General features: G+C 74.8%; 50 protein-coding genes and 1 pseudogene (2 of these 51 running past the window's edge). 26 read left to right on the forward strand and 25 right to left on the reverse strand.

The features are described 5' to 3' along the window. The 5 genes from ASG41_RS22425 to ASG41_RS22445 form a co-directional block, all read left to right on the forward strand. On the forward strand, positions 1 to 1000 hold the 3' portion of the coding sequence (locus ASG41_RS22425) for an ATP-dependent DNA ligase (protein ID WP_056301058.1). 86 nt of this gene lie to the left of the window's left edge; the window shows 1000 of its 1086 coding nt (coding positions 87-1086); its start codon lies beyond the left edge, outside the window; the stop codon is at positions 998 to 1000. Positions 1001 to 1065: 65 nt separating this feature from the next. Next, entirely contained in the window at positions 1066 to 2643 is a 1578-nt protein-coding gene (locus tag ASG41_RS22430; RefSeq protein WP_056301061.1) for an alpha/beta hydrolase, read from the forward strand. A gap of 21 nt (positions 2644 to 2664) precedes the next feature. Continuing rightward, positions 2665 to 3720, forward strand: a complete 1056-nt coding sequence (locus tag ASG41_RS22435) for a DNA polymerase domain-containing protein (protein ID WP_056301065.1) — start codon at positions 2665 to 2667, stop codon at positions 3718 to 3720. Next, complete coding sequence (locus ASG41_RS22440; RefSeq protein ID WP_235565015.1) at positions 3717 to 4394, forward strand: CPBP family intramembrane glutamic endopeptidase; 678 nt, start codon at positions 3717 to 3719, stop codon at positions 4392 to 4394. The genes ASG41_RS22435 and ASG41_RS22440 overlap by 4 nt, the downstream gene beginning before the upstream one ends. Before the next feature lie 128 nt (positions 4395 to 4522). Further along, positions 4523 to 4726: a cold-shock protein gene (locus ASG41_RS22445; RefSeq protein ID WP_055766945.1), complete on the forward strand. Its 204-nt coding sequence runs from the start codon at positions 4523 to 4525 to the stop codon at positions 4724 to 4726. A gap of 102 nt (positions 4727 to 4828) precedes the next feature. Here the strand turns inward: ASG41_RS22445 and ASG41_RS22450 are convergent, their stop codons facing one another. Then, the gene (locus ASG41_RS22450) at positions 4829 to 5317 is read right to left on the reverse strand and encodes a hypothetical protein (RefSeq protein WP_235565016.1); all 489 of its coding nucleotides are present in this window, start codon (positions 5315 to 5317) and stop codon (positions 4829 to 4831) included. 232 nt (positions 5318 to 5549) lie between these two features. Between ASG41_RS22450 and ASG41_RS22455 the strand changes: the two genes are divergently transcribed. From ASG41_RS22455 to ASG41_RS22465, 3 genes are all read left to right on the forward strand, one after another. Next, positions 5550 to 8243 (forward strand): ExeM/NucH family extracellular endonuclease, encoded by a 2694-nt coding sequence (locus ASG41_RS22455; RefSeq protein WP_056301068.1) that lies wholly within the window; start codon positions 5550 to 5552, stop codon positions 8241 to 8243. An 80-nt stretch (positions 8244 to 8323) separates the two neighbouring features. Further along, the gene (msrB, locus tag ASG41_RS22460; RefSeq protein WP_056301070.1) at positions 8324 to 8746 is read left to right on the forward strand and encodes a peptide-methionine (R)-S-oxide reductase MsrB; all 423 of its coding nucleotides are present in this window, start codon (positions 8324 to 8326) and stop codon (positions 8744 to 8746) included. Between the two features lie 46 nt (positions 8747 to 8792). Further along, positions 8793 to 9773, forward strand: coding sequence for a hypothetical protein (locus ASG41_RS22465; protein ID WP_056301073.1), 981 nt, complete (start codon positions 8793 to 8795; stop codon positions 9771 to 9773). A gap of 18 nt (positions 9774 to 9791) precedes the next feature. Here the strand turns inward: ASG41_RS22465 and hemQ are convergent, their stop codons facing one another. From hemQ to hemE, 3 genes are read right to left on the reverse strand one after another with little or no spacing between them, the layout of a single operon-like run. Then, entirely contained in the window at positions 9792 to 10544 is a 753-nt protein-coding gene (hemQ, locus tag ASG41_RS22470) for a hydrogen peroxide-dependent heme synthase (protein ID WP_056301076.1), read from the reverse strand. Positions 10545 to 10576: 32 nt separating this feature from the next. Beyond that, positions 10577 to 11944 (reverse strand): protoporphyrinogen oxidase, encoded by a 1368-nt coding sequence (gene hemG, locus ASG41_RS22475; RefSeq protein WP_056301078.1) that lies wholly within the window; start codon positions 11942 to 11944, stop codon positions 10577 to 10579. Then, positions 11941 to 13038: a uroporphyrinogen decarboxylase gene (gene hemE / locus ASG41_RS22480; RefSeq protein ID WP_056301081.1), complete on the reverse strand. Its 1098-nt coding sequence runs from the start codon at positions 13036 to 13038 to the stop codon at positions 11941 to 11943. Before hemE ends, hemG begins: the two co-directional genes overlap by 4 nt. Positions 13039 to 13164: 126 nt before the next feature. Here hemE and ASG41_RS22485 point away from each other — a divergent pair, with 126 nt between their 5' ends. The 5 genes from ASG41_RS22485 (at position 13165) to ASG41_RS22505 (ending at position 16599) form a co-directional block, all read left to right on the forward strand. Then, complete coding sequence (locus tag ASG41_RS22485) at positions 13165 to 13791, forward strand: DUF3000 domain-containing protein (protein WP_056301259.1); 627 nt, start codon at positions 13165 to 13167, stop codon at positions 13789 to 13791. A gap of 117 nt (positions 13792 to 13908) precedes the next feature. Continuing rightward, positions 13909 to 14637, forward strand: a complete 729-nt coding sequence (locus ASG41_RS22490; RefSeq protein WP_082557250.1) for a LuxR C-terminal-related transcriptional regulator — start codon at positions 13909 to 13911, stop codon at positions 14635 to 14637. Next, complete coding sequence (locus ASG41_RS22495) at positions 14634 to 15878, forward strand: ribonuclease D (RefSeq protein ID WP_056301084.1); 1245 nt, start codon at positions 14634 to 14636, stop codon at positions 15876 to 15878. The genes ASG41_RS22490 and ASG41_RS22495 overlap by 4 nt, the downstream gene beginning before the upstream one ends. 140 nt (positions 15879 to 16018) lie before the next feature. Further along, complete coding sequence (locus ASG41_RS22500; RefSeq protein ID WP_056301089.1) at positions 16019 to 16315, forward strand: YciI family protein; 297 nt, start codon at positions 16019 to 16021, stop codon at positions 16313 to 16315. Beyond that, positions 16312 to 16599, forward strand: a complete 288-nt coding sequence (locus tag ASG41_RS22505; RefSeq protein WP_056301093.1) for a hypothetical protein — start codon at positions 16312 to 16314, stop codon at positions 16597 to 16599. The genes ASG41_RS22500 and ASG41_RS22505 overlap by 4 nt, the downstream gene beginning before the upstream one ends. Here the strand turns inward: ASG41_RS22505 and ASG41_RS22510 are convergent. The 5 genes from ASG41_RS22510 to ASG41_RS22530 form a co-directional block, all read right to left on the reverse strand. Further along, on the reverse strand, positions 16596 to 16886 hold the full coding sequence (locus ASG41_RS22510) for a thiamine-binding protein (protein WP_235565017.1): 291 nt from the start codon (positions 16884 to 16886) through the stop codon (positions 16596 to 16598). The genes ASG41_RS22505 and ASG41_RS22510 overlap by 4 nt on opposite strands. Next, positions 16883 to 18793 carry a 1-deoxy-D-xylulose-5-phosphate synthase gene (dxs, locus tag ASG41_RS22515; RefSeq protein ID WP_056301096.1) on the reverse strand — a complete coding sequence of 637 codons (1911 nt, stop codon included), beginning with the start codon at positions 18791 to 18793 and terminating at the stop codon, positions 16883 to 16885. Before dxs ends, ASG41_RS22510 begins: the two co-directional genes overlap by 4 nt. A 69-nt stretch (positions 18794 to 18862) precedes the next feature. Then, on the reverse strand, positions 18863 to 19261 hold the full coding sequence (locus tag ASG41_RS22520; RefSeq protein ID WP_235565018.1) for a hypothetical protein: 399 nt from the start codon (positions 19259 to 19261) through the stop codon (positions 18863 to 18865). Between the two features lie 32 nt (positions 19262 to 19293). Further along, positions 19294 to 20535: a class I SAM-dependent RNA methyltransferase gene (locus tag ASG41_RS22525; RefSeq protein ID WP_056301100.1), complete on the reverse strand. Its 1242-nt coding sequence runs from the start codon at positions 20533 to 20535 to the stop codon at positions 19294 to 19296. Next, entirely contained in the window at positions 20528 to 22561 is a 2034-nt protein-coding gene (locus tag ASG41_RS22530) for an APC family permease (RefSeq protein ID WP_056301103.1), read from the reverse strand. Before ASG41_RS22530 ends, ASG41_RS22525 begins: the two co-directional genes overlap by 8 nt. A gap of 146 nt (positions 22562 to 22707) precedes the next feature. Between ASG41_RS22530 and ASG41_RS22535 the strand changes: the two genes are divergently transcribed. Together ASG41_RS22535 and ASG41_RS22540 are read left to right on the forward strand one after the other, a co-directional pair. After that, on the forward strand, positions 22708 to 23376 hold the full coding sequence (locus tag ASG41_RS22535) for a TrkA family potassium uptake protein (RefSeq protein ID WP_056301107.1): 669 nt from the start codon (positions 22708 to 22710) through the stop codon (positions 23374 to 23376). After that, positions 23376 to 24035: a TrkA family potassium uptake protein gene (locus ASG41_RS22540; protein WP_056301110.1), complete on the forward strand. Its 660-nt coding sequence runs from the start codon at positions 23376 to 23378 to the stop codon at positions 24033 to 24035. The genes ASG41_RS22535 and ASG41_RS22540 overlap by 1 nt, the downstream gene beginning before the upstream one ends. Before the next feature lie 24 nt (positions 24036 to 24059). Here the strand turns inward: ASG41_RS22540 and ASG41_RS22545 are convergent, their stop codons facing one another. The 7 genes from ASG41_RS22545 to ASG41_RS22575 all read right to left on the reverse strand — a co-directional run bounded on the left by ASG41_RS22545 (position 24060) and on the right by ASG41_RS22575 (position 28611). Beyond that, positions 24060 to 24869, reverse strand: a complete 810-nt coding sequence (locus tag ASG41_RS22545; protein ID WP_235565019.1) for a DUF3159 domain-containing protein — start codon at positions 24867 to 24869, stop codon at positions 24060 to 24062. Beyond that, positions 24866 to 25243 (reverse strand): OB-fold nucleic acid binding domain-containing protein, encoded by a 378-nt coding sequence (locus ASG41_RS22550; RefSeq protein WP_056301112.1) that lies wholly within the window; start codon positions 25241 to 25243, stop codon positions 24866 to 24868. The genes ASG41_RS22545 and ASG41_RS22550 overlap by 4 nt, the downstream gene beginning before the upstream one ends. Then, positions 25240 to 26025, reverse strand: a complete 786-nt coding sequence (locus ASG41_RS22555; RefSeq protein ID WP_056301115.1) for a S9 family peptidase — start codon at positions 26023 to 26025, stop codon at positions 25240 to 25242. Before ASG41_RS22555 ends, ASG41_RS22550 begins: the two co-directional genes overlap by 4 nt. Continuing rightward, positions 26022 to 26771, reverse strand: coding sequence for a DUF3710 domain-containing protein (locus ASG41_RS22560; RefSeq protein WP_056301118.1), 750 nt, complete (start codon positions 26769 to 26771; stop codon positions 26022 to 26024). The genes ASG41_RS22555 and ASG41_RS22560 overlap by 4 nt, the downstream gene beginning before the upstream one ends. A gap of 1 nt (position 26772) precedes the next feature. Next, complete coding sequence (gene dut, locus ASG41_RS22565) at positions 26773 to 27282, reverse strand: dUTP diphosphatase (RefSeq protein WP_056301121.1); 510 nt, start codon at positions 27280 to 27282, stop codon at positions 26773 to 26775. Between the two features lie 41 nt (positions 27283 to 27323). Then, positions 27324 to 28241: a hypothetical protein gene (locus ASG41_RS22570; RefSeq protein WP_056301124.1), complete on the reverse strand. Its 918-nt coding sequence runs from the start codon at positions 28239 to 28241 to the stop codon at positions 27324 to 27326. Positions 28242 to 28311: 70 nt separating this feature from the next. Next, positions 28312 to 28611, reverse strand: coding sequence for a DUF4193 domain-containing protein (locus ASG41_RS22575; protein WP_056301126.1), 300 nt, complete (start codon positions 28609 to 28611; stop codon positions 28312 to 28314). Positions 28612 to 28926: 315 nt separating this feature from the next. Here ASG41_RS22575 and ASG41_RS22580 point away from each other — a divergent pair, with 315 nt between their 5' ends. Together ASG41_RS22580 and ASG41_RS22585 are read left to right on the forward strand one after the other, a co-directional pair. Continuing rightward, positions 28927 to 29985 carry a phosphotransferase family protein gene (locus tag ASG41_RS22580; RefSeq protein WP_056301129.1) on the forward strand — a complete coding sequence of 353 codons (1059 nt, stop codon included), beginning with the start codon at positions 28927 to 28929 and terminating at the stop codon, positions 29983 to 29985. Positions 29986 to 30064: 79 nt separating this feature from the next. Beyond that, the gene (locus ASG41_RS22585) at positions 30065 to 30598 is read left to right on the forward strand and encodes a LytR C-terminal domain-containing protein (protein WP_056301132.1); all 534 of its coding nucleotides are present in this window, start codon (positions 30065 to 30067) and stop codon (positions 30596 to 30598) included. 20 nt (positions 30599 to 30618) lie between these two features. On the opposite strand, the gene ASG41_RS22590 is transcribed toward ASG41_RS22585, so the two are convergent. Then, positions 30619 to 31479: an inositol monophosphatase family protein gene (locus tag ASG41_RS22590; protein WP_056301135.1), complete on the reverse strand. Its 861-nt coding sequence runs from the start codon at positions 31477 to 31479 to the stop codon at positions 30619 to 30621. A gap of 62 nt (positions 31480 to 31541) precedes the next feature. Here ASG41_RS22590 and ppgK point away from each other — a divergent pair, with 62 nt between their 5' ends. From ppgK to ASG41_RS22625, 6 genes and pseudogenes are all read left to right on the forward strand, one after another. After that, positions 31542 to 32285, forward strand: a complete 744-nt coding sequence (gene ppgK / locus ASG41_RS22595) for a polyphosphate--glucose phosphotransferase (protein WP_056301139.1) — start codon at positions 31542 to 31544, stop codon at positions 32283 to 32285. Between the two features lie 247 nt (positions 32286 to 32532). Next, the coding region (locus ASG41_RS25010; RefSeq protein ID WP_369800072.1) for a sigma-70 family RNA polymerase sigma factor at positions 32533 to 33508 on the forward strand (976 nt) is incomplete at its 3' end. 1 nt (position 33509) lies between these two features. Beyond that, positions 33510 to 34060: pseudogene (locus ASG41_RS22610) on the forward strand (RNA polymerase sigma factor); the annotation flags it as partial. A gap of 418 nt (positions 34061 to 34478) precedes the next feature. Continuing rightward, on the forward strand, positions 34479 to 34694 hold the full coding sequence (locus ASG41_RS22615; protein ID WP_056301144.1) for a hypothetical protein: 216 nt from the start codon (positions 34479 to 34481) through the stop codon (positions 34692 to 34694). A 142-nt stretch (positions 34695 to 34836) separates the two neighbouring features. After that, the gene (locus ASG41_RS22620; protein WP_157519671.1) at positions 34837 to 37392 is read left to right on the forward strand and encodes a VanW family protein; all 2556 of its coding nucleotides are present in this window, start codon (positions 34837 to 34839) and stop codon (positions 37390 to 37392) included. A 56-nt stretch (positions 37393 to 37448) separates the two neighbouring features. Next, positions 37449 to 38546 (forward strand): YihY/virulence factor BrkB family protein, encoded by a 1098-nt coding sequence (locus ASG41_RS22625; RefSeq protein WP_056301146.1) that lies wholly within the window; start codon positions 37449 to 37451, stop codon positions 38544 to 38546. Between the two features lie 78 nt (positions 38547 to 38624). Here ASG41_RS22625 and ASG41_RS22630 read toward each other — a convergent pair whose 3' ends face one another. Then, positions 38625 to 38849, reverse strand: a complete 225-nt coding sequence (locus tag ASG41_RS22630; protein ID WP_056301150.1) for a DUF3039 domain-containing protein — start codon at positions 38847 to 38849, stop codon at positions 38625 to 38627. Positions 38850 to 38940: 91 nt separating this feature from the next. Here ASG41_RS22630 and ASG41_RS22635 point away from each other — a divergent pair, with 91 nt between their 5' ends. Then, on the forward strand, positions 38941 to 39876 hold the full coding sequence (locus ASG41_RS22635) for a pseudouridine-5'-phosphate glycosidase (RefSeq protein WP_056301154.1): 936 nt from the start codon (positions 38941 to 38943) through the stop codon (positions 39874 to 39876). Position 39877: 1 nt separating this feature from the next. Then, positions 39878 to 40762 (forward strand): carbohydrate kinase family protein, encoded by an 885-nt coding sequence (locus tag ASG41_RS22640; protein WP_056301157.1) that lies wholly within the window; start codon positions 39878 to 39880, stop codon positions 40760 to 40762. A 59-nt stretch (positions 40763 to 40821) separates the two neighbouring features. On the opposite strand, the gene ASG41_RS22645 is transcribed toward ASG41_RS22640, so the two are convergent. Both ASG41_RS22645 and ASG41_RS22650 read right to left on the reverse strand, forming a co-directional pair. After that, entirely contained in the window at positions 40822 to 41157 is a 336-nt protein-coding gene (locus ASG41_RS22645) for a DUF3099 domain-containing protein (RefSeq protein WP_056301273.1), read from the reverse strand. A 159-nt stretch (positions 41158 to 41316) separates the two neighbouring features. Continuing rightward, entirely contained in the window at positions 41317 to 41904 is a 588-nt protein-coding gene (locus tag ASG41_RS22650; protein WP_056301276.1) for an HhH-GPD-type base excision DNA repair protein, read from the reverse strand. 898 nt (positions 41905 to 42802) lie between these two features. Here ASG41_RS22650 and ASG41_RS24045 point away from each other — a divergent pair. Beyond that, on the forward strand, positions 42803 to 43261 hold the full coding sequence (locus tag ASG41_RS24045) for a DUF1707 domain-containing protein (protein ID WP_056301160.1): 459 nt from the start codon (positions 42803 to 42805) through the stop codon (positions 43259 to 43261). A 15-nt stretch (positions 43262 to 43276) separates the two neighbouring features. Here ASG41_RS24045 and ASG41_RS22660 read toward each other — a convergent pair whose 3' ends face one another. The 5 genes in view from ASG41_RS22660 to ASG41_RS22680 are tightly spaced (each overlapping or abutting the next) and all read right to left on the reverse strand, a layout consistent with a single transcriptional unit that may run on beyond the window. Continuing rightward, positions 43277 to 43939, reverse strand: coding sequence for a 4'-phosphopantetheinyl transferase (locus tag ASG41_RS22660; RefSeq protein WP_056301278.1), 663 nt, complete (start codon positions 43937 to 43939; stop codon positions 43277 to 43279). After that, positions 43932 to 51596 (reverse strand): non-ribosomal peptide synthetase, encoded by a 7665-nt coding sequence (locus ASG41_RS22665; protein WP_056301163.1) that lies wholly within the window; start codon positions 51594 to 51596, stop codon positions 43932 to 43934. The genes ASG41_RS22660 and ASG41_RS22665 overlap by 8 nt, the downstream gene beginning before the upstream one ends. Next, a complete protein-coding gene (locus ASG41_RS22670; protein WP_157519674.1) occupies positions 51593 to 52549 on the reverse strand; it encodes a hypothetical protein in 957 nt (318 codons plus the stop codon). Before ASG41_RS22670 ends, ASG41_RS22665 begins: the two co-directional genes overlap by 4 nt. Beyond that, complete coding sequence (locus ASG41_RS22675; protein WP_056301169.1) at positions 52546 to 54129, reverse strand: MBL fold metallo-hydrolase; 1584 nt, start codon at positions 54127 to 54129, stop codon at positions 52546 to 52548. Before ASG41_RS22675 ends, ASG41_RS22670 begins: the two co-directional genes overlap by 4 nt. Beyond that, a protein-coding gene (locus ASG41_RS22680) for a non-ribosomal peptide synthetase (RefSeq protein WP_056301172.1) crosses the window boundary here: on the reverse strand, positions 54126 to 57671 show its 3' portion. 2910 nt of this gene lie beyond the right edge of the window; the window shows 3546 of its 6456 coding nt (coding positions 2911-6456); its start codon lies off the right edge, out of view; it ends in the stop codon at positions 54126 to 54128. Before ASG41_RS22680 ends, ASG41_RS22675 begins: the two co-directional genes overlap by 4 nt.

Raw genomic sequence — 57671 nt, forward strand, 5'->3', positions numbered from 1 at the left:
GCCCAAGTGGGACGGCTTCCGCTGCATCGTCTTCAAGGACGGCGACGAGGTGGAGCTGGGCAGCCGCAACGAGCGGCCACTGACCCGCTACTTCCCCGACGTCGTCGAGGCCGCCCGCGCCCAGCTGCCCGAGCGTTGCGTGGTCGACGGCGAGATCGTCGTGCCGCGCGGGGACCGGCTGCACTTCGAGTCCCTGCTGCAGCGCATCCACCCCGCGGCGTCCCGGGTGACGAAGCTGGCCGCGGAGACCCCGGCGTCCTTCGTGGCCTTCGACCTGCTGGCCCTGGGCGACGAGTCGCTGCTGGGCACCCCGTTCGCGCAGCGTCAGGCCCGGCTGCGGGAGGCGATGGCGACGGCCCAGGCACCGGTGTACGTCTCCACGATCACCCAGGACGCTGCGGTGGCCCAGCGCTGGTTCGAGGAGTTCGAGGGTGCGGGCCTGGACGGCGTCGTCGCCAAGCGGGGCGACCAGGGCTACGAGCCCGACCAGCGGCTGATGGCCAAGGTCAAGCACGTCCGGACGGCGGACTGCGTGGTGGCCGGCTTCCGCTGGCACAAGACGACGACCCCGGAGAAGCCCCTGGTCGGGTCCTTGTTGCTGGGGCTGTACTCGGCGGACGGCACGCTGCAGCACATCGGCGTCGCTGCCTCCTTCACCACCAAGCGGCGCGGCGAGCTGGTCGGTGAACTGGCGCCCTTCCGGGCCGATGCTGTCTCCGGGCACCCCTGGCAGGACTGGGCCAACGCTCAGGTCGAGGGTGAGGGTGAGCACCGGATGCCGGGGGCGACGAGCCGCTGGAACGCGGGCAAGGACCTGTCCTGGGTGCCGCTGCGACCCGAGCTGGTCGTCGAGATCCGCTACGACCAGCTGGAGGGCAGCCGGCTGCGGCACACCGGCCAGTTCCAGCGCTGGCGCCCGGACAAGGACGCCGCCCAGTGCACCTACGACCAGCTCGACGTGCCGGTGCGGTACGACCTCGCCGAGGTGCTGGGAGGTTGAGAGTCTGACCACCCGGGGCCGCTGGGACGGGCGTGACGCGTGAGGTCCTCCTAGGGTGGACGACCGTGACCGCTCGCTCCCGGCCCCGCGCCGGCTCCCGCACCCGGGCCGCCGCCCTCCTCGCCGTCGGGCTGGTGGCCCTGACCGCCTGCACGTCCGGGGACGACACGGCACCCGCGGCCGGCTCGACGACCGCGTCGCCGACGCCCACCGAGGCCCCGGTCGAGCCGGTCGCCTGGGACGACTGCACCGCCCAGATCGCCCCGATCATCGCCGGGCGGCCCGGCGCCGACCGGCCGCTGACCTTCTCCTGCGGCACCATCGACGTGCCCCTGAGCCACGAGGACCCGACCGGCCCGACCCTGTCGCTGTTCGCCGTCCGCGCGGTCTCGGGCACCCAGGCCGACCGGATCGGCTCGCTGGTCGTGAACCCCGGCGGCCCCGGCCTCTCGGCCACCGACGCCGCCGTGCAGTCCGCGCTCACGCTGCCCGACGCCGTGCTGGGCCGCTTCGACGTCGTCGGCGTCGACCCGCGCGGGGTCGGGCTCTCGCAGCCGGTGGAGTGCGTCTCCGACGCCCAGAAGGACGAGTTGTCGGCCGCCGAGCCGCGCCCGACGTCGGCCGCGCAGCTGGACGACGCCTTCGGCCTGGTCGACGAGGTCGCCGCCGGTTGCGCCGAGGAGTACGGCGCCGGGCTGGGTGCCTTCTCCACCGTCGACTCCGCCCGTGACCTCGACATCGTCCGCGAGGCGCTGGGTGACGAGCAGCTGAGCTACCTGGGCTACAGCTACGGCACCACCCTGGGCTCGACGTACGCCGAGCTGTTCCCGGAGAACGTGCGGGCGCTGGTCCTCGACGGCGCCGTCGACCCCGACGCCGACCGCGAGGAGGCCGCGGAGGCGCAGGCCGCCGGCTTCGAGGCCGCCTTCGACGCCTTCGCCGCCAACTGCGTGGCCCTGGTCGGCGGGTGCCCGGTCGGCGCCGACCCGCGCACCTTCGTCAACGACCTGCTCACCCAGACCGCCACGACCCCGATCGCCAGCTCCCGCGAGGGCGAGACCCGCGCGGCGACGCCGGGTCTGGTGCTCGCCGCCGTCCGGTCCGCGCTCTACACCCCGGCCGCCTGGCCGCAGCTGGCCCAGTCGCTGGCCACCGCCCAGCAGGGCGACGCCGCCGGGGTGCTGACCCTGGCCGACACGTTCACCGGGCGCGGCGAGGACGGCACGTACACCAACACGATCGACGCCAACCTGACGGTGAGCTGCTCGGACACCGAGGAGACGCACGACCAGGACGAGGTCCGCGCGCTGGTGGCCGAGTGGAACACCACCTACCCGCTGTTCGGCGCGGACGCCGCGCTGGGCCTGTACACCTGCACGCCGTGGGAGGCCCCGCGCACCCCGCTGCCCGACCGGGACGCCGAGGGCGCCGCACCGATCCTGGTCATCGGCACCCAGGGGGACCCGGTGACCCCGCTGCCCGGCGCGGTGGACATGGCCGAGGACCTGACCTCGGGCGTGCTGCTGACCTGGCAGGGCTCGGGCCACACCGCCTACCCGCAGACCGAGTGCGTGACCGCGGCGGTGGACAGCTACCTCGTGGACCTGGTCGCGCCGCTGGACGGGCTCACCTGCCCCGCCTGAGCACCACCTAGGGTCCCCGGCATGGCCAGCAGCAAGGACGCCGTGGTGCTCGACGTCGACGGGCGGGAGGTCCGGGTGTCCAGCCCGGGCCGGGTCGTCTACGACGCCACCGACCGCACGCCGGCGATCACCAAGCTGCAGGTCTGCCAGTACGTGGCGGCCCTGTCCGGGCCGATGCTGCGGGCCCTGGGCGACCGGCCCACGGCGATGGAGCGCTGGCCGGACGGCTGGCACGAGGGCATGCGGCTGGCCACCGGGCCGCGCGACCCCGATGCCGACGGCTTCTACCAGAAGCGGCTGCCCAAGGGCGCGCCCGAGTGGATCCAGACGGCCCGGATCACCTTCCCCAGCGGGCGGACGGCCGACGAGCTGTGCCCCACCGAGGCCGGGCACCTGGTGTGGGCCGCCCAGATGGGCACGCTGACCTTCCACCCGTGGCCCGTGCGCCGTCCCGACGTCGACCACCCCGACGAGCTGCGCATCGACCTGGACCCCCAGCCGGGGACCACGTTCGCCGACGTCCGCCGGGTCGCCGAGACCACCCGGGAGCTGCTCGCCGAGCTCGGGATCCGCGGCTACGCCAAGACCAGCGGCAACCGCGGCGTGCACGTCTACGTGCGGATCCGCCCGGAGCACTCCTTCGAGGACGTCCGGCACGCCGCCATCGGGCTGGGCCGCGAGCTCGAGCGCCGGGACGACGGCGTCACCACGGCCTGGTGGAAGGAGGAACGCGGCGAGCGGGTCTTCGTGGACTTCAACCAGAACAACCGGGACCGCACCATCGCCGGCGCGTGGAGCCTGCGGGCCCGCCCCGGCGCCCCGGTGAGCACCCCGGTCACCTGGGCACAGCTGGCCGAGGTCGAGGACCCGGCGGAGCTCAACCTGGTGACCGTCCCCGACCGGCTGGCCGACGGCGACCCCTGGGCCGAGGTGGACGACGTCGCCCACGACCTGGCGCCGCTGCTCGAGCTGTGGGAGACCCTGCCCGGCGGGGAGCTGCCCTTCCCGCCGGACTACCCGAAGATGCCCGGTGAGCCGATGCGCGTGCAGCCCTCCCGGGCGCGCACCCAGGAGTGACCCGGCGGGGCCTGCCGCTGCTGTCCACCGCGCTGGCGCTGCTCGTCTGGGGGGTGCTCGTGGTGCCCCTGCTGCCCCCGGCCCCCGGGGTCCGGACGGTGGCGAACCTGCTGGCCGTGGCCGTCCTGGTCGCGGCGACCCGGCTGTCCCGCGCCGAGCTGGGACTGACCCGGGACCGTGCCGGAGCAGGCCTGCGCTGGGGCGGTGTGGTGCTGGGTGCCGTCGGGGCGGGGTACCTGGTGGCTCTCCTGGTGCCGTCGCTGCACGAGCTCCTGGACGACGCCGCCGGCACCGACACCACCGCCGAGCTGCTGCTGCGGGTGCTGGTGTTCATCCCGCTGGGCACCGTGCTGGCCGAGGAGCTGGCCTTCCGCGGGGTGCTGCTGGGGCTGGCCCGGCGGGTGCTGCCGACCCCGTGGGCCGTGGTGGCCACCTCAGTGGTGTTCGGGCTGTGGCACCTGGCGACCGCCCGGACGCCCGACGCCGCCGTCAGCGACCCGCTGCCGGCCGCCCTGGCCGTGCTGGGCGTGGTGGTGGCCACGACCGCTGCCGGGGTCCTCTTCGCCCTCCTGCGGGTGCGCAGCGGCAGCCTGCTGGCGCCCGTGGCGGCCCACCTGGCGACGAACGTGCTGGGTCTGGTGGCCGTCGCGGTCGCCGTCCGAACCGGTTCCTGAACCACTCCAGGACACCCCCGGGAGGGTGCGGTGCTGCGGGGACTGGACAGGTGTGGTTAGGGTTCAGGTGTCGGGAAGGCTCTGTAAGTGGCAGGACCCCGACGTACGACCTCAGCTAGGAGCGAGCAATGCCCGAAGGAACAGTGAAGTGGTTCAACGCCGAGAAGGGGTTCGGCTTTGCCACCCCCGATGGCGGCGGCCCGGACGTCTTCGTCCACTACTCGGCGATTCAGACCAGCGGGTACCGCTCGCTCGATGAGGGCCAGCGCATCTCGTTCGACGTCGAGCAGGGCCAGAAGGGCCCGCAGGCTGCGAACGTCAACCCGGTCTGATCTCCTGACCGGCGGCTGACCTCAGCCACCTGATCCACCGACAGCGCCCCTCGACCTCCGGGTCGGGGGGCGCTGCCGCGTTCCGCGGGCCGACGGGGCCGCTCAGTGGGCGCGCGGCACGTACCCGCCGATGAGCGCGGACATCAGCAGCGCGCCGGCGTCGTCGCCGACCGCGGTCGCGGCCTCGGCCATCGCCCGCCAGCGGTCCCGCTCCACCTCGGTGGCCGCGTTCGCGACGCGTGCGGTGAGCTGCTCGGTCAGCCGGGCCCACTCCGACTGCGGGGTCGGCCACAGCCCGGTGAGCCGACGGGTCTCCCCCGACACCCCGGTGATCCGCACGACGTCCCCGGCGACGTTGGTCAGCGCCGCCACGTACCCGGTGTCCACCAACCCGCGGACGGCGGCCACCACGTCCTTGCGGGGCAGTCCGCTGGCCGGCACGACCTGGCCCAGGTAGGGCGCTCCCCCGTGCTCCGGGCTGTCCACCAGCCGGGCGATCGCGCGCAGCACCGGCAGGTCGCGGCTGAACCAGACGTCGGGCAGCGGTGCGGCGGCGGGCGGGGTGGGGTTCGAGGACGGGGGCGTCGTCACGGGGGTCCTCTCGTACCGGGGTGCCCGGCCGGGTGCGGCCGAGCCGCTCCACGGTACGCAGTCGCCGTCGCCACACCGTCCGGTCACCCGCACCGCCACCCGGAAGATGACCCCGGGTCATTACCCGAGCTGAATTGGTAACCCGTTGTTCATCGACGTGGACACAGCGCGCTGCCAGGATCGACACATCCCCCGTCCCGGAACGGCCGCCCCGGTGGCCGTGAGGAGAACCGTGTCCCCGAGCAGAACAGCACGACCCGCCGTCCTCGGCCTGGCCGTCGGCGCCCTGGTCGCCGGCGGTCTGGTGACCACGGCCGCCCCGGCCGCCGCGGTGTCCCCCGACGTCGTGGTCAACGAGGTGTACGGCGGTGGCGGCAACTCCGGCGCCACCCTGCGCAACGACTTCATCGAACTGCGCAACGACGGCAGCACCGCCGTGGACCTGACCGGCTGGAGCGTGCAGTACGCCTCGGCGACCGGCACCAGCTGGGCGGCCACCCCGCTCACCGGCTCGATCGCGCCGGGCGCGACGTACCTGGTGGCGCAGGCAGCCGGCACCGGCGGCACCGCGGACCTGCCGACCCCCGACGCGACCGGTCGACTGGCCCTGGGCGGGTCCGCCGGCAAGGTGGCGCTGTCCACCGGCAGCACCCCGCTGGACTGTGCGACCGCCTGCGCCGGCACCGCCTCGGTCCGCGACCTGGTGGCCTGGGGGTCCTCCGCGACCGGCGGCGAGGGCGCCCCGGCCGCCGGCACCACCAACACCACGTCGGTCTCCCGCGTCGCCGGTCCCGACACCGACGTCAACGCCGCGGACTTCACCGTCGGCGCCCCGACGCCCACCCCGTCGGGCAGCACCACCCCCGACCCGGACCCCGAGCCGGACCCCGACCCGGAGCCGGTGCCGACCGCACCCACCTGCGACACCACCCCGGTGTCCATCGGCAGCGTGCAGGGCGACGGCGCCACCAGCCCGGTCACCGGCCGCACCGTCACCGTCGCCGGCACCGTCGTCGGCGACCTGCAGGCCGGCGGCCTGGGCGGCTTCCACGTCCAGGACGCCGGGGACGGCGACCCGGCCACCTCCGACGGCGTCTTCGTCTACGCCCCGGGCGGGACCGACGTCGCCCTCGGCGACCGGGTCGTCGTCACCGGCACGGTCGCGGAGTTCAAGCGCACCGCGGACGCCGCACCCGGCACGGTCACCCAGCTCACCGCCCCGCTGACCACGGTCTGCGGCGCCGGCGAGCTGCCCGCCGCCGCCACCCTGCCGCTGCCCTCGACCACCGAGCAGCGCGAGGCCCTGGAGGGCATGTCCGTCACCCTGCCGGCCGACCTCACGGTCACCGAGGTCTACGGGCTGAACACCTTCGGCGAGGTGCTGCTGTCCTCCGGCGGCCGGCTGCTGGCCCCCACCGAGGCCGCCGAGCCGGGCGCGCCCGCCCAGGCGGTCGCCGCCGACAACGCCCTGCGGTCGATCACGCTGGACGACGCGGTCAGCACCAACCTGTCCACGTCCGACCAGGCGCCGCCGTACCTGACGGCGACCGACCCGGTGCGGGTCGGTGACACCGTCTCCACCCTGCAGCCCTCGGTGCTGGGGTACGGGTTCGACGAGTACCGCCTGCAGCCGGCCGACGGCAGCGCGGCGGGCACCGACTTCGCCCCGACCAACCCGCGCACCGCGGCGCCGGCGCCGGTGGGCGGTGACCTGCGGGTCGCCGACTACAACGTCCTGAACTACTTCGTGACGTTCGGCGGGCAGTCCCGGGGGGCCTCGAACGCCGAGGAGCTGGCCCGCCAGCAGGCCAAGATCGTCGCCGGGATCACCGCGCTGGACGCCGACGTCCTCACCCTGCACGAGATCGAGAACTCCGCCGTCACCACTCCCGGCGACGACTACCGCGCCGTCGAGACGCTCCTCGCCGCCATCGAGACCGCCGACCGCCAGGACTGGGACGTCGTCCGGGCACACGAGGACACCGACGTCATCACCAACGCGATCGTCTACCGCACCGGGGCCGTGACCCCGGCCGGGCCGCCGCAGGTGCCGGCCGACCTGTCCGCGTTCGGCAACGCGCGCAGCCCCATCGCGCAGACCTTCCTGGCCGCTGGAGCCTCCGGTGAGGTGTTCACCGTCGTGGCCAACCACCTGAAGTCCAAGGGCTCGGGCAGCGGCGGGGACAACGCCGACACCGGCGACGGCCAGGGTGCCTCCAACGGCGACCGGGTCCGTCAGGCGCAGGCGCTGGTGGCCTTCGCCGACCAGCTCGTGGCCACCTCCGGCGACCCGGACGTGCTGCTGACCGGGGACTTCAATTCCTACCGGTACGAGGACCCGCTGGACGTCGTCCGGGCGGCCGGGTTCCAGGACATGGGCCCGGTGCTGGCCCGGGACCAGTACAGCTACGTCTTCGACGGCGGGTCCGGCTCGCTGGACCACGTCTTCGCCTCGCCCTCGATGGCGGACAAGCTGTCCGGGCTGACCGTCTGGGAGACCAACGCGGTGGAGTCCTACGCCTACCAGTACGACGGCCACGGCCCGCTGTTCGCCGCCGACCCCTACCGGGCCAGCGACCACAACCCGACGGTGCTGGGCATCGAGCTCACCCCGGCCGACGTCCCGGCGACGGCCACGGTCAGCGAGTCCCGGCCCTTCCGGGGCGACCGGGTCACCGTCACCGGCGCCGGCTTCGCAGCCGGTGAGCAGGTCACGGTCACCATCGGCGGACGCCGGGTCGGCACCGCGACCGCCGACGACGCCGGAACGGTGACGCTGTCGCCGCGGGTGCCGGTGCTGCTGGCCGCCGGGGACCAGGCCGTCGTCCTGACCAGCTCCTCCGGGGAGACCGCCACCTCGACGGTCACCCTGCGGTCGGTGCTCGGGGAGCTGCTGGACCGGCTGCGGCAGCTCTTCGGCCGCTGACCCCAGCACGTCCCACGACCGGGCCGTCACCCCTCCCGCACCACGGGCGGGGGTGGCGGCCCGGTCGTACCGTGGGGTGCATGACCCAGCATGTCGAGCACCAGCCCACGGTCACCAAGAGCGACGAGGAGTGGCGCGCGCAGCTCTCCCCCGAGGAGTACGCCGTGCTGCGCCAGGCCGGCACCGAGCGGCCGTGGGTCGGCGAGTACACCGACACCAAGACCCAGGGCGTCTACTCCTGCCGGGCCTGCGGCGCCGAGCTGTTCACCTCCGAGACCAAGTTCGACTCGCACTGCGGCTGGCCCTCGTTCTACGAGCCGTCGGCCGGTGACAACGTGGTGCTCAAGGAGGACCGCAGCCTGGGCATGCGCCGCGTCGAGGTGCTGTGCGCCAGCTGCCACAGCCACCTGGGCCACGTCTTCGAGGACGCCCCGCAGACGCCCACCGGCGACCGCTACTGCATCAACAGCGTCAGCATCCGGCTCGCCCCCGCCGAGGGCTGAACCGCACCTCCCGCACGAGCAGGGGCACCCCGGGGATGATCCCGCGGTGCCCCTGACCCGTCCCACCCGCTGGACCTGCACCGTCGGCCTGGTCGTCGGCCTCGCCGCCCTCCCCGGGTGCGGCCTCCTCACCCCGCAGGAAGCCGTGGACGCCGCCGAGGCGCAGTGGGAGTCCGTCCCCGCCGCCGCCCGTGACGCGCTGCGCCTGGGTGAGCGGCAGTCGCAGGCCGAGGGGTCGGTCGCCGACCGGTGGGCGATCTGGGCGGACTCCGCGCTCGCCCCCGGCGAGGGGGACGGCGAGGTCCTGGGCAGCGGCGTCGTCGCGGCCTGCACCGCGGTCGCCGACGCCCTGGCCGGCACCGGCGTGCAGGCGTTCGGGGTGCTGCCGCTGACCCCCGGGCTCGTCGCGGCCGACGGCGACACGTGTGCCCGCGGACTGACACTCGGGTCCTGGCGGACCACCAGCCGGGACGAGGACGTCCGTGACGCGCAGGGCCGCCCGCTGGCCACGGGCGAGCTCCAGCTGGGCCGCGCCGGGGACGACGACCGGGTGCAGCTGCTGGGCGTGGCCCTGGACCTCACCAGCGGCCTGCTGGAGACCAGCAGCGACACCCCGCCGTGGACCGCGCCGGTCACCGAGGTGGACGCGGTCGACGTCGACGCCGCCCTCCTCGACGCCGCCCTCGAGCTCCCGTCGGACCTGACCGGCACGGTCGAGGACGTGGTCGTGGTCGTCGTCCCGGCCGGGACGACGCTGCGGGCGACCGTCGGCTGCAGCGCCCCGCTGGGCGGGATCGGCATCGAGTCGCCGTCGACCACCTACGGCCTGACGTCGGCGGTCACCGTCGAGTACGGCTCCCCCGGCGAGGACGCCGGCCAGGTGGCCTGCGACGGCGCCCCGGCCGTGGTCGACCTGGTGCCGACCCTCCGCTGGACGCCGGCGGGCGGGGAGCCCACCGACGTCGTCGTGCTGGAGACCGCCCGCCTGGCCGACGGCCCGACCACCCTCGTCCTCGACGGGGGCTGAGGGACCGGACCGACAGGGTCAGGCCAGGCCCTGCACCAGCTCGGTGACCGACTTGCGGGTGCCGGTGTAGAACGGGATCTCCTCGCGCACGTGCCGGCGGGCGCGGCTGGCCCGCAGGTCGCGCATCAGGTCGACGATCCGGTGCAGCTCGTCGGCCTCGAAGGCCAGCATCCACTCGTAGTCGCCCAACCCGAACGAGGCGACCGTGTTGGCCCGCACGTCGGGGTAGGGCCGGGCCTGCATGCCGTGCTCCTTGAGCATGTCCCGCCGCTCCTCGTCGGGCAGCAGGTACCACTCGTAGGACCGCACGAAGGGGTACACGCAGACGAAGCGGCGGGGCTCCTCGTCGGCCAGGAACGCCGGGATGTGCGACCGGTTGAACTCCGCGGGGCGGTGCAGCGCCATCTGCGACCAGACCGGCTCCAGCCGGCGGCCCACCTGGGTGCGGCGGAAGCGGGTGTAGGCCTCCTGCAGATCCTCGGCGCGCTCGGCGTGCCACCAGACCATCAGGTCGGCGTCGGCGCGCAGCCCGGCGACGTCGTAGACCCCGCGGACGACGACGTCCTCGCCGGCGAGCTCGTCGACCAGGCCCTGCGCCTCCTGGGCGGCGGACTGCCGGTCGGCGTCACCGAAGGGCTGGGCGAGCTTGAAGACCGACCACATCGTGTAGCGGATCTGGGCGTTGAGCTCGTTGGCCCGCTTGCCGATGCTCTTCTGCTCGGGTGCGGTCTCCGTGGGGCCCGTGGTCGCTGCAGGCGTCGCGTCGGTCATGTCCCCATCTTCCTCCCGGCGCGGGACGAAGATCAGGTGAGGCTGGCCACCGCGCGACGGGCGTCCCGGATGCAGGCCGGCACACCGACCCCCCGGTAGGCGGCGCCGGCGACGGCGAGACCGGGCACGGCGGCCACGGCGGCGTCGACCGCCGCGACCCGGTCGGGGTGCCCGACCAGGTACTGCGGGAGGCCCCCGCCCCAGCGGACCAGGTGGGTCTCCACCGGTTCGGGGCGCTCCAGGTCCAGCAGGTCGGCGACGTCGGCGACCACGGCGGCGGTCAGCTCGTCGTCCTCGCGCCGGAGCTGGTCCTCCTCCAGGTGGCGGCCCACTGAGGACCGCACGCGCAGCAGGCCGTCGCCGGACAGGTGCGGCCACTTCTGCGAGGAGACCGTGACGCCCTTGACCAGCCGCCCGGCGACCGGGGGCACCAGCAGGCCCGACCCCGAGGCGAGCTCCTGGCCGGGGAAGGCCATCGCGACCACGGCCATCGAGGCGTACGGGATGCCCTCCAGCGCCTCGACCGCGTCCGGGGCGACGTCGGCCAGCAGCCGGGCGGCCTTGCCCGCGGGCACCGTGACGACGACGTGGTCGGCGCTCAGCACCTCGCGGTCGGCCCCCACGGTGAGCTCGAACCCGCCGGGGACGCGGCGCAGCGCGTGCGCCGGCGTCCGCAGCCGGACGACGGCGCCGGAGGCCTCGACCAGCCGGTCCGGGAGCGACCCGATGCCGTCGGCGACGGTGGCGAAGACCGGGCCGTCGGGGGTCCCGGCGGCGGCCTCCCGGCTGCGCGCCCCGGCGTCCCGGGCTGCCGCGGCGGCGGCCAGCACCGTGTCGTGCCGGGGCAGGTGGGCGGCCAGCGCGGGCATCGTGGCAGCCAGCGACAGCCGGTCGGCCTGACCGGCGTAGACCCCGCCCAGCAGCGGCTCCACCAGCCGGTCGACCACCTCGTCGCCCAGCCGTTCCCGGAGCAGCCCGCCGACCGGGGCGTCCCGGTCGTAGCGCAGCGGGGGCAGCGCGGCCTCGGCGTGCACCCGGGCCACGCCCTCGGCGGACAGCAGCCCCGCCAGCCCGTCGGCCGAGGTGGGGACGCCGAGCAGGGTGCCCGCCGGCAGCGGGTGCCGGCCGTCGGGCAGCACCACGGCCGCCTGCGTGGTCGAGGGCGCGACCGTCTCCAGGCCCAGCTCGTCGATCAGCTGCAGCGCCTCGGGCACCCGGGCCAGCACCGCCTCGGGGCCGGTGTCGTACCAGGCACCGGCCAGCCGGACGCGGCCCAGCTTCCCGCCGACCCGGTCCCCGGCCTCCAGCACGACGACCTCGTCGCCGGGGTGCGCGCGGGACCAGGCGAAGGCCGCGGTGAGGCCGGTGATCCCGGCCCCGACGACGACCAGCCGGCTCATGCGCGCGTGGTGAGCTCGTGCACCAGCTCGACGACGTGGGTGATCGCGCCCGGGTCGGTGTCGGGGAGGACGCCGTGGCCCAGGTTGAACACGTGCCCGCGGGCGGCGCGGCCCTCGGCGACGATCCGGCGGACCTCGGCCTCCAGGGTCGCCCGGTCGGCCAGCAGCACGGCCGGGTCCAGGTTGCCCTGCAGGGAGTAGCCGGGCCCGACGCGGCGCGCGGCCTCGTCCAGCGGGATGCGCCAGTCGACGCCGACGACGTCGGCACCGGCGTCCCCGATCAGCGGCAGCAGCTCGCCGGTGCCCACCCCGAAGTGGATGCGCGGCACGTCCCGGACGCCGGCGGCGCGGTCGCCCAGACCGTCGAAGACGGCCCGGGAGTGCGGCAGCACCCGGGTGGCGTAGTCGCGGGCCGACAGCACGCCGGCCCAGGAGTCGAAGAGCTGGACCGCGGAGGCACCGGCGTCGACCTGGGTGCGCAGGAACACCGACGCCGAGACCGACAGCTTGGCCAGCAGCCGGTCCCACGCCTCGGGCTCGGCGTACATGAAGGCCTTGGTGCGGGCGTGCTCCTTGGAGGGCCCGCCCTCGATCAGGTAGGTCGCCAGGGTGAACGGCGCACCGGCGAAGCCGATGAGCGGTGTCTCCCCCAGCTCGGCGGTCAGCGCACCGACGGCCTGCACCAGGAAGCCCAGCGCCTCGGGCTCGAGGTCGGGCAGCGCGTCGACGTCGGCCACCGAGCGCACCGGGTGGGCGACGACCGGGCCGATGCCGGGCTGGATCTCGATGTCGACACCGGCCACCACCAGCGGCAGCACGATGTCGGAGAAGAGGATGGCCGCGTCGACGCCGTGCCGGCGGACCGGCTGCAGGGTGATCTCGGTGACCAGGTCGGGGTCCTGGCAGGCGGCCAGCATCGCGGTGCCGGCCCGCAGTGCGCGGTACTCCGGCAGCGAGCGGCCGGCCTGGCGCATGAACCAGACGGGGGTGCGCCGGACCTCGCGACCCAGTGCCGCCCGGACCAGGTCGGAGTCGGCGGCGGCCCCGGGCGTGCCGTGCGGTGCCGACAGGGGTGCTGCTCCAGGGGTGCCCACGAGGGTCCATCCTCCCAGAAGGCGCGCCGTGGGGCAGGACACGCCCCGACGGTCCGACGAGGCCCGCTGACCTGCGGCGGCGCGTCGGGAGCGGCGGACACGGGCGTGTCGCCCTACCCTGCGGACGTGGAGCGACAGAGCAGGCCGGAGCGCGGGGCCGAGCCCCCCGCGGACTTCCAGGCGGCGCTGGACTCGCTCGCGACGGTACGGGCCCGGCCCGAGGTCGTGCTCGAGGACATCCCTGCACCGCAACGGCTGGCCCCGTGGTCGCACGCGATCGGCGCCCGCGTGGCCGAGCCCGGCGTGCTGCCGGACGAGGACGAGGTGGAGATCGCCAGCGGGCGGTTCATCGTGCTCTTCGACCCGGCCGGCCACGAGGCCTGGGACGGCACCACCCGCTGCGTGGGCTACGTCTCCGCCGTGACCGACGAGTCCATGGTGGACGACCAGATGTTCTCCGAGGTGGCCTGGAGCTGGCTGACCGAGGCCCTGGTGGACCACGACGCCGGCCACCACGCCGTCGGCGGCACGGTCACCCGCACCGCCTCGACCCGCTTCGGCGACATCGCCGGGCCCGAGCACTCCGTCGACGTGGAGATCCGGGCCTCCTGGACCGCCAGCGACACCGACCTCGACCGGCACCTGCAGGCCTGGCTCGAGGTGCTCGGCAACGCCGCCGGTCTCCCCCCGCCGGGGGTGCACCTGCTGGGCTCGGCAGGCAACGGCCGGGCGTCCGGCGGCGGCGGCTCATAGACTCACCGGGACTGCTCCACCCGGAGCAACCCCGTTGGGCCGGCTGCGGCGACACCCCGTCGACACGCAGCCGCGCCGCACAGCACGTGAGGACGCAGTGACCCAGGGACGGACGGCGTGACCCTCGGAGTCACCCGCGCCGACGGCGCCCTGCTCCCCCCGGACGCCACGGCGCTCGTGGTGGACCCGGCGCCCCTGGTCCGGGAGGCCCTCGGTGCGCGCCTGCGGGCCCTGGGCGCCCGCGACGTCGAGGAGTCGGCGTCGCTGGAGGAGGCCAGGGTCCGGGCGCACGTGTCCGGCCCCCGGGCGCTGTGCGTCATGGACGTCGACCTGCCCGAGGTCGGCCGAGACGGTCCCGAGGCCGCGCGCGCGACCGAGGGCCCCCGGGACACGGGCCGCGGCCTGGAGCTGCTGCCCTCGCTGCAGGCCGACGGCTGGCCGGTCACGGTCGTGCTGACCGCGGTCACCGACCCGGCCGTCGTCCGGGCGGCGTTCCTGGCCGGCGTCCAGGCCTACCTGCTCAAGTCCTCACCGCTGGCCACGCTCACCGAGGGGCTGCGCGCCGCGCTGTCCGGTGAGGTGTACGCCGACCCCGGCATCGCCAGCAGCTTGGCCCTGGGGCTCACCCGGGCCGGCGTCGAGGAGGGGGTCGGCGAGCTGTCGGCCCGCGAACGCGAGATCCTCCGGCTGGTCGCCGAGGGACACACGAACAAGGAGATCGGTGATCTGGTGGACCTGTCCGCACTGACGGTGAAGAGCCACCTGGCCCGCATCGCGCGCAAGCTGGGAACCGGCGACCGGGCGCACATGGTCGCCCTCGGCATCCGCTCCGGGGTGATCGTGTGACCTCCCCCGAGGGTGCACCCGCCGTCGAGGAGACGCCGGAGTCGACCGCCGTCCCGCTGCTGGCGCCCCGTGACGGCCTGCCGCCGGTCATCGAGACCTCGACCGCGCTCGCCGACTACGCCCGGGCCCTGCGCGGGGGCAGCGGCCCGGTCGCCGTCGACGCCGAGCGCGCCTCGGGGTACCGCTACGGCCAGCGGGCCTACCTGGTGCAGCTGCGCCGGGCGGGCTCGGGCACCGGCCTGGTCGACCCGGTGCCGCTGCCCGACCTCACCCTGGTCCAGGACGCCATCGGCGACGCCGAGTGGGTGCTGCACGCGGCCAACCAGGACCTGCCCTGCCTGGCCGAGATCGGCCTGACCCCCACCAGGCTCTTCGACACCGAGCTCGCCGCCCGGCTGGCCGGGCTGCCCCGGGTCGGCCTGGGCGCCGTCGTGGAGTCGCTGCTGGGGTACTCCCTGCAGAAGGGCCACTCGGCCGCCGACTGGTCCACCCGCCCACTGCCGGCCGACTGGCTGGTCTACGCCGCCCTCGACGTCGAGGTGCTGGTCGAGCTGCGGGACGCCCTCGCCGGCATCCTGGAGGAGCAGGGCAAGACCGAGTGGGCGCGGCAGGAGTTCGAGGCGATCCTGGCCGCCGGTCCCCCGGCACCCAAGGTGGACCCCTGGCGGCGCACCTCGGGCATGCACGGGTTGCGCAGCCGCCGTCAGCTCGGGGTGCTGAAGACGCTGTGGGAGGCCCGCGACCTGCTCGCCCGCCGTCGCGACGTCGCCCCCGGGCGGGTGCTGCCGGACTCCGCGATGGTCGCCGCCGTCGCCGCGGACCCCAAGACGGAGACCGAGCTGATCGACCTGCCGGTGTTCCGCGGCCGGGCCAACCGCAAGCTGGCCAGCACCTGGTTCGGCGCCCTCAAGGCAGGCCGCGCGCTGCCCGAGGACCAGCTGCCGCTGCACAGCAAGCCCGGCGACGGCCCGCCCCCGGTGAACCGCTGGGCCGACCGGGACCCGGTCGCCGCCAAGCGGCTGCAGGCCGCCCGCGCCGGTCTCGCCGCGCTGGGCGAGCAGTGGTCGGTGCCGGTGGAGAACCTGCTCTCCCCCGACCTCGTCCGCCGCCTGGTGTGGAGCCCGCCGGCCGACGCCACCCCCGACGTCGTCGCCGGGGTGCTGCGCGAGGGCGGCGCCCGCGAGTGGCAGATCGGCCTGACCCGCGACCTGCTCGCCGACGCCGCCGCGATCACCGCCTGACCCGTCGAGCTGCCACCGCGGCACCACGGCACCGCGGCAAAGGAAGCAATGCCCCTCACCAGGAGCCCATGGAGGGGGGCATTGCTTCCTCAGCCGCTTCGTGGAGGGCCCGCCGCGCGCGGGGCCCCTAGGGTGGCGGCGTGATCTTCGCCGTGACCTACCGCTACACCGACGACACCGAGACCCGGGACGCCGTGCGTGCCGAGCACCGGGACCACCTGCGCGCGCTCGCCGCCGACGGCAAGCTGCTGATCTCCGGGCCGTTCGCCCCCGGGGAGCCGGCCGGTGCGCTGCTGCTCTTCCGCGCCGAGACCCGCGACGAGGTGGCCGGCTGGATCGCCGCCGACCCGTTCAGCGTCCGCGGCGTCGTCGCGGAGTCCACCACCACCGAGTACCTGCCGGTGCTGGGCTCGCTGCTGCCCGCCTTCGAGGGGTGACCGCCGGCGGGGACGTCGAGGTCGGCGCGCTGGCGATCAACGTCGTCGTCCCCCCGGAGCTGCGGTGGACCGACACCCGGGCCGGCGTCGAGTTCGAGCTGACCAGCCTGACGGTCCGGCTGCTGCCCGACGGCACGCGGGCGGTGAGGGCCTACGGCCGCCCGGTCACCGGCGGCCGGGGTGGCTACACGTCCTTCCCGGTGCCCGACCGGCCCGGACTGGCGGCACTGGTCGAGGCCGGTGCCGGACGCGCCGTCGAGCTGTGGGCGGCCAGCCGGGCCTAGCGGAACTTCGAGGTCAGCGAGTCCATCGTCCGCGACACCTGGGCGATCTTCACGTGGCTGATGCCACCGGTGGCCCCGGCGGCCAGCATCGCCTCGTGCGCGGCCCGCAGGGTGGCCCACACCTCGTCGGCCGTGCCCTCCAGCGTCGTCCCGAGGGCACCGACCTCCGAGCGCAGGCCGGACGCCTGGATGACCGCGATGGCCGCCTCGACGTGGGCGTGCGGGTCCTCCGGGGTACCGGGCGGCGAGGGCGCCACCTGGATCTCGGCGATCACCTGGTCGCTCACTGCTGCTCCCCCACCCGGGCGACGACGTCGTCGCGGTCGACGATCTTCGCGGCCCACTCGGCGATCCGCCGGGCCACGTCCTGCTCGGTGAGGCCGTGGTCGGCCAGCACCTGGGCGCGGCTGCCCTGCTCCAGGAACACCTGGGGCAGCCCGATGGTGCGCAGCGGGACGTCGACCTCGGCCTCGCGCAGGGCGCTGGCCAGGGTGTCGCCCACTCCGCCGGACCGGCCGCCGTCCTCGACGGTGACGGCCAGCCGGTGCGCACGGACCAGCTCGACCAGCTCCGGGGATGCCGGCAGCACCCAGCGCGGGTCGACGACGGTGACGGCGATGCCGTGGTCGGCGACCCGCTCGGCGGCGGCCAGGCACAGCGACACCATCGACCCGCAGGCGACCAGCAGCACCTCCTCGCGCTCGCCGCGCCGCAGCACGTCGACCGGTCCGCGGCGCTCGAGCGCCGGGATGTCGGGAGGCACCGACCCCTTGGGGAAGCGGAGCACGGTGGGCCCGTCGGTGACGGCCAGTGCCTCGCGCAGCGCCTCCTTGAGGGTCGCCTCGTCGCGCGGCATGGCCAGCCGCAGACCGGGGACGACGGCGCAGATCGAGGTGTCCCACATGCCGTTGTGCGAGGGGCCGTCGGTGCCGGTCACCCCGGCCCGGTCCAGCACCACGGTCACCGGCTGGCGGTGCAGCGCGACGTCCATCAGCAGCTGGTCGAAGGCCCGGTTGAGGAACGTCGAGTAGACCGCGACCACCGGGTGCAGCCCGGCCATCGCCAGGCCCGCCGCGGAGGTGAGGGCGTGCTGCTCGGCGATGCCGACGTCGAAGGTCCGCTCGGGGAAGCGCTCGGCGAACGGCGCCAGGCCCGTGGGGTGCAGCATCGCGGCGGTGATGGCGACGACGTCGGAGCGCTCCCCGCCGATGTCGACCAGCTCGTCGGAGAACGCCGACGTCCAGTCCCGGCCGGCCGAGGCCGAGCTGACCCCGGAGTCGGGGTCGAAGACGCCGGTGGCGTGCCAGGCGTCGATGAGGTCGCTCTCGGCGGGGGCGTAACCGAAGCCCTTGGTGGTGACCGCGTGCACGATGACCGGGCCGCCGAAGGCCCGGGCGCGGCGCAGCGCGGACTCCATGCCGGCGACGTCGTGGCCGTCGACGGGGCCGACGTACTTCATGCCCAGGTCCTCGAACATGCCCTGCGGGCTCAGGACGTCCTTGAGGCCCTTCTTGATCGCGTGCAGCGCGTCGTAGAGCGTCGTCCCGACGACGGGGGCCCTGTGCAGGGTCTGCCGGACGGCGTCCAGGGCCTGCTCGTAGCCCGGGCGCAGGCGCAGGGTGGCCAGTGCGTCGGCCACCCCGCCGATCGTCGGGGAGTAGGAGCGGCCGTTGTCGTTGACCACGATGACGACGGGCCGGTCCTGGGCGGCGGCGATGTTGTTCAGCGCCTCCCAGGCCATCCCGCCGGTGAGCGCGCCGTCGCCGATGACGGCGACCACGGGCCGCACGTCACCCCGTACGGCGAAGGCCTTGGCCAGCCCGTCGGCGTAGGACAGCGAGGTGGAGGCGTGGCTGTTCTCCACCCAGTCGTGCTCGCTCTCGGCCCGCGCCGGGTAGCCCGACAGGCCCCCGCGCTGGCGGAGCTGCTCGAAGCCGGCGAGCCGGCCGGTGAGGAGCTTGTGCACGTAGGACTGGTGGCCGGTGTCGAAGACCACGGGCTCGCGCGGGGAGTCGAAGACCCGGTGGATCGCGATGGTCAGCTCGACGGTGCCCAGGTTCGGTCCGAGGTGGCCGCCGGTCTTGGCGACGCTGGTGACCAGCGCGTCGCGGATCTCCGCGGCGAGGACCGGGAGCTGGTCGGGCGCCAGCGCCCGCACGTCGGCGGGCCCGGTCAGGGATCGGAGCAACGACACGACGGGGCAGGGTCCTCTCGGGGGGCGGCGGGTGCCCCGATGGTAGTCGCGGGGCCGCAGGGCGCAGGTCTACAGCCGGGGCACCCACCGCTCACCGCGCAGCGCACCGCCGACCAGCTCGACGCCGCGGGCCGCCGACGCCAGCCGGGCGCCCTCCCGCTCGTAGGCGGCCACCGCGGCCTCCATCGCCTCCGGGGGCAGCTGGTCGGCCAGCTCCACCCGGACCGTGCGCCAGCCCGCCCGGGCCGCCTCGAGCCCCGCGGCGACGTGGTCCCCGGCGAACCGGGCCAGCAGCACCGGGTAGCGCCGCAGCACCTCGTGGGAGCGGTACTCCGGGGGCACCAGGTCGTACAGCCAGGCGACCGCGGTCCGCTCCCAGTCCGGGACACCGGGTGGGCGGACCTGCTCGGGCCAGCCGGGCGGCGCGGTGCCGTCCCGGCCGGGGGACGCGCGGTCGATCGGGGGCACGGACCCGAGTGTGCCCCGCCGGTCCGACAGCCTCAGCGGGCCGCCGGCACCAGCAGCGCGACGCATTCCACGTGCGCGGTCATCGGGAAGGCGTCGAAGGCCCGCAGCCCCGCCACCGTCCAACCGGCGTCGGCGAACACCGCGACGTCCCGGGCCAGCGACGCCGGGTCGCACGCCACGTAGACCACGGCCCGGGCGCCGGAGTCGGCCAGCACCGCGCTGACCTCGCGCCCGGCACCGGCCCGGGGCGGGTCCAGCACGACCACGTCGGGGGCACCGGGGAGCTCGGCGAGCAGCTCGCCGAGGCCCTCGGCGTCCACCGCGCCCTGCCAGACCTCGGCCTGCGGCAGGTCGGAGAGGTTGTCGGCAGCCGCGGCGCACGCCCCGGCGTCGTACTCGACGCAGACGACCTGGCCCTCGGGGCCCACCCCGGGCGCCAGTGAGCCCCCGAAGAGCCCGGCGCCGGCGTACAGGTCCAGCACCCGCTCTCCCGCGCTCACCGCGGCGAAGCCGGCCACGGCGCCCACCAGGGCGTCGGCCGCGGCCGGGTGGACCTGCCAGAAGCCGGTGCCCTCGACCTGCCAGTCCCGGTGCCAGGCCCGGCGCTCGGCCCGCTGGTCGTCCCGCCCGGCGCCGGCGTCCGGGCGGACCACCCGGGTGGACTGGGCGTGCCCGCGGCGGTCCAGCCGGGTGGTGGTCACCCCGCCCACCGAGTCCACGGCGACGTCGACGGCGCCGGCGCCGTCCCAGGTGCGGCCCAGCACGGCGTCGACGGCGGGCTGCACGGTGATCGGGCAGTCGTCGAGGACCACGACGTCCCGCGACCGGTGCGGTCGCAACCCGGGCCGGCCCGACCGGTCGACGGCGAAGCGGGCACGGGAGCGCCAGCGCAGCGGCCCACCGGGCAGCTCCTCGACGTCCAGGGAGACGTCCATCCCGGCCAGCCGGGCGAACTGCTCGGTGACGACGTCGCCCTTGAGCCGGCGCTGGGCCTCGGGGGCCACGTGCTGCCAGTCGCAGCCGCCGCACTTCCCGGGCCCGGAGTACGGGCAGGGCCGCTCGACCCGGTCCGGGGAGGGGTCGAGCACCTCGACGGCGTCCGCGCGGCAGTAGCCGGGGTGCCGGTCCTCGGTGACGACGACGACGACCCGCTCACCGGGCAGCGCATGCCGGACGAAGACCACGCGGCCCTCGTGCCGGGCGACGCAGTGCCCGCCGTGCGCGACCGGCCCGACGGTGACCTCGAACCGCTCTCCGACCCAACCGTCAGCCACGGCCGTCCAGGTCGTCGTCGACGATGCCGCGCCGCAGGTCGCCCGGCGCGGGGCCGGCGCTGCGCTGCAGCTCCTCCTCGCGGTCCCGGGAGCCCTCCAGCTGCCAGGGAACGGTGGTGATCATGACGCCGGGCTGGAACTGCAGGCGGGCCCGCAGGCGCAGGGCGCTCTGGTTGTGCAGGACGTTCTCGAACCAGTGCCCGACGACGTACTGCGGGATGAAGACGACGACCAGCTCGCGCGGGCTGTCCCGCCGGATGTCCTTGACGAAGTCCAGCACCGGGCGGGTGATCTCCCGGTACGGGGAGTCCAGGACGGTCAGCGGGATGGGGATGTCGTAGCGCTCCCAGTCGGCCTGCAGGGCCCGGGTGTCGGCCTCGTCGACGTTGACGTTGAGCGCCGTCAGCTGGTCGGGCCGGGTGGCCCGGGCGAAGGCCAGGGCGCGCAGCGTGGGCTTGTGCACCTTGTTGACCAGGACCACCGCATGCACCTTGGAGGGCAGCGTGCGGGAGTCCCCGGAGGGCACGAGCTGGTCGGCGACCTGGGTGTAGTGCCGGTTGATCTGCCGCATGAGCAGGTAGATGAACGGCATCACCAGGATGACCAGCCAGGCGCCGCGGGTGAACTTGGTCAGCACGATGATCACCAGGACGACGGTGGTCAGCGACCCGCCGACGGTGTTGATGACCTGCGAGCGGCGCATCCTGGCGCGCTCGGCGCCCTCGGCGGTCGCCATCTCGCGCTTCCAGTGCCGGACCATGCCCCACTGGCCGATGGTGAAGCTGGTGAAGACGCCGATGATGTAGAGCTGGATCAGCCGGGTCGAGTCGGCCTGGAAGGCCACGATCAGCAGCGCGGCGAACCCGGCCAGCAGCAGGATCCCGTTGCTGTAGACCAGCTTGTCGCCGCGGGTGTGCAGCTGCTTGGGCATGAACCTGTCCTGCGCGAGCACCGAGCCCAGCAGCGGGAAGCCGTTGAACGCGGTGTTCGCGGCCAGGATCAGCACCAGCGCGGTGGCGGCCTGGATGTAGAAGAACCCGAACGAGGTGTCCCCGCCGAAGACCGCCGAGGCGACCTGGGCGATGACGGTCCGCTGCGGCTCGGTCTCGCAGTCGGTGAAGCCCTCGAGGTCGCAGGGGAACTCGGCGTACTTGACCCCGGAGAACAGCGCCAGCGCGGTGACGCCGGCGAACATGGTGGCCGCGATGCCGCCCATCAGCGCCAGCGTGGTCGCCGCGTTCCTGGACTTCGGCGGCTTGAACGCCGGGACGCCGTTGGCGATGGCCTCGACCCCGGTCAGCGCGGTGCAGCCCGAGGCGAAGGCCCGCAGCGCGAAGAACAGCAGCGCGACCCCGGTCAGGTTGTCGAACCCGGGCTCGGGGGTGATCGTGTACGCCGCGCTCTCGGCGACCAGCGAGGCGTCCCGGAAGAAGTACTCGATGAAACCGGTGACGATCATCACCATGATGCCGGCCACGAAGAGGTAGGTCGGGACGGCGAAGCTCTTGCCGGACTCCCGCAGGCCGCGCAGGTTCGCCGCCGCCAGGAAGCCCACCAGGACCACCGCGATCAGCACCCGGTGCTCGGCGAGGCCGGGGAACGCCGAGATGATGTTGTCGGTGCCGGCGCTGACGGACACGGCCACGGTGAGCACGTAGTCGGTGAGCAGCGCGCTGGCCACGACCAGCGAGGCGAACCGGCCGTGGTTCTTGGCCGCGACCTCGTAGTCACCGCCGCCGGAGGGGTAGGCGTGCACCACCTGGCGGTAGGACAGCACCACCACGACCAGCAGCAGGACGACGGCGACGGCCAGCCACGGGGCCAGGAACAGGAACGCCGTCCCGGCCAGGGTCAGCACGATGAGGATCTCCTGGGTGGCGTAGGCCACGGAGGAGAGCGGGTCGCTGGCGAAGATCGGCAGCGCCAGGCGCTTGGGCAGGAGCGACTCCCCGGCCCGGTCGCTGCGGACCGGCCGACCGAGGACGAGGCGTTTGGGGAGTTGTCCGAGGTCGGACAGCGAAGGCACGGCGAGGATGGTACGGCGGGGACGGCGGGCCGACGGCGGCCGTGACGCGCGATGGGCCACACCCCGGTCACCCCGTCGGTGTACGTTCGCGCGCTGTACGCCTCGGCGGTCCGCGCCGGGGCGCGAGAACCCCCGGGAGTCCCCTCGTGCACGTGGTCGTCATGGGCTGCGGCCGGGTCGGTTCGGCCATCGCCCGCCGCCTGGAGGAGATCGGCCACAGCGTGGCCGTGATCGACCAGAACGCCGAGGCCTTCCGCCGTCTGGGCCCGGAGTTCGCCGGCCGCCAGGTCACCGGGCTCGGCTTCGACCGGCAGACCCTGCTGGACGCCGGCATCGACTCGGCCGGGGCGTTCGCCGCGGTCAGCAGCGGCGACAACTCCAACATCATCAGCGCCCGGGTGGCCCGGGAGACGTTCGGCGTCGAGCACGTGGTCGCCCGGATCTACGACTCCAAGCGGGCCGAGGTCTACGAGCGGATGGGCATCCCCAGCGTGGCCACCGTGCCGTGGACGGTGAACCGGCTCATGCGCGAGCTGCTCAGCGTCAAGGTCACCGAGATCTGGCGCGAGCCCACCGGTCAGGTCCTGCTGATGCGGGTCACCGTCACCGACGGCTGGGTCGGCCGGCCGCTGGCCGAGCTCGAGCGGGCCACCGGCGCCCGGGCCGCCTGGGTGGTCCGGTTCGGCGAGGCCCAGCTGCCCAAGCCGGGCACCGTGCTCCAGACCGGCGACCACCTGGTCGTCGCCGCAACCGACGACATCGTCGCCACCGTGCACGACGTCGTGGGGCACGCCCCCGAAGGAGGGAACCACTGATGCGGGTCGCCATCGTGGGGGCCGGCGCCGTCGGCCGCTCCATCGCCGGGGAGCTGCTGGGCAACGGCCACGCCGTCATGCTCATCGAGAAGAACGGCGCCAAGGTCCGGGCCCGAGCGGTCCCCGGCGCCGAGTGGGTCCAGGCCGACGCCTGCGAGGTGACCGCGCTGGAGGAGGCCCACCTGGCCACCTGCGACGTCGTCATCGCCGCCACCGGCGACGACAAGGCCAACCTGGTCGTGTCGCTGCTGGCCAAGACCGAGTTCGCGGTCAACCGCGTCGTGGCCCGGGTCAAGGACCCGCGCAACGAGTGGCTCTACACCGAGGCGTGGGGCGTCGACGTCGCCGTCTCCACCCCGCGGGTGCTCGCGGCCCTGGTGGAGGAGGCGGTGACCGTCGGCGACGTCGTGCGGCTGATGAGCTTCCGCAAGGGCGCCGCGAACCTGACCGAGATCACCCTGGCCGAGGACACCCCGTGGGTGGGCCGGCCGCTGCGCGACGTGCCGCTGCCTCGGGAGACGGTGCTCACCGCGATCCTGCGGGGCGACCGGGTCATCACGCCCTCCCCGGACGAGCCGCTGGAGGCCGGGGACGAGCTGCTCTTCATCATGCACGGGGACGTCGAGGACGAGCTGCAGCAGGTGCTCTGCGCCGGCTGAGCACCGCCCGCGGGCTGACCGGGGTCAGCCCGCGGGACGCTCGTCCGGTGCGTCGGGCCGGTGCTCGGCCGGCGCCGTGGTGTCGGCACCGGCCGGGGCGCGGTGACGGTGCAGCCGGGCCACGGCCCACAGCGTCACCACCAGCGCGAGCCCGGTGACGGGCAGCCCAAGCACCAGCGAGGCGGTGCCGAGCAGCTCCACCTCGTTGCGCAGGTACAGCACGCCCTGGACGGCGAACCGCACCACGAAGGTGGCCGCCCACAGGAGCGTGAGCCAGGTGTAGACCCGCACCACCCGGCGGTCGGTCCGCCAGTGCCGCTCGGCGACGGCGTCGGGCTCGCGTTCCGCGTCGGGGTCCGCACGCTGGGTCAGCTTCCCCCCGGCCCGCCCGCGCAGGCTCCCGCGCACCGTGTGGGTGGCCAGCCCACCCAGGTGGCTGGGGGCCAGGAACTCCGCGGCCACCCCGACCAGCGGCCAGCGGACGACGACGGAGCCCAGCAGCACCAGCCCGATGGCGGCGTTGCGGACCAGGCCCAGGACGAAGAAGTCCCGGGCCTCGCCGGACTGCCGGGCGATGAACACCGCGATCGCGACGCCGATGAGCCCGCTGAACGCCTGCTGGACGCTCTCCCGGCGGACCAGCCGCAGCCCGAACACCAGCACCGCGGCCACCCCGGCCGCCCAGATGCCGGCGGTGAGGCCGCCGAACCCGTTGGCGACCACGAAGGCCACGGTGGGCAGCGAGACGTCGACCATCCCGCGCCAGCCCCCGAGCTGGTCCAGGACGAGGTGCCGGTCGACCGCCAGCGACTTCTTGCCGCTGGGGGCGCTCACCCGATGCCCAGCTCGTACCAGGGGTTGTAGATGACCTTGCGGCCCTCGAAGGAGGCGAACCGCCCGCGGGCGGTGAGCGTGCGGCCGGGCTCGATGCCGGGGATGCGACGGCGACCCAGCCAGACCAGCGTCACCGAGCCCGAGCCGTCGAACAGCTCGGCCTCCAGCGTCGGCACGGTCTCCCGCGGGGTGTAGACGACGGACTTCAGCCGCCCGGTCACCGCGACCACCTTGCCCTTCTGGCAGGTGCTCACCGGCTCGCAGCCGGAGCTGGCCACGCCGGACTGCAGCTGCTGGGCGTCGATGGTCTGGTCGTCCGCGGTCAGCGACTGCAGCTTGCGGGAGAGCCAGCTCTTCGGACGGGTCTCGGTCACGGGACCAGCGTAGACAGCTCCGGGCCCGGCGTGCGGTGTCTGTCCAGCCACGTCCTGGCCAGGTCCCACGCGGCACCGTCGACGTCGATGAGCGGCATGTGGTCCCCGGGCACCGCTGCGACCTCCACGGAGGGGTCCACGGCGGCGTACCGCTCGCTCTGCTCGGGGACGACGGTGGTGTCCTCCACCCCGTGCACGCACAGCACCGCCGCACCGGTGGGGGCCAGCCGGACCGGGCTGGCCGTCGCGTAGCGGCCGGGGTGCTCGGCCGGGGTGCCGCCGAGCAGGTCGGTGACCGCACCGTCGCCCATGCCCTGCTCCGCGGCCCGCTCCAGGTCCAGCACACCGGCCTGCAGGACGGCGGCGGTCACCCGCACCCGGGGGGCGGCCCCCGGGGCGCCGGCGGGCAGCAGGTGCCGGCCGGCGGCCCAGCCGGCCAGGTGGCCGCCCGCGGAGTGCCCGACGACGGCGAGCACCGAGAGGTCCAGCCGGTCGACGTCGGGGAGGCCGGGCAGCGCGTCGAGCGCGGCTGCGACGTCGTCCAGGGTCTGCGGCCAGCCGCCGCCGCTGCCCACCCGGCGGTACTCGACCGACACGGCGGCCCACCCGCGCGCGGCCAGGTCCTCGGCCAGCGGGCGGGCCAGCTCGATGCCGTACGCGGCCCGCCAGAACCCGCCGTGCAGCACCACGGCGACCGGTGCGGGGCCGGACCCGGCCGGCAGTGTCAGCTCGAGGAACTGCTGCGGGTCGGGTCCGTAGCTGCTGCGACGGGGGGCGCTCACGGAGCGGGCGACACCCCGCCGGCGGGCGGGGTCGTGCCGGCGGCCGGCGGGGTCGCCCCGGCGGCCTTGGCGGCGGCCTGCTGGCGGGCGACCTGTTCGGCGGCCTGCGGCGGCAGCGTCATCGGCAGCTGCTCACGCACCGGCATGGGCTCGATCCCCCGCACCACGACGATGCCGCGGAAGGCGTCCTCCAGGGCGGCACCGGCCTCGGGGGTCTCGGCGGCGGCGCCGCTGATCATGCCGCGCAGGAACCAGCGCGGGCCGTCGACGCCGATGAAGCGGGTCGCCCGGCGCACCGGCGGGGAGGGCTGGGTCTGTCCTGGCTGCGGCGGCGGGCTGGCCTGCACGTACCCGGCCAGCTCCGGGCCGAAGGGGCCCTCCTGCTCGGTGAGCGACCCGCCCTGGCTGCTGGCGCTCTGCGCGAGGTCGCCCCGCACGCCGTCCCAGATGCCGCCGGCGCGCGGCGCGGCGAAGGCCGACACCTGCAGCAGGGAGTCCCCCGCGCGCAGGCTCGCCCCGACCACCTTCTGGCTGGCGTTGACGTCCACCCGCAGCTCCATGCCGGGGACCGCGGGCAGCCGCAGCGACCCCAGGTCCACCCGGTTGACGCCGTCCTCGGGCGCGTCCGCCTCGTCCCACGGGCCGAGGGTCTCCTCGACGTCGCGCTCGCGCACCTGCGGCTCCGGGGGCACGCCCCGCTCCCGCACGCTGCGCTCGATCCGGTTGCGCCGCCGTCCGAACGGCATGTCAGACCTGCCCCTCTGTCGTCTCTGTCTGTGGCAGGGGGGCCGGCGGACCGCCGGAGCCCCCGGTCGACCCGTGCCCACCGCTGCCGCGCACGCTGTCGGGCAGCCGGTCCACGGGGGTGAAGACCGCCCGCACGACCGGCTGGACCACCAGCTGGGCGACCCGGTCGCCCCGGCTCAGCCGGATCGTCTCGGTGGGGTCGGTGTTCACCAGGTTGACCTTGATCTCGCCCCGGTAGCCGGCATCGACGGTGCCGGGGGCGTTCACCAGGCTCAGGCCCACCCGGTGGGCCAGCCCGGAGCGGGGGTGCACGAAACCGGCGTACCCGTCGGGGATCGCCACCGACACCCCGGTGCCCACCAGCGCCCGCTGGAACGGGGCCAGCACGACGTCCTCGGTGACGGCCAGGTCGGCCCCGGCGTCCCCCGGCAGCGCGTAGGCCGGCAGCGCGGCGCCGTCGGCGAGGGTCACCGGGACGGTCACCGGGGGCTGGGGTGTGGCGTCGGGCACGGCAGCGAGGCTAGTGCCCGCCGCCGGCGGCGGGTCGGCGGTCAGGACGAGCCGGGCAGCGCCGTGCGCAGGTCGGCGAGCACCTTCTCGGCCAGCTCGGTGGTGGCCTTGCGGTTGCTGCGGGCGGCCAGCGTGGCGCCCAGCAGGAAGGGGGCCGCGGAGGAGACGTTGCGGGCCAGCCGGCGGGTGACCCGGCGGCGGAGCGCGTTGACCCCGGCGCTGCCGATGGTGGACAGCAGTCCGCCCTGCCCGGGGACGCCGTCCACGGCGCGCTGCGAGGTCCAGGCGTTCAGGTAGGCGCCGGCACGCTGCCCGGCCTCGCCCACGGCGGGTCGGCCGTGGAGCTCGTGCAGCTCGCCGATCAGCACGACCTCGACCGCGGCGACCAGCACGGTCTCCGCGCCCAGCTCCAGCGGCAGTGCCACCATCGAGGGCGGTGCGAACCACTGCGCGGCGGTCAGCCCGCCGGTGGCGGCCCCGATGCCCGCGGTCAGGGTCGCCGCGCGGGACACCAGGTGCTCGGCGATCTCGCTGTCGGTGCGGCCGGGGTGCGCGGCGCGGATGCGGTCGCGGTCCCGGATGGGCAGCCTCGGTGCGGCGGTGCGGAGCAGGTCGGTGAGGACCGTGCCGGGGTTCCAGCTGCGGCCGCCGGCCTCGCCCGCGCCGGCGGTGGCCGCCGGGGCGCCGTCGTCACCCCCGCCGCGGACGGCGGAGGCGACGGCACCGACGACGTCACGCAGGGTGCGGGCGGCCCGGCTCCCCGCGGCCGGGCCCGCCGTGGAGGGACCAGACGCCGGGGCGTCGCGGTCACCGAGCAGTCCGGCGACGGCGTCGGCGAGGGACCGGGCCGCGCGGCCCAGACCCCCACCGCTCTCCGGGCCGGGGACGACCTCGCCCTCCACCGGGCGGGGCCGCGGCACGTCCCGCACCGGTCCGGTGCGCGGTCCCTCGCTGCTCACGGCTCCCCCTCGGTGGTCCTGCAGTGGTGGTGCGGTGTGGCGGTGTGGCGGTGCGGTGTGGCGCGACCGGTCAGGCGCAGTCGCGGCAGACCAGCCGGTCGCCCTTGGTGGAGGCCAGCCGGCTGCGGTGGTGCACCAGGAAGCAGCTCGAGCAGGTGAACTCGTCCTCCTGCTTGGGCAGCACGCGGACGGTGAGCTCCTCGTTGGACAGGTCGGCGCCGGGCAGCTCGAGCGCCTCGTTGAAGTCGGTCTCGTCGACGTCGACCGAGGAGGACTGGGCCTCCGCGCGACGGGCCTTGAGCTCCTCCAGGGAGTCCTCGCCCATCTCGTCGGACTCGTTGCGGCGTGGGGCGTCGTAGTCGGTGGCCATGGTGTGTGCCCCTCTTCCCTGATGTCGCGGGCGCGCACGGTGTGGCGTTCCCGCTCGGTGTCTCTCGTCGGCCGCCCGGTGGGGCGACCCGGAGGTCTGTGTCGTGCACCGGTGTCGGCCGGGACGGTGTCGCCCGAGGGCTCCGACCCGGTCCCCCGATCGGCTCCGGCAGCCCCCCAACGCGGTGCGCACCGCGTTTGTGCCCGGCTGGGCCGCGGTCACACCCCGTGCCCACCGTGACGTGCGACGGCCTCGGCGGGGAGACGTCGTCCGGCACTGCAGGGGGGCGGGGGCGCCAGAGGTTACCCTGCGCCGATGACCGCCGCCGTGGGTGCTGATCCAGGGGTCGTGGGCCCCTACCTGGCCACCGTCCTGGCCGACGAGCGCTGGCGGGAGGTGGACGTCGACCTCATCGCCGCGGGCATGTCCAACCTCACGTACGTGGTGACCCCGACGGCAGGTCCGGGCGGCCGGGACGACGAGGCGGCGGTGATCCTGCGGCGTCCGCCGACCGGGGCCGTGCTCGCGACCGCGCACGACATGGCCCGGGAGCACCGGGTCGTCAGCGCGCTGGGCGGGACGCCGGTGCCGGTCCCCCGCACGCTGCACCTGTGCACCGACACCGAGGTGCTCGGGGCGCCGTTCTACGTGATGGAGCGGGTCGTCGGCGTGCACGTCGTCGACGAGCTGCCGGCCGGGTACGCCGAGACGCCGGCCGAGCGGCGCCGGCTGGCCGAGGGCCTCATCGACGTGCTGGCCGACCTGCACGCGGTGGACCCGGCAGCTGTGGGGCTCTCCGACTTCGGCCGGCCCGAGGGCTTCCTGGCCCGTCAGGTGCGCCGCTGGACCACCCAGTGGGAGGCCACCCGGGACCGCGACCGGCCCGAGCTGGACGCCCTCGCCGCCCGGCTGGCCGCGACCGTGCCCGACACCCGCCGGACGGGCATCGTGCACGGGGACTTCCGGCTGGACAACTGCCTGCTGGACCCGGAGGTGCCCGGCCGGGTGCGCGCGGTGCTGGACTGGGAGATGTCCACCCTGGGCGACCCGCTCACCGACCTGGGGATGCTCTTCGTCTACTGGCCCCAGGCCGGTGAGGACCGCGGCGTCGCCCTGTCGCCGGTGACCACGCTGCCGGGCTTCCCGACCCGGGCCGAGGTGGCCGAGCACTACGCCGCCCGCAGCGGCACCGACCTGGGCGACCTGTCCTGGTACGCCGGGTTCGCCTACTTCAAGTTCGCCTCGATCCTGGCCGGCATCGTCGCCCGCTCGGCCGCGGGGGCGATGGCCGGCAAGGACACCGCCGGCTACGCCGACAAGATCGACCCCTGCGTGCGGCTGGGACGCGCCGCGCTCGAGGACGGTGCCCTCTGAGACGGTCGGGTCCCACTAGAGTCCCCGACGTCGAGAGCCCCAGCCCCCGAACGCGGGGGGCCGCCCGAGTGGAGCGCAGTTGAGCGAGTCCCGTCCCCCGGTCCGCTCACGCAGTGGCCGTCGGCCGATCGTGCCCCTCGTGTTCCTGCTGGTGCTGGCCATCGCCGCGCTGGGTGTCTGGTGGAACGTCTTCCGGGACGCTGCGGCCACCGACCGCGCCCAGGCCGCGGCCTGCACGAGCGCCGCTGTCGCCCCGCCGTCCCTGGACCCGGCCACGCTGCAGGTGCGGGTGTTCAACGCGACCGACACGGCGGGTCTGGCCCAGACGGTGGCCAGCACCCTGCAGTCGCGCGGCTTCGTCGTCACCGAGATCGCGAACGACTCCAGCGGCCGCGAGGTCGCCGGGGCCGGCGAGGTGCGGCACGGTCCCCGCGGCAGCGAGGCCGCCCGGTACCTGGCGGTCCAGCTGCCCGGGTCGACCGACTTCGTCGACACCCGGGCCGACGCGACCGTCGACCTGGTGATCGGCCCGGCCTTCACCGAGCTGGCCACCGCCGAGCAGGTCGCCGCCACCCTGGCCCCCGCGACGGACGTCCCCGCCGCCGCCTGCTGACCGCGGGCCCCGCGCCCGGGCTACCGGTGTGCCTCGTGCGCCCGGGCCACCAGCGCGAGGAAATCGGTCTCGATCGAGGCCGGGACGGCGGTCACCAGCGGGTCACCGGACCCGTGGCCCGTGGTCACCGAGACGCGCAGACCGGCCTCGGCGGCGACCAGGTCGGCCGCGACGTGGTCCCAGGGCTTGAGGTCCAGCTGGTAGAACGCGTCCACCCGTCCGGCCGCGGCCAGGCAGATCTCCACCGCCGCCGACCCCCAGCGGCGCACGTCGCGCACCTCGGGCAGCACGGCGGCCAGCACGTGGCCCTGCCGGGTGCGGATGCCCCGGTCGTAGGCGAACCCGGTGGCCACCAGCGTCAGCTCCAGGCTCGCGGGCGAGGACGAGCGCAGCGCCGTCCGGACGCCGTCGCGGGTCACCCAGGCGCCCCCGCCGCGCACCGCGGCGTAGGTCTCCCCCGTGGGCACGTCGACGACCACGCCCACCTCGGTGACCCCGTCGACCTCTGCGGCGATGCAGACGGCGAAGGACCCCAGGCCGTAGAGGAAGTTGACCGTGCCGTCGATGGGGTCCACGACCCAGCGGACGCCGCTGGAGCCCTCCCGGGAGGCCCCCTCCTCCCCCAGCACCCCGTCGTCGGGCCGGGCCCCGAGCAGCCGGTCGACGACGAGGGCCTCGCTGGCCTTGTCCACGGCGGTGACGACGTCGACGACGCTGGTCTTGGTGTCCACGTCGTCGCCGGCGCTCGCGCGGCCGGCGGAGACCAGGGCGGCGGCATCGGCGGCGGTGGCCAGGGCCAGCTCGAGCAGCTCCGTGGCCAGGGGGGTGGGCAGGGCGGCGGACGGGGCGGCGGACGGGGCAGTGGACGCGGGAGTGGTCACGTGGGGTGATCCTGCCGGAGTCGGTGCTGTGCGACTGCGGCGGCGATCACTAGCCTGTCCGCGTGCAGGGCTTCGGAGTGGACGTCGGTGGCAGTGGCATCAAGGGGTGCCTGGTCGACCTGGACAGGGGTGAGCTCATCGGGGAACGGGTCCGGATACCGACCCCGCAGCCGGCCATGCCCGACCCGGTGTACGACGTGATCGGCGACATCGTCGGTCAGTTCGGCTGGGAGGGGCGCATCGGCGTCACCTACCCCGGGGTCATGAAGAGCGGCGTGGCCTACACCGCCGCCAACATGGACCCGACCTGGATCGGCACCGACATGGCCGCCGGCGTCGAGACCCGGATCCCGGGCACGGTGCAGACCCTCAACGACGCCGACGCCGCAGGGCTCGCCGAGATGGCCTACGGCGCCGGCAAGGGCCAGCGGGGCCTGGTGCTGATGCTGACCTTCGGCACGGGCATCGGCAGTGCCCTGTTCATCGACGGGCGTCTGGTGCCCAACACGGAGTTCGGCCACATCGAGGTCGACGGCGCGGACGGCGAGAAGGCCGCCTCGGCCGCCGCGCGCGAGCGTGAGGACCTCAGCTACCCGGACTGGGCCAAGCGCGTGGACCGCTACCTGGACACCCTGGAGCGGGGCCTGTGGCCCGACCTGATCGTCGTGGGCGGCGGGGTGAGCAAGAAGGCGCACAAGTGGGTGCCGCTGCTGTCGACCCGCACCCGGGTGGTGCCCGCCGAGCTGCTCAACGACGCCGGCATCGTCGGTGCGGCCCTGGCCGCCGAGCAGCGCATCGGCCAGTGAGCCCGGCGCTGTGACGCCCGGAGACGGGCGTCACAGCGCAGCGCTGGGCAGTCGCACAGCGGACGCACACGTCCGGGCGACCCGATCACGTACCGCAACTGCTGACCGGCCGCGGGCCCGTCGTTACAATGGTGACGCCCCGCACCTCGCCGGCCCAGCCGGACAGACCTCTCCGTCCCGCAGCCGGTCGTCCCACACCACCGGTCTCCCGTGCCGGAGTGCGTCTGTGCGTCCGGTCCCGGGGCCGCTGCCCGAGGGCCTCCACCCCGGGGAACGCACCGCAGCACCGCAGCACGGGAAGGAACCCCGAGTGACCGCCGCCAAGTCCGTCGCCCCCCAGGACACCGCGCCGTCCACCGCCAGCCCCTCCACCGCCAGCCCCGCCGCCGCACCGGCGAAGCGGGCCGCGGCGAGGAAGCCGGCCGCGCGGACCAAGCCGACGATCACCCCCTCCCCCGGGCAGGACGCCGCCGAGGGCACGGTGCTCACCGCCGTCGCCACCCCCGGGCAGGCCACGGCCGTCGTCGCCGGCAAGGAGGGCCTGACGCTGGACGAGAGCGCCGTCGTCGGCAAGGACGGCGTGGCCGAGACCGAGGAGAAGCCCGAGGCCGACGCCGCCGGCTCGACGGAGTTCGAGTGGGACGACGAGGAGGAGAGCGTCGCGTTGCGCCAAGCGCGCAAGGACGCCGAGATGACCGCCTCGGCGGACTCGGTGCGCGCCTACCTCAAGCAGATCGGCAAGGTCGCCCTGCTCAACGCCGAGGAGGAGGTCGACCTCGCCAAGCGCATCGAGGCCGGCCTGTACGGCTCCGAGCGGCTGCGCCAGGTCGAGGCCGAGGGCACCAAGCTGACGACGCAGATGCGCCGGGACCTCAACTGGATCGTCCGCGACGGCGAGCGCGCCAAGAACCACCTGCTGGAGGCCAACCTCCGCCTGGTCGTCTCCCTCGCCAAGCGCTACACCGGCCGCGGCATGGCCTTCCTGGACCTCATCCAGGAGGGCAACCTCGGGCTCATCCGCGCGGTCGAGAAGTTCGACTACACCAAGGGCTACAAGTTCTCGACCTACGCGACGTGGTGGATCCGCCAGGCCATCACCCGCGCGATGGCCGACCAGGCGCGCACCATCCGCATCCCGGTGCACATGGTCGAGGTCATCAACAAGCTGGGTCGCATCCAGCGTGCGGGCAGCTGCGCGGTGCGCGGGTCCTGCGGCCCGTCGGNACGCGACGTGGTGGATCCGCCAGGCCATCACCCGCGCGATGGCCGACCAGGCGCGCACCATCCGCATCCCGGTGCACATGGTCGAGGTCATCAACAAGCTGGGTCGCATCCAGCGCGAGCTGCTCCAGGACCTGGGCCGGGAGCCCACGCCGGAGGAGCTGGCCAAGGAGATGGACATCACCCCGGAGAAGGTGCTGGAGATCCAGCAGTACGCCCGGGAGCCGATCAGCCTGGACCAGACCATCGGCGACGAGGGCGACAGCCAGCTCGGCGACTTCATCGAGGACTCCGAGGCCGTCGTGGCCGTCGACGCGGTCAGCTTCACCCTCATGCAGGACCAGCTGACCAGCGTGCTGCAGACGCTGTCCGAGCGGGAGGCCGGCGTCGTCCGGCTGCGCTTCGGCCTCGCCGACGGCCAGCCGCGCACCCTGGACGAGATCGGCCAGGTCTACGGCGTCACCCGGGAGCGGATCAGGCAGATCGAGTCCAAGACGATGTCCAAGCTGCGCCACCCCAGCCGCTCCCAGGTGCTGCGCGACTACCTGGACTGAGAGGGAAGACCCCCTCGTCTCCCGGACCACGCTGCGCGCGGCCCGGGTCCCTGCGAGGGGGCCGTTCCATCCGGTCGGGGGTCACTCCACGGGAGCGGGTCGGTCGCGGTGTGGGAGGACGGGCTGGCGGGTAAGCGCGTAGCGTGGGAGGCGTCAAGCAAGCAGCGGACCCCACTGCCGGCCCCCGGGTCGGTGCACCGATGAACCACCGAGCACGTGCACCACGAACGACCACCACGACCAGTGAGATCCCTGCCGACCCGCTCCACCCCCAGGTCCCGCGGACCCGCGACACGCCGCCATCGGCGAGTCGGGAGTCCATCGGACCGGATCGGGAACACCGGGGGTCATCCTGGCGCTGTGCAGGAGGCCGATCCGCAAGCGCGGGTCCGTGCGGTAGAGAGCGAGTGATGACCAGATGACACAGACCCTGACGACGAGCCCGCCCACCGACGACCTGGTCGTTCCCTTCCACTGCGACCGCTGCGGCGCGCTCGCCAAGGTGCGCGTCGTGCTCGCCAGCGGCAGCGACCTCGTCTTCTGCGGGCACCACGCCCGCGAGTACGACGCCAAGCTGCGCGACATCGCCGTCGACATCATCGACGCCGACAGCGAGCAGCCCGTCACGACCTGATCGAGACGCTATCGTCGCTCCCAGCGATGGAGCTCTCACCTGACGACGCCGCCGGTGCTCCCGTCCCTCCCCGGGACGAGCACCGGCGGCGTCGTCGTACCCCGGGCAGGTGCCCCGGCCAGATCGAGGCGGAGACCACCCGATGAGCGACCCCACCCCGCGCGAGGAGACCCCGCGCGAGGACCAGCAGCGAGCCGACGAGACCCCGGACCAGCCCGCGGAGACCGCGGCCACCCCCGAGGACCCTGCCGCCGAGCGCCCTGCGCCCCAGGGCCCTGCACCCGAGGACCCTGCGCCTGCTGAGACTGCGCCTGCGGACCCGGCGTCCGCCGACGCCGCGGACCGCACCGAGCGACTGCAGCCCGACGGCACCGTCGGGTCGGCCCGCCCGGGCTCCCCTGCCGCGCCGCCCGCGGTCTCCCCGCAGCGACCCGTCGCCTCCGTGCGGCCCACCCCGCCGTCGGCGCCGGCACCCCAGCTGCCGCTGACCCCCCGTCGCCGCGCCCGCGACGAGGACGCTCCGCCGCCGGTCCCGGTCGAGCAGCTGCCCACCAGCGAGCTGGCCACGCCGTCCACCCGCACGCCGTCCGCCCGCACGACACCGGCGCCCGACGAGCGGCCCCCGGTCCGCGACGAGGAGCCCAGCGACCTGGAGACCACTGCCGAGGTGCCGGCGGCCGTCGTCCCGCGCGACGTCTTCGACGACGTCCCGCCGCGCAGCCCTGCCTCGGCTGCACCGCAGCCGCCGGACGAGCCCGAGCGGGAAGACCCCACCGTCGTCGCGGCCGCCTCGTCGGCCTGGGCGGACTCCCCCGCGGAACCGTGGCCCGCGTCCGGCACCGAGCACGAGGCCGTCACCGGCGACACCACGGACGACGGTCCCGGTGACCCCGAGGACGCGGGCACGTCCCGTTCCTGGTGGCGCCGTCCCGCCGTGCTGGCCCCGGTGGGCCTGCTCGTCCTGCTCGGCGTCGTCTACGGCGCCGACCTGGCCGTGGCCGGGGACGACGTCCCCCGCAACACCGTGGTCGCCGGCGTCGACGTCGGCGGCATGTCCCCCGCCGCCGCTGCCGACACGCTGACCGCCGACCTGGCCCCGCGGGTGACCGCGGACCACGTCCTGGTCGCCGACGACGTCCAGGGCACGCTGTCCCCCGCCACCGCCGGCATCACCCTGGACGTCGACGCCACCGTGCAGGCGGCGTCAGGTCAGCCGCTGAACCCGTGGACCCGGGTCGTCTCGCTGTTCACCGACCGCGAGGTCGAGCCGGTCATCACCGGCGACGAGACCGCGCTGGAGGCCCAGCTCGAGCAGTTCGCCGGCCAGGTCGACCGGGCGCCCAGCGACGCGACCATCGCCCTGGAGGGCACGGAGGCCTCCGTCGTCCCGGCGGTGACCGGTCGCGAGCTGGACCGCGCAGGCGCGGCAGAGGCCGTCACCGAGGCGCTGGCCTCCGGCGGCGACCCGGCCACGCCGATCGACCTGCCGGTGGAGACCACCGACGTGCTGGTCCACGAGGAGCAGGCCCAGCAGGCCCTCGACGAGACCGTCACCCCGGCACTGTCGGCACCGGTCACCGTCGTCGGCGACGACGGTGCGACGACCGCGGAGATCGACGAGGCCGGGATCGCCTCGGCCCTGGTCTTCACCGGGCAGGAGGACGGCACGCTCGCCGTCACCCTGGACCCCGCGGCCCTCTCGACCGCCCTGGGCGACCAGCTCGGGGAGTTCGGCACGCCCGCGGTGGACGCCGACTTCGCCGTCAGCGGCAGCTCGATCTCCGTGGTGCCCTCGGTCGACGGCACCGGCATCGACCCGACCGCGCTGGCCGGGCAGCTGCTGCCGGTGCTCGCCCAGCCGGCCCCGCGCCAGGTCACCGCGAGCCTGGGCCCCGTGCCGGCGGAGTTCACCACCGACGAGGCCAACGCCCTGGGAGTGGTGGAGCAGATCAGCACGTTCACCACCAACTTCACCAGCCAGGCCTCGGGCACCAACATCCGCGTGGTGGCTGCCGAGGTGGACGGCGCGCTGATCCTGCCGGGCGAGGACTTCAGCCTCAACGGCTACACCGGGCCGCGCGGTGAGGCCCAGGGCTACGTCGCCGCCGGCGTCATCAACAACGGCGAGTTCACCCAGGCCGTCGGTGGTGGCATCAGCCAGTTCGCCACCACGATGTTCAACGCCGTCTTCTTCGCCGGGCTCGAGGACGTGTTCCACAAGCCGCACAGCTACTACATCTCCCGGTACCCGGCGGGCCGCGAGGCGACGGTCTACTACGACTCGATCGACCTGAAGTGGCGCAACGACAGCCCGACCGGCGTCTACGTGCAGACGATCTGGACGTCGAACTCCCTCACCGTGACGTTCTGGGGCACCCAGCGCTACGACATCGAGTCGATCAGCAGCGACCGGTACAACGTGCGCTCCCCCGTGGTGCAAGAGAAGCCCGACGACGGCTCGTGCTCCCCGCAGGGCGGGTCCAACGGGTTCGACATCACCGTGACCCGGGTCTTCAAGGACCCGGCGACCGGTGCCCAGATCCGCACGGAGGACTTCCAGACCCGCTACGCCGCAGAGCCGGTCATCCGCTGCGTGCCCGTCGCGCCCCCCGCGCCGGAGGGCACCGCCCCCGCGGCGCCGGCCCAGCCGACGGGCCGCCGCCCGTCCCGGACGGTCCTCCCGGGCGTGTCGACCTGACCCGTCCGGGTGGGCGGCCCCCGACGGGGGACGGTTGGCCCGTGCACACTGGTCGGATGGCGACGGTCCTGCCTTCGGGCGCTGCGGCGGGTGCCGGCGCCGAGGAGCCGGACCCGGTCCTCGACGACCGGGCGCCCGACGAGGAGCACACCGGCTCGACCGCCAGTGCGTCCTCGGCCCGGGTGCCGTGGTCGCCGAAGCTCGCCGTCGCCCGGGCGCCGGCGCCGGTCCGGGTGCCGTTGCAGGTGCTGGGCCGGACGGTCGCCAAGGCCTGGCACGACCGCATCCTGGGCCTGTCGGCCGAGGCGTCGTTCTGGCAGGTGCTGTCTGTCCCGCCCTTGTTGATCGGTCTGCTGGGGTCGCTGGGCTACCTGGGCAACTTCATCGGCGACGACACGGTCACCGAGATCGAGGACCGGCTCGTCGACCTGGCCTCCCAGGCGCTGACCCCCGACGTCGTGGAGACCCTGGTCCAGCCCACGCTCAACGACATCCTGGGTTCGGGTCGGCTCGACGTGGTGAGCCTGGGCTTCCTGGTCTCGCTGTGGGCGGGGTCCTCGGGGGTGGCGACCTTCATGAACACCAGCGTCATCGCCTACGACCAGCGCGACGTCCGCGGTCCGATCCGCACCCGGCTGATGGCCCTGGGCCTGTTCGTCGTCGCCCTGGTGATCGCGGTGCTGTCCCTGCCGCTGCTGGTGCTGGGCCGCACGTCGATCGTGGCGCTGCTGCCGACCGAGTGGCAGGACACCGCGACCGTGCTGGTGAACGCGGTCTACTGGCCCTCGGTGCTGGTGCTGCTCGTCCTGGCCCTGACCAGCTTCTACCACGTGACCCTGCCCCGCCGGCTGCCCTGGCTGCGGCACCTGCTGGGTGCGCTGTTCGCGGTGGCGTTCTTCATCGCGGCGTCCCTGGTGCTGCGCACCTACGTCGCCGACATCCTCACCACGGCGCTGCCCTACGGCGCGCTGGCCGCCCCGATCGCGGCCCTGCTGTTCTGCTTCTTCCTCGGCATGGCGATCCTGCTGGGCGCGGAGATGAACGCCACCGTCGAGGCACGCTGGCCCAGCGGCCAGCGCCGCCACGACCGCCGCCGCAAGCGCCGCCGCGAGGCCAAGATCCACCTCGAGGCCCGCAAGCTCGGCCTCAGGTGACCAACCGCGCCCGATGGAACGGCCTCGTCGCAGGGGCCCGCCCGGCGCGCAGCGTCGGGTGGGGGGCGACGAGGTCCTTCACTTCTTGAGCTGCGCGTAGACCTCCTTGCACGGCTCGCACACCGGGCTGCCGGGCTTGGGGCTCTTGGTGACCGGGAAGACCTCGCCGCACAGCGCCTCGACCATGGTGCCCATGACGGCGCTCTCGGCGATCGCGTTCTTCTTCACGTAGTGGAAGACCTCGGGGCCCTGGTCGGTGCTCGAGTCGCGGACGTCGGGACGCTCGAGGATCTCGGTGCTCACGGTGGGACTCCCTGTCGGTGGTCGGGGGCTGCGGGCGGGCCGGCACCGGGGGGTCTCCCGGGCGCTGCGACCCGCCGTCCATGATGACAGGGTGTCTGCCCCCACACCCCGTGCCGCCACCCCCACCCCCGTCCTCTCCCCCGAGGTCGCCGACGCGCTGGCCGCCGGCCGCCCGGTCGTCGCCCTGGAGAGCACCCTGCTGGCCCACGGCCTGCCCCGACCGGACAACCGCGCTGCCGCCGACCAGGTGGAGGACGCCGTCCGCGCCGGCGGTGCGGTCCCCGCGACGATCGCCGTGCTGGACGGCGTCCCGCACGTCGGCCTGACCGCCGCCGAGGTGGACCGCGTCTGCGCGGACACCGAGCTCGCCAAGCTCGGCGTGCGGGATCTCCCGATCGCGGCCGCGCTCGGCGTCTCGGGTGCCACCACCGTGTCCAGCACCGCCCTGCTCGCGGCCGCCGCCGGCATCGGCGTCTTCGCCACCGGTGGGCTGGGCGGGGTGCACCGGCAGTCGCAGGACACCTTCGACGAGTCCGCCGACCTGGTCGCGCTGGCCCGGACCTCGATCGTGGTCGTCTGCGCGGGGGTCAAGTCGATCCTGGACGTGCCGGCCACCCTGGAGCGGATGGAGACCCTGTCGGTCACCGTCGTCGGCTACCGCACGCTGCGTTTCCCCGGCTTCTACGTCGCCGACTCCGGTCACGCCCTGGACTGGCAGGTGGAGGACCCGGCGGCCGCCGCCCGGGTGTTCGCGGCCCGCCGGGCGCTGGCCCCCGGCGCCGTCGTGGTGGCCAACCCGCTGCCGGAGTCCGAGCAGCTGGACCGCGACCTGCACGACCGGGTCATCGCCGGCGCCCTCGCCGCGGCCGACGCCGCCGGAGCCCGAGGCAAGGACGTGACGCCGTTCGTGCTGGGCCACCTGCACGACGCCAGCGAGGGCGCGACCCTGGCGGTGAACGTGCAGCTGGTGCTGCGCAACGCCGAGCTGGCCGGCCGGATCGCCGCCGAGCTCGCCCAGCTGTCCTGAGGTGACCGCGCCCCAGGTGGTCGTGGTCGGCGACGTCTGCACCGACGTCGTCGCGGTGCTGTCCGGCGTCCCCGCGCCGGGTTCGGACCGGCCGGCCGCGATCCGCAGCCGGGGTGGCGGTGCCGGCGCGAACGTCGCCGCGCACCTGGCCGCCCTGGGGACGTCGGTGCAGCTGGTCGGCTGCGTCGGCGACGACCCGGCCGGCGCCGGGCTGGCCGCGGAGCTGTCCGCGGCCGGGGTGCAGCTGGCACTGCGGGCGGTGCCCGGCGCGGGCACCGGCACGATCGTCAGCCTGGTGGAGCCCGGCGGGGAGCGCAGCATGCTGGCCGACCGGGGCGCCAACCTGGACCTGCGCGCCGACGACGTCCCGACGCTGGCGCCGCCGACGCACCTGCACCTGTCCGGTTACACCCTCCTGGACCCGGGTCCCCGCGAGGCGGGCCTGGCCGCGTTGGCGGCTGCGGTGCAGGCGGGCTGCACCGTGTCGCTGGACCCGGCGTCGACCGGGCCGCTGGCCGGGTACGGGATCGACCGCTGGCTGGCCGACACGGCCGCGGCCACCCTGTTGCTGCCCAACGCCGAGGAGGCCCGGCTGCTCACCGGCTGCCGGGACACCGGCGACGCGGCCCGCGCACTGGCCGCCCGGCACGCGGTGGTGGCGGTCAGCCTGGGCGCCGAGGGCGCGCTGTGGGCCGCGGGCTCCGAGCTCACCCACCGGCCGGCGCACGCCGTCGACGTCGTGGACACCACGGGGGCCGGGGACGCCTTCGCCGCCGGGCTGCTCTCGGTGTGGGTGGCGGCAGCGGGCCGGCCGGACCCGCTGGCCGCGCTGGACGCCGGGATCGCCCGCGCCGCGACCGTCGTGGGGACCGCCGGCGCCCGCTGAGACGCACACGAGGCCCGCACCCCGGTGTCGGGTGCGGGCCTCCTGTGCGTGCGGTGGGGTCAGACGTCGATGACCCGGCCGGCGCTGGGCCGGCTCTCCAGGATCCGGTCCGGTGCGGGCACCTTGTACCGGTTGACGTCGAGCTTCTTCTTCGGCGGGCGGTCGTTGGCCATGACCACGGCGATCCAGGGCAGCACCGTGCCCAGCACCGCGAAGACCGCCATGAGCCACACGGTCTGGTAGAAGACGCAGGCCAGGATCAGGCTGACCATGCGGATGAGCATCGTGATCACGTAACGCTTCTTGCGCGCGTCGTGCTGGTCGGCCCTGCTGGGCTCGGCCTCGGTGATCAGGACGGGCTCTGCCTGGTTCGTGTGCTGTCGGCTCGAGGCCACGGACACCCTTCCCTGTCGCTGGCCGGGGTGGTGGGGTCGCGGGTCGGCGTCGTCTCTGGCTGGCGACCGGCCCCCGGTGTCTCCCGGCTCCGCGACCCATCGTGCCACCGTGCCCGCGGACGTGCACCAGGCCCGGCGCAAACGGCGCTTGCGCAGGCGTCAGGCCTGGTCCCGGGCCGCCTTCGCCGCGGCCTTGGCCTGCTGCTTGAAGGCCCGGACCTCCCCCAGCGACACCGGGTCGGTGACGTCGGCCACGGACCGGCGGGCGCCGTCGTCGCCGTAGTCCCCGGCCGCCTCGCGCCAGCCAGGCGGGGTGACCCCGTACTGCTTGCCCAGCAGTGCCACCAGGATCTTCGCCTTCTGCGCGCCGAAGCCGGGCAGCTCGCCGACCCGGCGCAGCAGGGTGGCCCCGTCGGGGGCGTCGGACCACAGCCCCTCGGGGTGGCCGTCGTAGCGCTCCACCAGCAGCCGGCAGACCGCCTGGGTGCGCTCGGCCATCGAGCCCGGGTACCGGTGCACCGCCGGCGGGCCGGTGAAGACCGCCTTCAGCTGGGCTGGGTCGGCCTCGGCCAGCGCGGCGGCGGACAACTGCCCCACCCCGAGCCGCTCGGCGATCAGCGCAGGGCCGGCGAAGGCACGCTCCATCGGGAACTGCTGGTCCAGCAGCATCCTGAGCACGAGCGCGAGGGGGTCCCGGCCGAGCAGGTCGTCGGCGTCGGGGTCCTGGGCGATGCGGATCTGCGGCACGCCGGCAGTCTGCACCACGTCTGTGATCGGCACGGGCGATCACCACGACCGCCAGCTGCCACCACTGCCTGCCCTCGTCCACGCAGCAGTCCCGACGCCCCGATCAGGTTGCCCAAGCCGTGCGGCGATCGAGCCGGTACAGAAGGTGCCGCCTGCGAGGATCTGGGCCGTCGGGGTCTCGGTCCGCAGGTGGCGATCACGGCCTGCGCGTTCCTCGAGCCGGTCGAGCGTTCGGACGGAGGCTGACGAACGGGGGTGTGTGGACCGGCCACACCGGTGCCGAGCGGTCCCGGTCAGGAACCGGTCGGGCCAGCCTGCGGGGGGTGTCTGACAGTTGGCCGTCCGACATGCGCGAGTCCTACGACGCCGGCGCCGACGGCTACGCCGAGGAGGTCCGAGGACTGCGGGACCCGTAGCCGCGCGCATCACCGACGACGTCCCTGACGACGACGGGCAGGACCACACCATCGACCCGGCGGTCATCGTGCACGGCGGCCAGGCGCGGATCCCCTGGGGCGAGCACCGGTGCTCCACCGCCCCGCTGGACGACTCCGTGACCGCGATCACCGGCCCGGCCGAGGAACTGGGACCACCCGACTTCGAGGAGGGACGCAGACATCAGACCACCAGCGACACGACGGGAACCCTGGCCGGCCCGTCCCGGTGGCCGATGCCCCTGCCGAGGAGCCAGACCCGTGCCGTCGCGCCCGGCTCCCGGTCCCTCCCACCCACGACGGGGGACCGCAGACCGTCTGCGGGTCGGCCCCTCGAGACCAGCAGCCGGCGTGCCACGTCCCGGGTGGGAGCCGTCGGGACGGCGGGGACCGGTCTCCGCGGCAGCGGTCCGACCCCGGGATCGGACTGGTCACGGGGTTGCTGCACCTGCCAGACTCCATGCATGACCGAGCCGGTGCCAGCGCCGCACGTCCGGGTGTCCGATGCCGAGCGCTCGCTGGTCGAGACCCGCCTGCGGCAGGCGGTCGAGGTCGGGCAGCTGGAGCTACGGGACTTCGACCAGCGGGCCGCGCTGACCTGGGCCGCCCGCACCCGGTCCGACCTCGACGCCCTCACCAGCGACCTCGGTGCACCGCCGTCGGCGGCCCCTGTCGCACCCGCGGTGCCGAGGTCCCGGTCCACGGCCCTGGACACGTACTTCGACGACACCCGCGCGGGCCAGGTCATGAAGGTGCTGGTCCTCGTCTGGCTGTGCACCTTCGTGGCAGCCGTGGCCGCCTGCATCGCCGTCGGCGTCGTGAACCCCGGCCAGGTGCCGCTCTGGCCGGCGTGGTGGCTTCCCGGCGGTGCCGTGCTGGGCACCCTGTACGGCCTCGGCGTGGGCCGCCCGACCGACGACTGAGCGCGCGGCTCGGCCTCAGTCCGAGCCTGCGGGGACGACGACGGCCGTGGTGATGATCCCCGACGCCACCGACCAGCGACCGGTGAAGCGGGTCAACGGCGCCCCGTCGACCCGGGGGCCGGGGACGAGCAACTCGGCGACGAGGCCGCCGTCGGGGGTGAGGTGGACCTCGGCGTCGTCGAAGTCCAGCCACCGACCCGTCAGCGGGAACCACGCCTTGTACACCGACTCCTTGGCGCTGAACGTCAGCCTGTCCCAGTGGACGCCCGGCCGGGACCGCTGCAGCAACGGGAGGGCGGCGCGTTCGCCCGGCCTGGTGACCAGCTCCAGCACCCCCCGCGGCAACGGTTCGTCCGGCTCGGCGTCGATGCCGAGCGAGCGGACGTGCACGGTGCGGGCCACCGCCGCCGCCCGGTAGCCCCGGCAGTGGGTCATGCTGCCGACGACCTCGGCCGGCCAGACCGGGGCGCCACCGGCGCCCCTCGGCAGCGGCCCCGGCGGCACGTCGATCGCGCGCAGCGCCGTCCGTGCGCAGTGCCGCACCGTGGCGTACTCCGCCCGGCGGGCAGGCACGGCCCGCGCCACGTCGGTCTCCTCCTCGGCGTGCACGACGACGGGCGCGGTGTCGGTGCGGGTCGAGCACACCGACACCGGCGGTCCGAGGACGGACTCAAGCACGGGCAGCCGGTGCGCCGGGCCGGTGCGCAAGGCCCGCCACGAACTCCTCCACATCGGCTTGCGTGATCGGCTCGACGTGTCCGCCGTGCCTGCTCCACCAGGTCTCGACCGGGGGCACGTAGTCGTCCTCGATGGTCGACAGGTCGACGCCGTCCTCGGTCCGGGGCAGCAGCAGGACCAGCGGGCGCAGGTCGGCTCCGCCCGGTGGGCGGGCGGCCTCGACCAGCGCGTCCCGGAAGGTGCGGGCGTCCACCGTCTCGAGAGGATGGCCGCATGCCGTGGTCCAGCTGATCAGGTCATCCCAGGCCAGCCGGTGCGGGCTGATCAGGTGGAAGCAACCGCCGTGGGTGTCGGTGCGGCGCCCGATCTCGACGATCCCGGCCGCGACCCGGTCGACCGGGGTGAGCGTCATCCCGACCTGCATCGCCGGCACCATCCCCAGGCGGAGCGCGGCCGACATGGCCCTCGTCACCAGGTCGTCGGAGTTCGCGACCCCGGTCCGCGTGCTCCACGACACCCGGGCCATGCGGATCACCGTCACGGGCAGGCCGCGCCGGCCGGCCTCCACGACCAGGTTCTCCGCCACCCACTTGGACTGCCCGTAGCCGCTGGACCGGGCGGCCGGTGGGTCGACCTGCCCGCTGGTCTCATCCACCTGCCCGCTGTCCATCGTCTCCGGGGTGAACACCGACATCGTCGAGACGTGGTGCACCGGCGTCGTCGTGCCCTCGCACGCCAGCCGGAGCACCTCGCGGGTGCCGCCGACGTTGACCGCCCGCATCGCCGCGTAGGGGTGCACGGCGTTCACGTCGGCGCCGCAGTGGTAGATCGCCGAGACCGACCGGCCCAGCGCCCCGAAGTCGGCCTCGCTCAGGCCGAGACGGTCCGCACCCAGGTCGCCGGCCACCACCTCGACCCGGTCCAGCGCCTCGGGCACAGCGGTCCGCCAGCGGTCCGCCGACGCCCGCAGCCGCGCCTGCGCAGCGTCGACGTCGGCGCCCCGCACGAGGCAGCGCACCCGCCGGTCGGTGGTCCGCAGCAGCTCGGCGAGGACGTGCGCCCCGAGGAAGCCGGTCGCCCCGGTGAGCAGCACCGGGCCGTCGGGGTCGGCCGGGGGCCCGTGCGGGTGGATTTCCTCGGCGAGCTCTGAGTCCGCGAGGAGCGTCCTGGCCAGGTCCTCGGTGCTGCCGCCCAGCAGGTGCTGAGCCAGCTGCGCGACCGTCGGGAAGGCCAGTGCGTCGTGCGGGGACATCACGACGCCGAGGTCGTCGGCGGCAGCGGCCACCCGCAGGGCCGACAGCGAATCGGCGCCGAGGTCGCGCAGCGGGTCCTCGATCCCGAGCCGCTCGACGCCGAGCACGTCCTCCCACAGCTCGGTCAGCCGCCGTTCCAGCGCGTTGCGCGGCGCGACGTACGCCGCCGAGGTGGCCGGCACCCGGTCGGACACCGGTAGGGCCGCCCGGTCGACCTTGTTCGCCGCCGACCTCGGCAGCGCCGGGAGGACGACGAGCAACCCGGGCACCAGGTGCTCGGGCAGCTCCCGCCGCAGCGCAGCGCGCAGTTCCTCGGGGGTTGGCTGCTCCGGCCCCGGGCACCCGGCGTAGCCGACGAGCCGGCTGTCACCGGCCGGGTTGCGCCCCAGGACGACGACGGCCTCAGCGACCCCGGGCCGGCGGAGCAGCCGGGCCTCGATCTCCCCGGGCTCGATCCGGTACCCCCGGAAGGACAACTGGTGGTCCCGCCGACCCAGGAACTCCAGGTCCCCCGCCGCGCGGCGGCGCACGACGTCCCCGGTGCGGTAGACCCGGGCCCCGGGCGGGCCGGCCGGGTCGGGCACGAACCGGTCCGCGGTGAGGTCGGGCCGGCCGCCGTACCCACGGGCCACGCCCTCGCCACCGACGTAGAGCTCCCCCGGCACCCCCCGCGGCACCGGCTGCAGGTGCCGGTCCAGCACGCGCACCGAGGTGCCCGCGATGGGCCGGCCGATCGCGACGGGCCGCGGCTGGTCGGGGTCGGCGGGGACGTCGTGGACGATGCAGCCGACGACGGTCTCGGTGGGGCCGTACTCGTTGACGATGCGCACCCCGGGCACGGCGCGGTGCCACGCCAGCACCGTCTCCAGGGGCAACTGCTCCCCCCCGACCACCACGGTGCCCACCACCGGGCGACCGGGTGCGTCCGACAGCAGACCGTGCAGGACGTCGAGGTGCCCGGGCGTGGCCTTGAGCAGGTCGATGCCTGGTCCGGCGATCATCCCCGCCACCGCCTCCGTCTCGCGCCCCACCGGCAGCGCGGTGACCCGCTGCCCGGCCACCAGCGGCACCAGCAGGTTGGTCACGGTGAGGTCGAAGGCGATCGACCCCAGCAGGGGGGCGCCACCGCCGCCGGGCACGGTGTACGCCTCCATCGCCCAGGTCAGGTAGTTCGCCAGACCGCGGTGGGTCACGAGCACGCCCTTGGGCCGCCCGGTCGACCCCGAGGTGTAGATGCAGTACGCCAGGTTGTCCGGGTGCACACGACGTGGCACCGGGCCATCGGGCTGGCCCTCGATCGCCGGCCAGTCGCCGTCCAGGTAGAGGGCCGGGATGTCCAGCGGGGGCAGCCGCCCGTCGAGGTGGTCCTGGGTGAGCAGCATCCGGGCCCCGCAGTCGTGCAGGGCGTGGGCCGACCGTGCGGGTGGGTGGGCAGGGTCCAGCGGCAGGTAGGCCGCGCCGGCCTTGAGCACGCCGAGCACCCCGACCAGCAGCTCCAGCCCCGGTTCGACGCAGATGCCGACGAACTGGTCGCGCCCGATCCCCGAGGTGCGCAGGTAGTGGGCCAGCTTGTTGGAGCGCTCGTCGAGGTCGCGGAAGGTCCACCCGTGGCCGTCGGGCAGGACCAGGGCGAGTGCGTCGGGCACCGCCCGCGCCGCCGCCTCGAACAGCTGGGGGACGTCGGACGCCGGCTCCGACGGCGCCGCTCCGGTGCTCTCCTCGGCCGACCGGCGGAGCTCGTCGTCGGGCAGCCGGGCCGCCCACGCATCGCCGTCGGGGTCCTCGCTCATGGCCACCAGCACCAGCCGGTACATCGCGGCCAGCCGCTCGCCGTGGTCCCGGTCGACCGCGTCGGGGTGCAGGCGCAGGGTGAGCAGCCCCTGCCGGAAGGCGGTGGCCGACAGGGCGAACTCGATCTGCGAGTCGTCGATGCTGGCCCCGAAGTCGACCAGCTCCTCGTCGACGGTGCGGAAGTCGAGGTAGTTGAACACCACGTCGAGCAGGCGGCCCCCGCCGGGCCGGTCACGCTGGATGGCGCCCAGCGGGTAGCGACGGTGCGGCCACAGCTCGATCTCCTGCGCGAAGACCTCGGTGACCAGCTCGCGCCAGGTGGCGGCCGTGAGCTCGAACGGGAACGGCACCGTGTTGAGGAACAGGCCGTAGAGCCGGTCGGCGCCTGCCACCTCGGGCCGGGTGTCGCACACCAGCCCGCTGAGGAACCTGGGCTCGTCGGTCAGCATGCTCATGACCTTCAGGTGGGCGGCGTGCAGCACGGCCTTGAATGGCACCTCGGCCGTCCGGGCCAGCGCGCGCAGCCCCGGCTCCAGGTCGGCGAACATCACCTCCACCCGGATCGGCCCACCGCCGGCGCGCTCGCCTGCGCCGCCCCAGCCGCTGGGCACGGACCACCGGGCCGCGCCGTCGACCACCCCGCGCCAGTGGTCGCGGTGCGCCGGGTCCGCCAGCGCGGCCCGCTCGGCGGCGACGTGGTCGGCGAAGCGGACCCCCAGCGGTTCCGGGTCGACCACCGTCTTGCCGTCCCGGAGCTGGCCGTAACAGGTCAGCAGCTCCATCAGGAGCATGTGGTAGCTCCAGCCCTCCATGATCGGGTGGCACTCGGTGATGATCAGGGACCACTCCCCGGGGGCGCGGACCACCGCGTGCAGCCGGAGCAGCGACGGCGTCGAGACGTCGAAGAGCCGGGCGCGTTCCTCGGCCATGCGGGCCCGGACCAGCTCGTCCTGCGCGGCCGGGGGCAGGTGCTGCGCGTCCTCGACGGTGGTCGGCAGCTGGGCCGTGCGGTGCACCAGCTGCATCGGCTCGCTGAAGGTCGCCATGTCGAACCCGGTACGCAGCACCTCCTGCCGCTGGACCACCCGCTCCACCGCCGCGCGGAACGCCGCCGGGGAGAACGGGACGCCGTCGCGGACCAGATAGGTGGTTGCGTTGTGGTAGTAGTTCACCGCGCTGTCGGAGAACATCTCGACGAGCATGCCGGCCTGCAGCGTCGTCAGCGGGTACGCGTCCTCCAGGTCGGCCGCCAGTGCCGCCCGGTCCCGCTCGGGCACCAGGTCGAAGGCCGCTAGCCGCGGTGCGGCGCCGGTCAGCGGCTGCCGGTCCAGCAGGAGCCCGGCAAGCTCGGCCGGCGTCGAGTGGGCGAAGACGTCGTCCACGGCCAGGTCCAGGCCGGCGGCGCGCAGCTGCCCCACGAGCGCCACGGCGCTGAGCGAGTCGCCGCCGATGTCGAAGAAGTCGTCGTCGACGCCGACCTCGGCCAGCCCCAGCGTGCTCGCCAGGGCGGTGACCAGCTGCTGCTCCAGCGGTGACCGCGGCGCGGCCGCCGTCTCCGCCGCGCCCGAGGCCGCCCGGTCAGGGTCGGGGAGCGCGGCCCGGTCGACCTTGCCGTTGCTGGTGAGCGGGATGTCCTCGAGGACGACGACGTGCGCCGGCACCATGTGCTCGGGCAGCAGACCGGCGACGAACCGCCGCAGGTCCTCGGCCGACGGGTCCGCGGGGGCGTCGGTGGTCACGGCGTCGGTGGTCACGTAGGCGACCAGCAGCCCGGTGCCCGCGGCACCGGTCCGCAGGGTGACCACGGCGTCGCGGACGAGCGGGTGGGTCCGCAGCGCGGACTCGACCTCCCCGGCCTCCACGCGGTGGCCACGCACCTTCAGCTGCTCGTCCCGGCGGCCCAGGAACGCCACGACGCCGTCGGGGCCCACCCGGGCCCGGTCGCCGGTGCGGTACAGGCGCGCGCCGGGCGGACCGAAGGGGTCGGGCACGAAGCGCTCGGCGGTCAGCCCGGGCAGGTCCCGGTAGCCCAGGGCGAGCTGCGCGCCGCCCAGGTGCAGCTCGCCCTCCACCCCGGGCGGCACCGGCGCGAGGTCAGGGCCCAGGCAGTGCACCGACGTCCCGGGGACGGCCCGCCCGATGGGCAGCGACCCGCCGCCGTCGGCCGGCACCCCGGTCGGCGCCTCCACCCGGTGGACGACGTTGGCCACGGTGTTCTCCGTCGGGCCGTACTCGTTGACCACCACACCGGTGCCCCCCGCGAGGTCCCACCATCGGGCGGCCAGCGACGCCGGGAAGGCCTCGCCCCCGACGACGAGGTGGTGGGCGAGACCGGCGGCGTCGGCGCCGTCGAGCTGGTCGACCAGGAGCTCCAGGTGCCCGGGGGTCAGCTTGAGGAAGCTGAACGGCCGACCACCCGCGGCCTCCGCCAGGGCGGGCCCGAGCCTGCGGGTGGACAGGTCCGCCGGCAGCAGGTGCACGGGCTGGCCGGCCACCACCGGCAGGAACAGGGTGGTCACGACCAGGTCGAAGGCGATCGAGGAGAACAGCGCCGCCCCGTTGCCGTCCGCGGAGAGGTACTCCCCCGCGGCCCACCCCAGGTAGTTCGCCAGGTTCCCGTGGGTGACCAGCACACCCTTGGGTCGTCCGGTGCTGCCGGAGGTGTACACCAGGTAGGCGACGGCCGACGGGTCGGGTTCGCCGGGCAGGTCCGCCGACGGCGCGCCGTCGATCTCGGGTCCGTCCAGGTCGACCGCCAGCACGGCGCCGCCGGCCGAGGCCGCCGGCAGCTCCGAACGGGTGATGGTCAGGACGGCGCCGGAGTCGGCGAGGACGGCGGCCGACCTCGCGGGCGGGTCGCCGGGGTCCAGGGGGACGTAGGCCGCGCCGGCGCGCCACACGCCGAGCAGGCAGGGCAGCAGGTCCAGCCCCCGCTCCAGGCACACCGCCACGGTGGCCCCGGGCCGCACCCCCCGGTCGCGCAGGACGTGCGCGACCCGGTTGCTGCGCTCGTGCAGCTGCGCGAAGGTCAGCCGCTGCATGCCCTGCACGACGGCCGGGTCGGCCGGCGCGGTGCGGGCCAGCTCGGCCACCCGCCTGCTGACCGGGTGCAGCACGGCCGGGGCGGTCTCGCCGGCCCGCGGCCCGAGCACGGCCGCCCGCTCGCCCGGTCCCATCACCTCCACGGTGGACAGCGGCGCGGTGGGGTCGTGGGTCACCGCGTCGAGCAGGGTGCACAGGTGCGCGGCGAAGCGCTGGACCGTACCGGGGCCGAACAGCGCAGTGGGGTACTCCAGGACGCCCCGCAGCCCGCCGTCGCGGCGGGCGGTGAGCTCGAGCCGGAGGTCGTGCTTGGCCGCGGCCGGGACGACGTCGACCACGTCGACCTCCAGGCCCGGCAGCACGAGGTGCCGGGGGGAGGCCTCCACCATGTCGTACATGACCTGGAAGAGCGGGGTCCGGGACGGGTCGCGCCGCGGCTGGAGCTCCTCGACCAGCTGCGGGACCGGGGCCTCCTGGTGGGACAGGGCGTCCAGCACCAGGGCCCGGTCGTGCTCGAGCAGCTGGGCGAAGCTCGGGTCTCCCTCCCGGACCGACCGGAGCACCACGGTGTTGAGGAAGTACCCGACGAGGTGCTGGACCTCGGGCCGGCTCCGACCCGCGACCGCGGTGCCGACCGTCAGGTCCGACTGGCCCGACCATCGGTGCAGCAGCTCCCGGAACGCGGTGAACCCCACCGTGAACAAGGTGGTGTCGTACCGGCGCGCCAGGTCGCGCAGCCGGTCCCCGGATCCGGGCGGGACCTCGAACTCGTACCGGTCCCCGGCCCACGAGCGCCGGGCCGAGCGGGGGTGGTCCAGCGGCAGCTCGATCACCGGGACCCCGGCGAGCTGCGTGCGCCAGTACCCGAGCTCGCGCTCGAGCGCGTCGCCGGTCAGGCGCGCCCGCTGCCAGGCCGCGACGTCGGCGTACTGCACCGGCAGGTCGGGCAGCGGCGGCGCCTCCGGCGACCCGACGAGGTGCAGGTAGGAGGAGAACAGTTCGTCGACCAGCAGTCCCGAGGACCACCCGTCGCCGGCGATGTGGTGCACGGTGAGGACCAGCAGGTGCCGGTCGGCGGCCAGCCTCAGCACGTGTACCCGCGCGGGGTGCTCGCGCCCGAGGTCGAAGGCGACTCCCGCCTCGGCGCGCGCCACCCCGAGCGCGTGCTCCTCGCGCCGGTCGGCGGGGACCTCCGCGAGGTCGCTGACCCGCACGGGCGGTACCGCGGACACCGGGTCGACGACCTGGAGGAGGTCCGCGTCGGCCAGCTGGTAACGCGTACGCAGCACCTCGTGCCGCTCTGCGGTCGACCGCCAGGCACCGTCGAGGGCCGCGAGGTCGAGCTCCCCGCCGACCCACATGGTCAGCGGGATGACGTACTCCGGGCTGCCCGGGTCCAGCACGCTGAGGAACCACAGCTGCTGCTGGCCGAACGAGGTGACCAGCCGGCCCGGGCGCGGCACCCGCGGGATCCCGTGGCGGGCCCCGCGGTGACCGCCGGCCAGCCGTGCGGCCAGCAGGGCACGGCGCATGTCCCCGACGGTGTCGGCACCCACGCTCTGCGTGCTCATCCGCTCCCCTCCCGTCGCGTCAGCAGGGCCGTCAGCCACGCGAGGTCGACGTCCTCGACCACGCCCTCGGCAACGAGGAACTCGCCGAGCTCGGCCGCGTCCCAGGTCCCCCGGCGGAGGACCTCCCGGGCGTCGCGCTCCTCCTCCTCGGTGACCTGCGGGCGGTGGCCGGCGGTGTAGGCCATGTCGAAGGAGGCGAAGCCGTCGCGGTTGAAGTTGTCCAGCACGGCACGCACCCGGGCCTCACCGGTGACGACGTGCTGCGCGATGGAGGCGGCGGTGGACCCCTGCACGCCCAGCAGGACCATCTGCGCCCGTTGCCAGGAGACCGCCGGGGTGCCCGCCGACCCCGCCAGTGCCCACAGCGACGCCATCTCCTCCTCGCCGACCTGGCGGACCAGGGGGGCCGGCGCGGCGCGGCGGGGCGGCGGGCGGCGCGAGAAGCGCACCGGGACGGTGGTCATGCGGGCCTTCCACGCCGTCAGGGCCGGCTGCCAGCCCAGCTCGACGGGGACCGACCACTGGTCGAGACCGGAGAGGTCGATGTCCAGCAGCGCCCGGTAGGCCTCCTCGGGCAGCGCGGGGTCCAGCCGGACGGAGTGGCCGCTGGCGGCGTCCTCGACGTGGACCACGTGGGCCCGGCCCCAGTCGGCCGGGTCGGCACGCATCGACTGCAGGGCCGCGACCAGCTCGCCCAGCGACCGCCACCCGGTGCCCGGTTCCTGCGCGAAGGAGTCGAGGAAGGGGGCCAGGGGGACGTCGAGCACGATCCGGAACGCCGACGTCGGCGGTGGGCCGCCGTAGGAGTGGCCCTCGACCCCGGCGTCCATCCCGCGGGCGCCGAACAGGTCCTCGATGGTAGCGAGCTCGGCGGTGGTCGGCCCGGTGTCCAGCAGCACCCGCACCTGCAGGCGACCCACCACGACCGGGGCCGGTGCGGGTGCCCGGGTCACCACCGCAGTTCCTCGCGGACCAGCAGGTGCTCGGCGTGCACACCGCGGTCGGCGCAGGTGGAGAGGAACTCCTTCACCTGCAGCAACTGGTAGGAGGCAGGGGTGTAGCTGGTCGCCATGACGTGCTGCAGCCAGTCCTCCTGCCCCATCGCGTAGACGTAGGCCTCCGGGGCGCCCAGCTCGGCCACGACGGCACTGGCCTGCGCGGCGTTCGAGCCCGAGAGCTTGCGGGTGATCGCCATCTTCCGCGGGACCGGTTGGGTGAACAGCGAGCTGTAGAGCCAGCTCAGCGGCGCACCGTCGCACTCCATCCCGATGAAGGCCATGTCCGCCCGGCCCAGCGTGCGCCGGATCTGCGCGTACAGCTCGGACTCCAGGCCCGAGGTGTCCGCGCCCACGAACACGTTCCGCCCGGCGATCCGCACCCAGTAGCTGCTCTTGGCACGGATGTCGAGGTCGCAGTGCTCGCCGAAGAACGGGGCGGCCACGACCGAGCCGCCGGGGAAGGTGATCTCGTCCAGGTCGTCGACCTCCCGCACCCGCATGCCGGCGGCCTCCAGGAACAACCGCAGCGACGGGTCCTGCCGCTGCCCGCCCCCGTTGCGCGGGACCACGACGGTGCCGACCCGGTGCCGCAGCTGCAGCAGGGTCTCCAGCACGACGTGGTCCTGGTGGGCGTGGGTGATCAGGACCAGGTCGATGGTGTCCGGCAGGTCCTCGTAGGTGAACCGGTCGCCCGCCGCGGTGTCGGAGCTGATGAACGGGTCCACCAGCACGCTGGCGCCCGGCGCCTGGAGCAGCAGGCAGGCGTGGCCGAAGTAGCGGATCCGGCCGCCCTCGGCGTCGCGGTCGGCCACCGGGGACCGGTCGGGGGTCAGCAGGCTGCGCAGCAGCTCCTCCTGCCTGCCGTCCCCGATCTCCAGCGCGGCGGCCACCTCGGCCAGCGGCCGGGCCCGCGACCGGAGGGAGAACAGGTCGTCGATGCCCGGGTGGTCCAGCTGCAGCGGCAGCTGCAGGTGCCCCGGCGCGGGCAGCCGGGGGGTGCTGAGGATGAACGGCGGCGACGTGCCGTCGTCCAGGGACAGGTCGACCGACTCACGCTCCCGCCGGTGCACCTCGCTGCGGTAGAGCAGCGGTTCGAGGAACCGCAGCGTGGCGTGGTGGTCGGTGTCGTAGACCAGCTCGGTCACCCCGCGCAGCTCCGGCGGCAGCAGCGCGTACAGCGGGGACAGGTCGAAGCCCGTGGCTCGGGCCCGCAGCATCTCCTCGGCCAGCGTGACCGCTTCGGCGAACGCCAGCGCCACCTTGTCGTCCCGGACGACGGAGTCCCGGAGGTCGGCCACCTCGTCGACCCGCGAGGACGGGGCGGCGATGAAGAAGCCGCCCTTCATCTTCGGGTTGGCCACCGCCGCCTCGTGCACCTCGGGGTGCTGCACGAACGAGTCCATGATCGGCAGGAGCAGGTTCGCCGTCGTCATGGCCCCGGTGACGGGGGCGTACACGTGGGTCCAGGCCACGAACCGGTTGACCAGGCCCTCGATGCGGACGTTGGGCCTGAGGTAGAGGGGTTCACTGCTCACGGGTGCCTCCTGGGGCCTGCGACCTCGGTGGTGACCGCGAACGCGGCCACCTCCTCGTCGGTGAGTCGGTCGATCTCGGCGGTGATCTCGGCCTCGACGGCCGCGGCGAGCTGGGCGACGGTGGGGCGCTCGAAGACCAGGCGCACCGGGATCTCGACCTCGAACTCCTCGGCGACCCGCGAGACCAGCTGCACGGCGAGGATCGAGTGGCCGCCACCGGCGAAGAAGTTGTGCAGGACCCCGGACCCAGGACCCAGGAGATCGGTCCAGATCTCCAGCAGCCGCTCCTCGACGACGGTGCGCGGTGCCACCACGGGGACGTCCGCGTCCCGGGCCGGGGCGGTCCGGGTACCCGAACCGGCCAGCCGGCGCCGGTCGACCTTGCCGTTGGACGTCACCGGGAGGGCGTCGAGCCGGTTCCAGAAGCGCGGCACCATCGGCTCGGGCAGGTGCTCCCAGCAGTGGTCGACGAGCTGGTCCTCCTCGACCGTCTCCCCGGTGGGCACCCAGTGGGCCACCAGCGCCACGTCCCCGCCGTCCGCCGCCGGCACGACCACGGCCTCCAGTACACCCGGGTGGGCGGTCAGCACGGCGGCGACCTCACCGGGCTCCACCCGGTGCCCGCGGATCTTCAGCTGGTCGTCGGCGCGGCCGAGGTGCTCCAGGACGCCGTCCGGTCGCCGGCGGACGACGTCCCCGGTGCGGTACACCCTGCTCCCCGAGCCGGCCGGGTCGGGGACGAACCGGTCGGCGGTCAGGTCCGGGCGACCCAGGTAGCCGCGGGCGAGCTGCACACCGGCCAGGTGCAGCTCACCGGGGACGCCGACCGGGACCCGGTTCAGGTCGGCGTCCAGGACGTGCAGCCGCGTGTTCCAGACCGGCTCCCCGATCGGCACCGCCGTGCCCGGTGCGGTCGGGGCGCACTCCCAGGCCGTCACGTCCACGGAGGCCTCGGTGGGGCCGTACAGGTTGTGCAGCTCGACCCCGGGCAGGACCTCGTGGAAGCGGTCCCGCAGCGCCGGGCCGAGGGCCTCGCCGCTGCACACCACGCGGCGCAGGCCGGTGCACGCGCCGGCCGACGGGTGCCCGAGGAAGGCGCTCAGCATCGAGGGCACGAAGTGGACGGTGGTGATGCGCTCCTGCTGGACGAGCGCGGCCAGGTAGGCGGGGTCCCGGTGCCCCTCGGGTCGCGCGAGCACGAGGGCCGCTCCGCACGTCAGCGGCCAGAAGAACTCCCACACCGACACGTCGAAGGTCGCGGGTGTCTTCTGCAGCACCCGGTCCTGCGCCGTGAGGCCGAAGTGGTCCTGCATCCAGGCGAGACGGTTCACGATGCCGGCGTGCGGGACGACGACGCCCTTGGGTCCACCGGTGGAGCCCGAGGTGTGGATGACGTAGGCCGGGTTGTCCGGCGCCGGCGCGCTCGGCTCGGCGATCGGGCCCGCGTCGTCGGCGGCGTCCACCAGGAGGCGTGGGACGTCCGAGGCCGGCAGGACGTCGTCCCCGGCGGCGGTGGTGAGGACCAGCTCGGGCTGCGACCCGGCGAGGAGCGCGGCCAGCCGGCCGGGCGGGTGCCCGAGGTCGACGGGGAGGTAGGCCGCGCCGGCCCGGAGCACGGCGTGCAGCGCCACGACGAGCTCGACCGAGCGGGGCAGCGCGACCGCGACGACGCTCTCCGGCCTCACCCCTCGCGCGGCGAGGGCACCCGCCAGCCGACCCGCCCGCGCCGCCAGCTCGGCGTAGGTGAGGGTGGTCCCACCGAGCACGACGGCACAGGCCTGCGGGGTGCGCGCGGTCTGCCGGTCGAGCAGGTCGACCAGGGTCATCTGGTCCACCGGGTGCGCCGTGGCGTTCCAGCGCTCGAGCTGGCCGGCCTCGGCCTCCGTGAGGAGCTCCAGCTCGCCCACGGGCACCTCGAAGCCCTCCGCGACCTGGCCGAGCAGGTGCAGGTAGTGCCCGGTCATCCGCTCGGCCGTCGCGCGGTCGAACAGCGCGGTCGCGAACTCCAGGGTGCCGCGCAGCGTGCCGTCGGCCCGCCGGCGCATGATCAGGCCCAGGTCCTGGCGGGCGGCCCGGGGGATCCCGTCCACCGCGCCGTCGCCGGGCTCGTCGGCGTCGGCCCCTGCGTGGCCGTCGTGCTGCAGGTCGAACAGCACGTCGAACAGCGGGTTCCGGGACATGTCCCGGTCGACGGCCAGCCGGTCGACGAGGTGGTCGAACGGGACGTCCTGGTGGGCCAAGCCGTCCAGGACCGTGCCGCGCACCCGGTCCACGACCTGGGCGAACGTGGGCTCACCGGACAGGTCGCACCGCAGGACGAGGGTGTTGATGAACAGCCCCACCACCCCGGCCAGCTCCGGTCGCGAGCGGCCCGCCACCGGCGACCCGACCGCGACGTCGCGCTGCCCGCTGTACCGGGACAGCAGGACCGTGAATGCGGCGAGCAGGACGACCGACGAACTGGCGCCCTGCTGCCGACCGGCCCGCTGCACCGCCCGGGCGACGTCGTCGGGGACGGCGAAGGCCACCGCTCCCCCGCGGGGGTCCCGCACCACCGGCCGGCGGCGGTCGACGGGCAGGTCCAGGACCGGCAGGCCGGCCAGCGCACCTTCCCAGTGGGCCAGCTGGTCGGCGAGGTCGGCACCGTCGAGCGAGGCCCGCTGCCAGGCGGCGACGTCGGTGTAGCGCAGCGGGAGCGCCGGCAGCTGCGCCGGCCGCCCCCGGGTGCGGGCGTCCAGGAGCTCGAGCAGGTCCCGTGCGAGCACGCCGGTGGACCAGCCGTCGCAGGCGATGTGCGGCATGAGCAGCATGAGCACCGGGTCGTCGTCCTGCGGCTGGGCCAGGACCGCGCGCAGCACCGGGCCGCGGGCGAGGTCGAACCCGCGCCCGAGGTCGTCGGCGAAAGCCGCCGCCGGCCGAGCCTGCACCACCCGGAGGACGACCTCGCCCGGCGGGTCGACCACCTGCAGGGGCTCCCCAGCTACGTCGGTGAAGCGGGTGCGCAGCGCGGGGTGCCGGGCGACCAGGTCGCCGACGGCGGCGCGCAGCGCCAGCGGGTCGGTCCCGCGCGGCAGCGGCACGAAACACGGGGTGAGGTACTCCAGGCTCCCCGGGTTGAGCTTGTCCAGCACCCACAGGCGCCGTTGCCCGGACGACGTCGTGAACGGCCCCGGTCCGTCGAGCACCGGGATCGGCTCGTCGGCGGCAGCCGGCGACCTGGCGTCGACCAGCGCGGCCTGACCCCGGACCGTGAGCGCGGAGAACAGCTCACGCACGGGCACCTCGACACCCGTGCGCAGCCGCAGGTGGACCACGAGCTGCCCGAGCAGCAGGGAGTGGCCCCCCGCCGCGAAGAAGTCGTCGTCGACGCCGACCCCCTCGACCCCGAGCACGTCGGCCCACGCCTCGGCCACCGCCCGCTGCGACGCAGTCGTGGGGGGTACCAGGTGGCTGCGGTCCTGGGCCCGCGGGACCGGGAGGGCCGCGGTGTCGACCTTGCCGTTGGGGGTCCGCGGCAGCGCCGGCAGCGTCAGGACCGCCCC

The organism is Modestobacter sp. Leaf380 (genome assembly GCF_001424485.1).
Lineage (GTDB): Bacteria > Actinomycetota > Actinomycetes > Mycobacteriales > Geodermatophilaceae > Klenkia.

Bases quoted from the DNA above. Each gene is read 5' to 3' on its own strand.
- ASG41_RS22615 (WP_056301144.1), top strand. From the start codon at position 34,479: ATGACACAGACCCTGACGACGAGCCCGCCCACCGACGACCTGGTCGTT.
- ASG41_RS22435 (WP_056301065.1), top strand. From the start codon at position 2,665: ATGGCCAGCAGCAAGGACGCCGTGGTGCTCGACGTCGACGGGCGGGAG.
- ASG41_RS22540 (WP_056301110.1), top strand. From the start codon at position 23,376: ATGCGGGTCGCCATCGTGGGGGCCGGCGCCGTCGGCCGCTCCATCGCC.
- ASG41_RS22445 (WP_055766945.1), top strand. From the start codon at position 4,523: ATGCCCGAAGGAACAGTGAAGTGGTTCAACGCCGAGAAGGGGTTCGGC.
- ASG41_RS24045 (WP_056301160.1), top strand. From the start codon at position 42,803: ATGACCGAGCCGGTGCCAGCGCCGCACGTCCGGGTGTCCGATGCCGAG.
- ASG41_RS22625 (WP_056301146.1), top strand. From the start codon at position 37,449: ATGGCGACGGTCCTGCCTTCGGGCGCTGCGGCGGGTGCCGGCGCCGAG.
- ASG41_RS22575 (WP_056301126.1), bottom strand. From the start codon at position 28,611: ATGGCCACCGACTACGACGCCCCACGCCGCAACGAGTCCGACGAGATG.
- msrB (WP_056301070.1), top strand. From the start codon at position 8,324: ATGACCCAGCATGTCGAGCACCAGCCCACGGTCACCAAGAGCGACGAG.
- ASG41_RS22580 (WP_056301129.1), top strand. From the start codon at position 28,927: ATGACCGCCGCCGTGGGTGCTGATCCAGGGGTCGTGGGCCCCTACCTG.
- ASG41_RS22560 (WP_056301118.1), bottom strand. From the start codon at position 26,771: ATGCCGTTCGGACGGCGGCGCAACCGGATCGAGCGCAGCGTGCGGGAG.
- hemQ (WP_056301076.1), bottom strand. From the start codon at position 10,544: ATGACCGACGCGACGCCTGCAGCGACCACGGGCCCCACGGAGACCGCA.
- ASG41_RS22665 (WP_056301163.1), bottom strand. From the start codon at position 51,596: ATGAGCACGCAGAGCGTGGGTGCCGACACCGTCGGGGACATGCGCCGT.
- ASG41_RS22620 (WP_157519671.1), top strand. From the start codon at position 34,837: ATGAGCGACCCCACCCCGCGCGAGGAGACCCCGCGCGAGGACCAGCAG.
- hemG (WP_056301078.1), bottom strand. From the start codon at position 11,944: ATGAGCCGGCTGGTCGTCGTCGGGGCCGGGATCACCGGCCTCACCGCG.